The sequence below is a fragment of the Synechococcus sp. CCAP 1479/9 genome, from assembly GCF_019038535.1.
GTDB lineage: Bacteria > Cyanobacteriota > Cyanobacteriia > PCC-6307 > Cyanobiaceae > Cyanobium.
In genome coordinates this window covers 1-53349 of the sequence record NZ_JAFKRK010000041.1, presented here as the reverse complement: position 1 = coordinate 53349, position 53349 = coordinate 1, and the positions used below count along the sequence as shown (strand labels likewise).

Sequence of the window (53349 nt, the reverse complement as noted above, 5' to 3'; positions counted from 1 at the left end):
AGGTGTACCGGCGCCGGCTGTTCCACAGCCGCCTGGGCCTCACCAGCGTGGCGCTCACCGCCCTGCTGGTGCTTCCCCTGGGCAGCAGCTTCTTCCGCCTGGTGAACCAGACCCGCCAGGAGAACAAGGCCCAGCAGCTGGAGGCCGCCATCGAGCAACGGCTGCGCAGCAGCACGATCACCCTCGGCGGCGATCCCGCCATCGACATGGTGGGTCTCAGCATCGACTGGCAGCAGAACCCACCGCTGATCCGGGCCCGGGTGCGGGTGACCGATCCGGACCTGCCCACGGCCGCTCAGGTGGCCGCCGTTCAGGAGTTCATCAACAAAAGCCAGGCACCGCTGCGCTTCCGGCTGGTGATGCAACGCACGGCGGTGGATCTGATCGGCCCGGACACCCCACCCAACCCCCCCGAGCTGGAGGTGCTGCCGCCGCCGCCCGTACCGCCGCTGCCGCGCGCAGCGGAGGAGGAGGCCCCGGACGAGACACCGGAGGGGGCCGGCTCACCGTCCCAGTAAGCAGTAAATGTATGGAACACCACGTCGCCAGCCCCGTGCCCCTTCCCCACCAGCGGACCCTCGCACGCCTGCGTCGCGCCGTCCTCCCGGGGGGGCTCGGCGTCCTGGCGCTCGGCCTCAGCGCCTGCGGCTCCGGCGGCGGCGGTCTGCCCTCGCTGAACGGGGCCGGGGCCTCCTTCCCGGCGCCGGCCTACCAGCGCTGGGCCGCCGACTACAAAACCGCCAAGGGCCACCTGGTCAACTACCAGTCGGTCGGGTCCGGGCAGGGGGTGCGCTCCTTCCTGGCCGGCTCGGTGGATTTCGGCGCCACCGACGAGTCGCTCAGCGACGAGGACTTCAAGGCCGGCTCGGCCGGCAAGCGCGGCGCCGTGCAGATCCCCATGCTGGGGGGCACGATCAGCCCGGCTTACAACAATCCCGACTGCCCCGGTCTCAAGCTGACCCAGGCCCAGCTGGCTGACATCTTCCTGGGCAAGATCACCAACTGGAGCGCCCTGGGCTGTCCCGACCGGCCCCTGACGGTGGTGCACCGCTCCGATGGCTCCGGCACCACCTTCAACTTCACCAATGCGCTGGCCTGCTTCTCGGAGGAATGGAAGAAGAAGGTGGGCGTCGGCAAGGCGGTGCAGTGGCCCGTGGGTCTGGCCGGCCGGGGCAATGAGGGCGTGGCCGGCGTGATCCAGAACACCGCCGGAACGATTGGTTACGTCAACCAGGCGTACCTGCGGGGCACGGTGAAGCCGGCGGCGCTGCAGAACAAGGCCGGAAAGTTCGTTCTGCCGGATGCCAGCTCCGGAGCGGCGGCCCTCAACAACATCAAGCTCGATGAGCGCCTGGCTGGCGAGGACTGCAACCCCGAGGGGGCGGAGAGCTACCCGATCGTGGCCTTCACCTGGATCCTGGCCTACCAGAGCGGACAGGGAGAGCAGAAGGCGGAGGCCGTGCGCACCTTCCTGCTCTGGGCCCTGGAGGAGGAGCGCCAGAAGCAGGCGGCCGAACTGGGCTTCGTCCCCCTCAGCGGCGATGTGCTGAAGCGGGCCCGGGATGAGGTGGCCAAGATCAAGGACTGATCCAGGCCGGTATCGCCGCCGAGACTGGCAACGGTTCGGTTTGCCGTGATGACCGCGAGCTCCAGGGATCCGGCCACCAAGCCGGACCGCAGGCCCCTGCTGCGGCGCCTCTGGTTCTTTGGCCGGGTGGGCCTGGTGCTGCTGGCCATCGAGGCCTGCCGGGTGGTGGTGCACCAGGAGCACTGGGAGGTGCTCACCCCCAATCCGCTGTTCTCAGCCCTGGTGGCGTCGGAGGTGTTCCTGCTCGGCTTCCTGCTGAATGGGGTGCTGACGGATTACAAGGAAGGGGAGAAACTGCCCGGTGAACTGGCCGCCGCCCTGGAATGCCTCGCCCTCGAGGTGCAGGGCCTGGGGCTGCGGCAGCCGGAGGCCGAGGTGCAGGGAACCCTGGCCCTGCTGGCGGACTTCAGCGAATCGCTGCTGACCTGGATGCGGGAGGCCGGGCCGGCCCTGCTGCTGCTGGAGCGGCTGGACACGCTGCAGCTGTCGATCGAACGGCTGGGCGTCTGGAATCCAGCCCCGCTGCAGGCGCGCCTGCTGCTGGAGCTGGCCCACATCCGCCGCGGCGTGCAGCGCATCGACGTGATCCGCTCCACCACGTTCGTCCCCTCCGTCTATGGAGTCGCCTACATCGGCACCGGGGTGCTCACCGTCGGGCTGGTGCTCTCCCGGATCGAGCCCTTCGCCGAATCCCTGTTCTTCATCGGGGTGATCTCGCTGCTGTTGATCAAGCTGCTGCTGCTGATCACGGATCTGGACAACCCGTTCGGGGCCAGCCAGGCGCGATCGGTGGAGAACGTCTCGCTGCACCCCGTCGCCGATGCGGTGCTGCGGCTGAGGCGGGTGGCGGAGCCAAGCTCAACCGATTAATCAACTAGCGTTGATCCAATCAGCCGGGCCATCGCATGGACGAGGACAGGGCCGTGCTGGCCCGGTTGTCGCTGCTCGACCGCTACCTGCCCCTCTGGATCCTGCTGGCCATGGCCGGCGGCCTGCTGCTGGGCCGCTGGTTCCCGGCCATCCAGGGCTGGCTCGATGCCGTGCGCCTCGGCAACACCTCCCTGCCGATCGCCCTGGGGCTGCTGTTGATGATGTACCCGGTGCTGGCCAAGGTGCACTACGAGGACCTGGGCCAGGCGGCGCAGGATCGGCGGCTGCTGCGGCTGTCGCTGCTGCTGGTCTGGGGCCTGGGGCCGGCGCTGATGTTCGCCCTGGCCTGGCTGTTCCTGCCCGGCCAGCCGGAGTTCCGCACCGGCCTGATCCTGATCGGCCTGGCCCCCTGCATCGCCATGGTGCTGATCTGGATCGATCTGGCCCGGGGCGACCGGGAGGCGGCCGCCCTGCTGGTGGCGATCAACGCGATCATTCAGGTGCTGGCCTATGCCCTGCTGGGCGGCTTCTACCTGAAGATCCTGCCCGGCTGGCTGGGGCTGGCCACCCAGGACGTGGCCTTCTCGATGGTGGAGATCGCCGCTGCGGTGCTGGTGTTCCTGGGGCTGCCGCTGGCCGCGGGCTACCTCAGCCGCCGCATCGGCCTGCGGCTCAAGGGACCCCGCTGGTACGAGCAGCGCTTCATCCCGTTCATCAGCCCGTTCGCGCTCTACGGCCTGCTGTTCACGATCGTGGTGATGTTCGCCCTGCAGGGCCAGGCGATCACCTCCGATCCGCTCACGGTGGCCGCCGTGGCCGTGCCCCTGCTGCTCTACTTCGCGATCATGTGGAGCGTGGCATTCGCGGTGGGCCGCCGCAACGGGCTCAGCTATCCGAAGACGGCCACCCTGGCGTTCACCGCCGCCGGCAACAACTTCGAGCTGGCCATCGCCGTCAGCATCAGCGTCTGGGGGGTCAGCTCCCGCCAGGCCCTGGCGGGGGTGATCGGCCCGCTGATCGAGGTGCCGGTGCTGGTGGCGCTGGTCTACGTGTCGCTGTGGCTGCGCCGCCGCTTCCCGGCCCGGGTGATCGGCTGAACGGCCCTCTCTAGGCGCCGGCGGCCAGCAGTTTCCAGGCGGCGATCACCAGCACCACCGCCAGCAGCCGTCGGATCCAGTGGGACGGGAAGCGACGGCTGCCGCCGTAGGCCCCCAGCGTGCCGCCGACCAGCACCACCCCCGCCAGCGGCGCCAAAGCCCCAGGATCCGGCAGGGCGGCGACGCCCTGGCGCAGCACCAGGCCGGCCAGGCCGGCGATCGAGTTCACCAGGATGAAGGCCACCGACACCGCCGCCGCCTGCTTCGGCAGCAGCCAGGAGCGCAGGATCATCCAGGGCGTCAGGAAGATGCCGCCGCCGGTGCCGGTGAGGCCCGCCAGCAGCCCCAGGGTTGCGCCGGTGAGGGCCACGACCCGGCGGCGGGGCAGCCGCATCGCCCCGGGATCGGCGGGCGGCTGGCCGACCAGTCGCCAGGCGGAAAACAGCAACACTGCCCCGATCAGTTGGCGCAGCAGAACGGCCGGCAGGGTGATGGCCCCGCCGACCAGGGCCGCGGGCACCGACGCCAGGGCCAGGGGCACGAAGACATCACGGCGGAAGTGGCCGGCGGCGATGAACTGCAGCGTGCCGACGCTGGCCACGAGCACGTTCAGCACCAGGGCGATGGCGCGGATCTCGGGCGCCGGCACACCCGCCAGGGCCAGCACGGCGATGTAGCCGGAAGCCCCGGCATGGCCCACCGAGGCATAGAGAAAGGCCACCAGCGCCAGGGCGATCAGCATGGGAGCTGGAAGCGTCCCTCGCCGGCGTCGTACTCGAACAGCTCGCCGTAGCGGCCCCAGTCCACCGCCGTGGCGAGCTGGCGCTCCGCCTCCTCGATCGGAAAGTAGTCGTCCCAGATCCCCAGGAAGAAATCGGAGCGCATGGCGCCGTTGGCCTTCTCCCTGAGGGTGAGCACGATGGCGTTCAGCACCGGGATGCGGGCCATGGCCTGCTGGCGGAACAGGTCCTTGCTGCGCAGGATGGTGGTGGTGGCGAAGTCCCGCCCGACCGGGGTGAGACGGACATCGCCATTGGCCACCTGGGCGAAGCCGAGCATCACGGCCGCATCCAGCAGCGGCAGCAGATCATCCACCGCCAGCTGGAGACGCTCGGCGAGCACGGGAATGTCGTCGATCTCCTCCCCCTTCTCGACGATCAGCTCGAGCAGGCCGCTGATGCCCCCGACCCGCACATGGGGCAGGGGCCGGGCGAAGGGGGAGACGGTGGCCTGCGGCGCCGACGCGGCGCTCCGGCCGGCACCGATCTCGGCGCTGACCTCGATGTCCGGGTTGGTCATGGCCGCATAGATGTAATCCACCAGCACCTTGAAGCGGGGGTGGCTGCGGTCATGGGGGCGGGGCAGGTTGATCGGCAGTTCACCGCGGATCCGGCCCGGCTTGGAGCCGAGGATCACCACCCGATCGGCGAGGTAGACCGCCTCCTCGATGTTGTGGGTGACGATCAGGATGCTTTTGGAGGGGAAGGTGCCGGCGTTCCAGAGGTCGTCGATCTCGCCGCGCAGGTTCTCGGCGGTGAGCACATCGAGGGCGCTGAAGGGTTCGTCCATGAACAGCACTTCGGGCTCCAGCACGAAGGCGCGGGCAAATCCCACCCGCTGCTTCATGCCCCCGGAGAGCTCCTTGGGATAGGCACTCTCAAAGCCATCGAGGCCGACGATGTCGATGGCCTTGAGGGCGCGCTCGCGGCGCTCGCTGCGGGCGACATGGCGGGCGGCCAGCCCCAGTTCCACGTTGTCCTGCACGGTGAGCCAGGGCAGCAGCGCGAAGCTCTGGAACACCATCGCCAGGTTGGGGTTCGCCCCCCGCAGCGGCACACCGTTGCTGCAGACGGCACCCTGGCTGGGCCGGATCAGGCCCGACATGATCCGCAGCAGGGTGCTCTTGCCGCTGCCGCTGCGCCCCAGCAACGCCACCACCTCACCGGCGCGCACCGTGAGGCTGACCCCATCGAGCACCGTGAATTCCCCCTTGCCGTCGGGCAGGGGGAAGCGCTTCGAGACGTTGTCGACGCTGATCAGGGACATGGGGAGCTCACAGCTGGTACCTCCTCTCCGCCAGGTCGTAGAGCGGACGCCACAGCAGGCGGTTGAGGCCGACGACGAACACGCTCATCATCCCGATCCCAAGGGCGATCCGGGGCCAGTCGCCGGCGCCGGTGGCCTGGGCGATGTAGGCCCCCAGGCCGTTGGCCGTGAGGGTGGTGCCGCCCCAGCTCACCACCTCGGAAACGATGCTGGCGTTCCAGGCCCCGCCGCTGGCGGTCACCCCACCGGTGACCCAGGCCGAGAAGATGCCGGGGATGATCAGCTTCCGCCAGCGCTGCAGGCCGCGCAGGTCCACGTCGTCGGCCATTTCCCGCAGGTCGGAGGGAATGGTCTGGGCGCCGGCGATCGAGTTGAACAGGATGTACCACTGGGCCCCGAGGGCCATCAGCAGGATCGAGCCCCAGTCGATGCTCACGTGGGAGCGGATGAAGAGGACGGTGGCGAAGGGGAAGATGAAGTTGGCCGGGAACGAGGCCAGCAGCTGCACCAGCGGCTGCAGCAGGCGGGCCAGGCGCGGGTTGAAGCCGATCGCCACCCCGATCGGCGTCCAGATCAGGGTCGCCAGCAGCAGCAGCACCGTGACGCGGGCGAGGGTGTGCAGCCCCAGATGGAAGGCCGTGGCCACCTCCCTGATCCCGACGGTGACGAGCACGAAGTGCACCAGCCAGGTGAGCAGCGCGCCGATGGCCAGCAGCAGGGCCAGGTTGTAGAGCCGATCGCCCCCTGGCGTCTCCGGCTCGGCGGCGTCATCGCCCACGGTGCCCAGCAGACGGGACATCAACCGATCGAGGGCTTCGAAGGCCGGCGACAGGGCCTGGGCCAGCAGGCTGGGGATCCGGGCCGTGGTGAGCAGGTCGAACACCCACGACTGGGGGGCGTCGCCGGAGCTGCTCTGCTCCAGGCGGAACCGGTCGGACCAGGCCACCAGGGGTCGCCAGAACAGCTGGTCGACGAGCAGGATCACCACCACCATCGTGGCGATGGCCCAACCCAGGGCCGCCAGATCCTGGGCCGCCACGGCCGCCGCCACGTAGGAGCCGATGCCGGGGAGGGTGTAGTCCTGGTTGAGGACGCTGATCGCTTCGCTGGCGGCCACGAAGAACCAGCCCCCGCCAAAGCTCATCATGGCGTTCCAGAGCAGCGGAATCGCCGCCGAGGGCACCTCGAGCCGGGTGAAGCGTTGCCAGCGCGACAGCTTGTAGAGGGTGGTGGCTTCGATCAGCTCCTTCGGCACCGTCCGCAGGGATTGGTAGAAGGAGAAGGTCATGTTCCAGACCTGGCTGGTGAAGATCGCGAAGATCGACGCCGCCTCCAGACCGAGCAGGCTGCCGGGGAACAGGGCGATGAAGCCGGTCACGGTGATCGAGAGGAAGCCCAGCACCGGCACCGACTGGAGGACGTCGAGCAGGGGCACCAGCAGGCGTTCCGCACGGCGGTTGTGGGCCGCGATCGAGCCGTAGATCAGGGAAAAGACGGTGGAGCAGCCCAGGGCAATGAACATGCGCAGGGTCGAGCGGCCGGCGTACTCGGGCAGGTTGCGCGGATCGAGGGAGATGGTCGGGCTGACATCCGGTGGCTGGAAGCTGACCATGGCCCCGGCCCCCAGGTGGGCCACCAGGCCCAGCAGGGTGAACACCCCGAGCAGCACGGCCAGATCGGGCAGCCCGAACGAGGCGCGCTGCAGGGGTTCCGGTAACGGCAGCGGCTTCAAGCGGGTCGCTCCCCGGCGTGGCGAACTGTAAGGGGAGGATCCGGGCGCACCGCCTAGCGTTGCCGAGGGCCTGGCAGCGAGCCGCCGGCCCCTGCAGCGCACGTCTTTGCCAATCCAGGGGTGCCGATGAAGTTCAAGGACTACTACGCCAGCCTGGGGGTGGAGCGCGACGCCAGCGCCGAGGAGATCAAGAAGGCCTACCGGAAACTGGCGCGCCAGTACCACCCCGATGTGGCCAAGGAGGAGGGCGCCGAGGAGCGGTTCAAGGAGATCAGCGAGGCCTACCAGACCCTCTCCGATCCGGAGAAGCGCCAGGCCTACGACGACCTCGGCCGCCACCGCCCCGGCGAGGACTTCAACCCCTCACCGGAATGGGACAGCCGCTTCTCGCGCGGCGGCAGCCAGCAGGAGATGGACCTGGCCGATCTGTTCGAGCGGATGGGCTTCGGTGGTGGCGGCTTCGGTGGCTTCGCTGGCGGCACCGGCGGCACCGGCGGGCCCCGGCGTCAGGGGGCGGACTTCCCGATCCGCGGCCAGGACGTGGAGGTGGCCACCGAGCTCACCCTGGAGCAGGCCGCCCAAGGCACCGAGGTGTCGTTCTCGCTCAGCGTTCCGGTGCTGGGGGCCGATGGCCGGGTCCAGAAGCAGAGCCGCAGCGGCCGGATCCGGGTGCCCCGCGGCGTGGTGGAAGGGGAGCGGCTGCGGGTGCCGGGCAAGGGGGGCGACGGCGTCGCCGGCGGTGCCCCCGGCGATCTCTACCTGGAGGTGCGGCTGGCGCCCCATCCCCGCTTCCGGGCCGTGGGCCACGACCTCTACCTGGAGCTGCCGATCGCCCCCTGGGAGGCGGCCCTGGGGGCCGAGATCAGCGTGCCCAGCCTCGACGGCCCGGTGGCGGTGAGCCTCAAACCGGGGATGCGCAGCGGCCAGAAGCTGCGCCTGGCCGGCAAGGGCCTGCCCCACCGGCGCGATGGGGCGGGCGATCTCTACGGTGTGATCCAGATCGTGCTGCCCGAAAAGATCGGCGAACGAGAGCAGGCGCTGTACCGCGACCTCGCCGAAGCCTCCGCCTTCCACCCCCGCCACCACCTCGAAGGACCCACCGATGGCTGACGATCTGCTGATTCCCGACGACGACGAGGGGTGCACCGTGGCCCTCGAGGAGTTGCTGGCCGCCTCGGGCCTGGGCCACGAGGAGGTGATCGAACTGGTGCAGTTCGGGGTGTTCCGCTGCGCCCAGCACGCGCCGGTGTGGACCTTCCACGTCCACACGGTGCGCCTGGCCCGCCGCGCCGCCCGCCTGCGTGACGACTTCGGCCTCAACGTCTCCGGGATGGCCCTGGCGCTTACCTACCTGGAGCGGATCGAGGCCCTCGAAGGGCGGCTGCGGGAGCTGGAATCGCAGTTGCCGCGGTGAGGGACGGCCCCGACGGAGTCGTCTACAGCCCCACCTTGCGGCGCCCCCAGGCCATGCCGGCCGCATAGCCGATCGCCGGCAGCAGCAGCCCGAGGTTCAAGGGGATCTGCACCACCAGGGCGATGCCCACCAGCCAGGGGACCAGCAGCAGGCAGCCGAAGGCCAGCTGGCTGAAGCGCGAGCGGCGCGCCAGGCGGCCCGAGCCCTGCACCAGCCGGGGGACGCCCTTGCCCAGGCCGTAGCCCAGCAGCACGGTCAGAACGGTGAGCAGGATCGCGCCCATGGTTGGAAGGCAGGCCAGTGGATTCTGGTGCCTGGGAGGCTCGCGGACCCCTATTCGCAGACCGGCACGTAGGGCACCGCAAGCGTGGCGATCGCGCTCTTTTCGGCAAACGCCCCGAGCACCTGCTTGCCGCGCCGATTCACCGTGACGAACCGCCCGGCGAAGGTCTCGTCGTAGACCGAGGTGGCGGAGAGGCCGGCGGCGCGGGCGCGCTTGAGCAGATCGTTCACGGTGCCGCCGGGAATCGCGACGCCGAACGTCGTCCGCACTCCGGCTGAGAACGCGAAGACCCGCAACGTGCCCCGTTCGAACTGGGCCGTGCCGACGATGCCTGCCGGCGCCTTGGGCCCTTTGAGCCTGTAGACGACAGGCAGCGGCGGCCCGCCGAGCTCACAACCGGGGCCCGGATCAGAGAGCCAGCCGGTGGCAGCGGCTTCGGCTCGGCTCATGCCGAGACGCAACGGGCCGATCCCGTCGAGGCGGAGCACCGGGCTTGGTCCGCGCCCGTCGGCCCATGCCGATCCGGCCGCCAGCAGCAGGATGGCCCCCACGGCCCCAAGCTGTTCAGCGCGACGCAGCGAGTGGCCGATCCGGCGTGTCATGGTCTGACTGTATGGGCACCAGCTCCGACACCCGCCTGATCGACGGCCCCGACCACGCCCCGGCCACCGTGCTGCTGGCCCACGGGGCCGGGGCGCCGATGGACAGCCCGTTCATGGCGGCGATCGCCGGCGGACTGGCCGCGGCGGGCTGGCGGGTGGTGCGCTTCGAGTTCGGCTACATGGCGCGGATGCGCGAGACGGGCCGCCGCCAGGGGCCCGAGCGGATGCCGGTGCTGCAGGAAGCGTTCCGCCAGCAGGTGCGGCTGGAGACGGGCGAAAGCCCGCAGCGGCCGCTGTTCATCGGCGGCAAGTCGATGGGCGGACGGGTGGCCAGCCTGCTGGTGGATGAACTGGCCGCCAGCGATGGGGTGCGGGGCTGCCTGTGCCTGGGCTATCCCTTCCATCCGCCCGGCAAGCCGCTGCAGCTGCGCACCCAGCACCTGGCCGCCCTGCGCACGCCCACCTTGATCCTGCAGGGGGAACGGGACACGTTCGGCCGCCGCGAGGAGGTGGAGACCTACAGCCTCTCGCCGGCGGTGCAGGTGCTCTGGATCCCCAGTGGGGACCACAGCTTCAAGCCCACCCGGAGTTCGGGGCTCAGCGAGGCGGAGAACTGGGCGGCGGCGGCGGCGTGGGGTGATGGGTTTGTGCGGGGGGTGCTGGGGGGGTAATCGATCAGCCGGCCTGGTCCCTGAGCCAGCCCCGGGCGCTCACCAGCCGCAGCGCCTCCTGCACCGCCTCCACGCAGCGATGGGACCGGCGCTTCACGTCGTCCTGGCTCTGGGCACGCAGCAGGTAGGCCTGCATCGCCTCCGGCGTTTCGATCACGGCCAGCAGCCCCTTGGTGCGGCTGCCGATGGAGGGCTCAGCCAGCAGCCGGGTGATCATGTTGTGCTCCCAGAGCCGCTGGCCACCGGAACCGGGGGCGAACAGCTGCTCCTGCAGCACCCCCAGGCACCCCTGCCGGAAGGCCTCAAGCTGGCCGGGCCGGAAACGGCGGCTGTTGGGCAAACCCGCCGGCGATGCCGAGGGCGCCCCGGCGCCGTGCTCCACGCTCCAGCTCAGCCCGGTGCCCGGCAGCCCCACGGTGGTGCGGGGGCCACCGGCGCGGGCGACCGGGATGTTGAAAGACGCCCCGCGGCCCCCCAGGGAGATGGAGCTGAGGCCGCTCTTGCCGAAATTGAGCCGCAGGGGGCCGAGGCGGGCGCTGCGGCGGAAGCGGAAGGGCATGGGGGGCGGCTAGCGACAGGGTTGCCTGGCGACGTACCCCAACGGCTTGATGATGCTGAGGGATGCAAGCAGCTGTGCATGACCCTTTGGTTGATCCGCTCTGGATCCCGAGCCGAACACGAAGCGTTCGCCGCCGCGGCTTGGGCGTTGGGTACGCACAGCAAACCGAGTCTGGCTAACAAGATTGAAGCCCCTTGGTTGCCCCATGCTGGGGGCCGACTTGATGCGCTTTCTCCATGTCACGTCATCGCTACCGGCAGAACCCACTGCCACTCGGGCCTGATGCCCCGCCGGTGGAGTTGTACGGGCCGGAGCAGCCCACCCCACCCGGACTGCAGGTGGCGGAGCAGGGTCAGCTGGATGTGGTGCCGCTGGGGCCGCTGTTCGACAAGCAGATCGATTAGGGCGGATGACCCGCCGCTGTTGGTGCACCATCAGGCCAGCCTGGAGTCATCAACTTTGAGAGAGCCCGCGGGAGTGGGCTGTTGGATGACACCACCCAACGCACAGGCCGCCACCAGCAGGCCTTCAACCCCCTTGCGGCGCACGCCGGGATCTGCCTGCGCTGCCCCTACAAGGGACTGGCCCGCTACGGCTCGATCACGGCCTCGCGCTCTGGAGTCGACCGTTGAATCAGCAGGACCGTGGACTGGTGGTTGTCTGGCGATCAGATCAGGGTTTGAGGCACTGATCAATACAGAGCACGAAGGAAGCGCCGCTGGCGTGCTCCAACTTCGTGGCCACGGTGCGGCAGCGCTGGCCGGTGGCCAGGCTGATGTAGGTGTCGGTGATGTGCTCATGGAGACCCGTGTCAATCAGGCTGAAGAAATACTCCTTGTTGGCGTGGTCGGTGCCCCGCGTGGCGGGTGTGAACAGGCGGTTCCTCGACGGGGGGAGACCCTGGCCCAGGTGCGTGTTGCTGATCTGCAGTCCGTCGCCATCGAGCACGTAGGCCGCTTCGATCATGGTGTTGGTGCCTACCCAGTTGGCAAGGGCGCCGTCGAACATTTGGGCAGGGATGTGACGTAGGACTTCACACCCTGTGCGGGCCAGATTGGTCAGATCGAGGCCCTCCATCTGGCGGGCCTGGATGGCGGCCACGGCTTTGACCCGTTGCCGGCGGGCGGCTTCCATCAGCACGGGGTGCAGGGCCGCCAGGTGCAGGTTGGCCGCTGGCTTGGGGCGCGCAAAGTGATAGCCCTGGAAGAACTCTGCTCCGAGGGCGGCGCAGGTGTCCAGTTCTGCCTGGGTTTCCACCCCTTCAGCCAGCACCAGAGTGCCGATGGTTTTCCCAAGTAAGATCAGCGACTTCATCATTTCCTGCTTGAAAAAGTCGCGGTCGACTCCGGCGATGAGACTGCGGTCGAGCTTGATGATGTGGGGCCGCAATTCGGCGATGCGTGGCAGGTTGCTGTGGCCGGATCCCAAGTCGTCAATGGCGATCAGGAAACCCAATTCGCGATGGCGCTCCACGAAGCGTTTCAGGGTCATCGTGTCCTGAACCTTGGTTTCGTTGAGCTCGATCACGATGTCGCTGGGTTCCAGACCCGCGGCCTCGGTGGCCTCGAGCAAGGCTCCCGAGCCTTCCACTCCCTCGTCGATCAATGACGTTTCAAAGTTGAGAAACAGAAAGGGGCGTAGGGACCGGGGCAAGTTGAGATCCCGGTAGGCCTCCATGGCCCGGATGCGGCAGCGGCGATCCAGCTCCAGCAGCTTCCCAGCCTTGCGGGCCTTGGCGAACTTCTGTCCGACACCCATGAGCGCCGGGCGCGCGAGGGCCTCCAGGCCCACCACGGAGGTTTGCTTGAGGGAGACGATGGGTTGAAAGTGTATGGCTAGCTGATTCGATGGGAGGATCGCAGAGACCTCCATCGTTGGCTCCATAAGTTCAGCGTGAACCATTGAGCGTGAAAGACAGCGGAATACATTTGTAGCGAGCCAGCAGCATTGAACCCTAGGGAACATCTGAAAAACGTACTAAGATCAACCAAAATTCAAGACTGAGACTGGAGCGGGTGGCCGTCCCCCTCCAGCTGGGCTTTTCGGACCACGAGCACATTCACGCCAAAAGAGGACGCGTCGCCAGCGCTTCTTGGATGCGATGGAGGCCACGGTTCCCTGGGCAAGGTGTTGGGGCAACTGGAGCCCCAGCCGCTGATCGAGCTGGAGCTGGCCCTGCGGGGTTGGCTGGAACTGCCCTGAAGGCTCAGACCCAGTTCTCATACAGCAGCCCCTCCACCCGCGCAAACTCGCGCAGGTTGTTGCTCACCAGGGTGAGGCCCTCGCTGCGGGCATGGGCGGCGATGTGCAGATCATTCACACCGATGGGCGTGCCGCGAAGCTCCAGGGCAGCGCGGATCTGGCCGTAGTGCTGGGCCGCCTTGGGCCCATAAGCCAACACCTCCAGGCGACTGCAGAAGTTTTCCACCACGGCCAGAGAACGCGGCGGGTCGGAACTCTTCTCGGCGCTATGCATCAACTCGGCCAGCGTGATCGACGACATCGCCAGATGGCTGGCGTTGCGGTTGAACCGCTCCAGCAACGACTCCGGCCGCCGTTTGATCACATCGATGCAGATGTTGGTATCCAGCAGATAACGCAGCATCGGCGAATCAGAAGGGCTCGCGTTCGCCTTGCTCCTGGGAAGCCCGCTCCTCCGGGAAGTCGTCGGGCACGCTCGGGCCACCATGGAAGAAGCTGTCCCAGCTGCGGCCAAGTGGCGCGATGATCCGCTCCTGGCCGCAGGCACGGACCTCCACCTCCGTGACGGAGTCGGGAAGCCGCAGATGGGCCGGGATGCGCACCGCCTGGCTGCGGTTGCTCAGAAACAGCTTGGTGACAGCCCGCATCGACCCGCTTGGATATACAAAGAGTCTATCCCGGGTTGACGCCCGCCGCTGCCAGGATTCCCAGCAACGCCAGCACGCCCTCATGCCCCTGCCCCAGCTGATGCCGCTGTTGGCCGCGGTGGCGCTTGCCCCCTGCCCAGCTCCGGTGAAGGCCCAGCTGGATGGCCTCTACCGCTGGCAGGTGGCGCGGCAGGACCTGAGCGGACCAATCGAGCTCAAGAGCCAGAAAAGCCGCTTCACCGATGGGCTGTACCAGAAGCTGCGGCGTGCCTATGGGCTCGATCCCAACAGCGGCAGCTTTGTCGACTTCGATCTGTTCAGCGGCACCCAGGTGGGGACCTTCGGCGCCAAGGTGCTGGGCTGCACCGCCGCCCCCGGCGGAGGGCTGGAGGCCCGGGTGGCCGTGCAGGCAGGCCTGCGCAACCGCCCCGCTGAGGCGCCGCAGCTGTTGCGCTATCAGCTGGTGCGCGGCCCCGCGGGCAGCTGGAAGATCGCCGACATCGTCTATGCCCACCCGGCCGGGTTCCGCCTCTCCAGCTATCTGGCTGAGCTGCTGGGACCCAAGCCCTGATCAGCCCCTGCAGGTGCTGGGGGCAAGCGGATTCAACGGCTCTCCTGCGCTGACGATTGGCCGCTGCCGGCCGGAGACGACGCGTCAGGACGCCCTCGCTCAAGTCGCTCCGCGAGCCAGACCTTGATGATCGACTGGCGGGTCACGCCGAGGCGTGAGGCCTCACGGTCGAGTTGCTCGACCATCCAGAGGGGGAAATCCACGTTGACCCGCTTCTGTTTCACGGGGGCTCGACGGGCGCCGTTGAGATCGAGCGCCTCCAGCACGGATTGACCGGCATCGAAGCGGCGATCGAATTCAGAGCTGTTCATAGAGCTGGACCTCCTCCAGGCGGGAGCGACGGACGGAAATGAGGCGGATTGTCGAGCCGCGGTAGGTGATCACTGCCGACCAATGTTTGCGATGGATCTTGCCAATCACGAGGAAGCGCGGCTCGCCAGTTGTGCGTGCAGGGACCTCAAGCAAGGCTGGATCGCTCCAGAGGGCTTGAGCCTCGACGAAATCGATGCCGTGCTTGGCCAGATTGGCCTCGCTCTTGACCGGGTCGAACTCCACATCCATTGTGAGCTGATTTTATACCTTTTCCGCTCTCAGCGGCATCTGGATCGCCGCCTCCACCTGATGCCAGGGCCAGACTTCAGCAACCCATGCTCCGGAACGATGGCGCACCCGTCTGCCGCGCAGATCGCCCGCCTGGGGCGCCAAGGGGTGGCCCTGTTCTTCGTGTTCATGCTCAGCGCCGAGCTGCCTGGCCAGATCTTCCACCTCGTTCAGCACCTGATCGGGCCGGGGCCGAACGCCATCGGGGAAACCCTCGAACACCTCGCGGTGCTGCTGGCCTATCTGTTGGCCCTGGTCTGTGCCCTGTTCCTGGCCCAGCAGGAGCTCTGCCGCACGCGCCTGCTGGCGTCCTATCCGCCACACGAGCCCGTCCCCCTCGCCATGCATGTGCTCGGCCTGGTCTGGGGGCTGGTGGCGGTGTTCCTGCTGCGCTGAACGGGGCGCGTTCAAGTTGTGCCTGGACCCAGCGCTCGAACCTGACCGCCAGAGCTAGCGTTGCAAGCACTGACAGCATGGCCTGCACGGACCTCGTGATGGCCAGCCTCACGATCCGCAACCTCGACGACGCCACCAAGGCCCAGCTGCGACTGCAGGCCGCCCGCCACGGTCACTCGATGGAGGAGGAGGCCCGCAGGATCCTGCGCGAAGCCGTGATGCCGCAACCCGCTGGCTCTGACAGCCCAGGTCTGGGAAGTCGCATCCACGCCCACGTCGCCGACCTCGGTGGCGTGGAACTGGATCTGCCCGCGCGGGTTTCCATGGCAGGGGCCGCCGTGTTCACCGAGGAGCCAACGTGATCGTTCTCGACACCCATGTGATCGCCGAGCTGATGCGGCCCCAGCCGGAGCCGGCGGTGCTGGCCTGGGCGGATGGTCTCGTTCCCGCGGAGGTGGGCATCACGGCGATGAACGAAGCGGAGATCCTGCACGGTCTCATCCGGCTGCCGGAGGGTCGTCGCAAACAGGCCCTGCTGGATAGCTGGCAAGCGTTGGTGGCGGCCCTGCTTGGCGATCGCGTGCTGGCCTTTCACCGGGAGGCCGCCCACTGGTATGGCGAGCCGATGCGGTGATCGCCGCCACCGCCCTGGCCCAGGGCGCCCAATTGGCCACCCGCAACGTGAGTGACTTCACCCGCCTGGGCCTTGATCTGATCAACCCCTGGGACCAGCCCGAACCCCTCCAGCCAAAGTAGCAACAGTGCCACTGCAACTGTAAAAGCAGGCTAGAATCCACGGCCCCTCGCCCCAGGCCGCGCCATGACCGATCTCCCTCCAGTGGCCCAGCGGTGGCTCGACCAGCTCACCACCAGCACCCGCAACATCGACAGCCTCGTGGCGGAGGGATTCCAGGGTTGTTCCCTGCTGGATCTCCTGCCTTGGCTGGACGGGGGCCAGGGCCTGGCCGCCATTGAAGCGATCGACTGGGTGAAGAGCCAGCCGGACGAGGACGATGACGTGGCGCTGATGACCGCTGATGTGGAGGGCCTGGACAGGCTTCTGGAGTGGATGCTCGAAACCCGCGGCAGCTGCCCGATGGTCTACGCACCGGAGGAGGACGTCGTGGTGCCGGACGGGATTCCCCTGCTGCGCCCCACGGCCTACAACCTGCCGGAGGGTGTGACCTCCGATGAGGTGTTGGATGAGGAATTCAGCGAGAACCTTTCAGAGTTGTTCGCGGCCATCAAGGACTCCTATGGGAATCACGCCCACCTCTACAGAATCGACTATGGCCAGCTGGTGGAGACGATCGAACAGGGCATCCTCCTTGTCGGTCAGTTCATCGATCTCAACGACGGTGAACTGTTTGACTTCAGCATGGACTCCATGAATCAGCGGATTCGCTACCAATCCACTGGCCGCTACCACGAAGGCTTTTCTGCCTGATCCGGCACAACTGATTGATCTGCTCCGATTCCGCCACTGTGTTCGAGAGGCATTGGGGACGGCTGTAGGGGTGGGCTTCAAGATCCCTGACCGTCCTCATACCAGACGGAATTGCGCCCGTTGCTCCTGAAGTCTTCAGTGAATGCACGAGCATTCCGGAAGGCCACGACGATGCGCCCTTTCTCGACGCATTCCTGTACGTGGGCGCGAGCAGCTTGTATGGGATAGGAGACCTTGTCTTTCGAGTGTTTGAGGATCTCGTGCTCGACGTACTCATCAAGACGCTTTGGGTCCATCACGTGCGTCGCATCCGGGTCAATCTCAGCGGTAAGCAAGAAGTGAAGCCCATGGAGCGTGCCAATCCTCAAGATGCGCTCACTGCGTACGCGGTCCAGCGATGCGCGCCAGAATCCAGTGATTCCGTGGCGTGAGCCGGATGGCTTGGCCAGTACAGAATCGACCACCGCATCGATCAACCAAGACTTGACGTTGAACGACATAGGTCCCTCCGAGGGCTCAACTCAGAAACACAATGGATCAGGATGGGCTGTTCCTCAATGGATGGAGAAGGGCATTCCCTTCAGTTCGGCTGAAATCTCAGCGACCCTCTTCCATCGAGACTTGGATCAAGCGGCACAACCGATTGATCTGCTCCGCCTCCTCCACCGTATTGGCAATCCCGCTCACCAGGCCGGGCGAGCCCACCACGATCGAGAGGCAACGGGCACGGCTGATCGCCACATTCAGGCGGTTGGGTTCCAGCAGAAAACCCAGCCCGCGGGGGGCGGCGTCGCCGTCGCTGGCGGTGAGGGAGTGGATGGCCACCGGTGCCTCCTGGCCCTGGAACTTATCCACCGTTCCAACCCGCGCACGATGACCCAGCCGGTGCTGCAGATGGTTCACCTGCACGTTGTAGGGAGCGGTCACCAGGATGTCGTCAGGGGTCAACACCCCGCTGCGTTCGCCGCTGCCGGAGGCATGGCGGTAGCTGGAGCCCAGCAGCGCCTCCACCAGCTGGGCGATGCGCTCGATCTCCTCCTCTGAGCTGACACTGCGGCCGGAGTGCTCCACCGCCTCGAACACCAACCCCTGGCCGGGCAGGATTACACCGTGGCTGCCGGTGCAGGGCTCCCGCCAGTCGATCCGGTTGATGGCGTTGGCGGGGCTGGCCTGGAGGCGGCCGTCATAGAACAGCTCCGAGACCATGGCGGTGAGTGAGGGCTCCATACGCCAGCTGGTGGCCAGGAACACGCCCCGATCGGCAGGAACGACATGGGCGTCCTGCATCAGGTACTCCAGGCAGGAATCTCCACTGTCCCCAGGGTGATCGGCCTGGGAGGGCTGGGACAGCTGCTGCTGGTCCCCCACCAGCAGGATCGAACGGGCGCAGCGGGCCATCACCAGCAGGTTGGCCAGGGAGACCTGGCCCGCCTCATCCACCACCAGCAGATCAAAGGCGCCTGCCACCCCTGGTCGGCAGAAGGTGAAGGTCGTGCCGCCCACCACGGCCATGGCTTCTGTGAGCTGGTCGGGCTTCACCAGAGCAATCGGGGTGCCCGCCAGGGCTGGGTCGTCGTTGTCACTCCTGCACTTGACCACCGCCTGCGCCAGGCCTTGCTCGCTGATGACGGCCTGGGTCTTGAGCAGCAGGTTGTTGATGGCCGCATGGCTGTTGGAACTGATCGCGACGCGCTGACCCCGGCGCACCAGTTCGGCGATCACCTGGGCCGTGACCATGGTCTTGCCGGTGCCGGGCGGGCCCTGCAAGGCAAGGGTTTTGCCGCTGCTGGCTTCCAGGAAGGAGGCCAGTTGCTCCACCACCGCTGAGGGCTCGGCGCGGACGAGCGCGTTGAGCGCCACCAACTCCGCCACAGGTTCACGCTCGAGCAGGTGACGGATGGGCTCGGGCAGGGGCTGTTGATCGTGGACCCAGCCCTGGGCTTGTTCATCGAGACGCTCACGCAGGCTTTCACTGATGTCGGCGGGCACCTTGATCAGAGCCACCGGCGTGCGGGGGAGGTCCACACGTAGCCCCTCGGCGACAAGTCGGTCCCGCTTGCGCCAGGGAAACTTGAGCGTCACCAGACCCTGCTCCGCGTCCAGGTCGTCCACCCCCAGTTGCAGCCCTGCTTCCGGGATCTCGAGATTGAGTCCGCTTTGCCCCGCTTGGGCCCGCAACTTGAGCGGTTGGCTGGGATCAAAGCGGAAGCTGTGGTAATCAGCGCCGGTGCGGGCGCTGGTGCGGCTCTGCATCGATTCCCACACGGCCCCTTCGATGGCCTCGCCGTCGCTCTCCAGATCCCCTGGGGACTCCAGCGCTTTCTGCTTGCGATCGAAGTACGCCCACCAGGCCACCTTGGCTTCCCGGTGGTGAAAGGGGAGCAACTGGGCCAACAGCCGTTGCACCCGCCAGCTCAGTCCCCGGGGGCCTAGTTGCTCTTGCTCCTGAAGTACTGCTTCTGGTGCATCGACGGCGGGATCGCTCTGGAGCGTTTCCGGCAGCTCGGCGATCAGCCCTGCGGCAAGGGCCTCCAGGGGCCAGGGTTCTTTCTCGGGCCTTTCTGCCTCTTCCAGTTGGAGGGGTTGCTCGGGCAGGCCCTGCTCGAAGCGCAGCTGGAGCAGCCAGTCATGGAGGTAGACGGTGGATTCGCAGTCCTCCCGGTTGTAGTCCTCGATCGCCTGCAGCTGGGGGCTGGCCTCAGGGGCTGGACCCGGCAGGGGAGGTTCACCCGATGCCTGCCAGTTGGTGTAAGCCACCACCGAATCCCCGGCATTGGTGACGTCGGCCGAGCGGGCCCCCATGTAGAGGTGCTCCACCTTCTTGATCGAGTAGCTCTCCTCGCCCAGCACGATCGCGTTGGTGACCACCGGCAGCAGATCCACCAGCAGCCCTGAGCGCAGCCATTCATCGATCACGGCCTCCCGGGTGGAGTGCTGCTGGGCCAGCCGGCGCATGGCCGTCTTCTCGTAGCTGGCGTAGTGGTAGATCCGCAGCCCAGGAAACTGACGACGGCGGTCCTCCACCCAATCAACCCATCCCTCGAAGGCCTTCTTTTCCTGCAGTGGAGAGTGGGCCCACCAGGCCTTGAACTGGGGCGAGCCGCCGGGCTCATCGCGATAGCAGGCGCCAAAGAGGTACTCAAGCTTCCTGGCGGCGACGGCATCGTGTACCCCCTCCATGTCAAACCAGATGTCGCCCGGGTCGGCAGCGGGCAGGGCTGACAGACCCTTGCCCGGCCTCAGGGGCCGTACCCGATAGGCCGGTCTGCCGGCGGCATCGGCGGGGGTGAGCTGGAGTTCGGCCTGCTGCTGAAGTTCATGGAGCGCCTCGCGGGCCAGGCCAGGAATGGTGGTGCCTGGAGCCAGCGCACTCAGTTGCTCGATCGTGTGGATGCCGGCGGCCTTGAGCTTGAGGCGCTGGCTCTGGCGCAGGTTGGCCACCAGCACCAGATCCCGCTGGGCGATCAGGCGCTCCTCGATGAAGGCGCCCCAGCTGCCGTGATCACCGGGTTCATCCTCCGGTGGTGCGGCGGGATCGAAGGCGGCGCGAAAATCGCGGTAGCGGGCCCTGAGCTGTTGGTACCAGGCCCAGAAACGATCGGTGTCGAAAGACTGGAAGCGACCACCACCGAGAAACAACTCGAAGCGATCGGGACGGTGCCCCAGCAGAGGGGTCATCAGTTCGGCGTAGGCGCAGGCCTGGACCACAAAGGTGGTACGGGGCTTGCTGGCCAACTTGCATTCGATCGGGATGTAGCTCCAGTCGCCCAGATCGGAGGGCCGGGGAATCCTGCGCAGCACGTCTGCCGAGCCGCGGATCTCGCCGTTGTTCAGCGAGGCCTGATGGATGAAGTCAAACCCTGCTTCCATCGCCTCGCGGGTGGCGACGTAATCCGCCTCGTTCTGCTTGCCGGCCAGGCGGGCGATACGATGGCCCTCGGCTTCCAGTTGGTCGAGCAACACCTGCTCGAGGCGCAGGCCATCGGCGAACAGTTGCTCATCAAGGCTGGAGGGAGGCGGTTGCTCGCCCATGAACAGACCCCTGGCCTTGAGTTCTTCCCACCATGCACCGATCCGTGGACTGCGGCTGAAGAGGGCGAGTTGGCTGGGGGTTGAAATCCGTCCTCTACTCGACATGCTGAAGCTGCCATACTTCCGATAGCTTTTGGCAATACTCTGATTGCCTTAGCTCAACTACGCTCGGAGTCCAGCGACCATTGACACTAAGCACATTCGTTGCGGTTGGAAATGTAGTGACACTTCCGACACCCTCCGACCTGCCACCGAAGTAAGTGGCTTTCTTAGTGGTAAAATCATAGTTTTGAGCCTGAGAGTTTTTTCTTTTGGAAAGCAGGATTAGATTTCCAATCCTGTTGATCCAAGAACCATGCTGATCTACTGACCAGTCCTCGCCCCAGTAGTCTGTAAGTGTCTGGGGCAATACGTGCTCAATTGTTATGATCCTAGATTTTAGACATGGACTTAGCCCACCTTCTGCCAATGCGCAGTCCAGTCTGATCATCACGTATTGAGCGTAAGCTTCACCATACAAGTCGCGATTGATTGCAGCCAATACGGATTCAGCATCCTGTGGAGTTATTGAATTGGAGGCGACGGTTAGCGCTTCGTCATGGCTTTCTTCAAGTGCTTCTAGTATGGGCTTGTAGCGACGAGCTCGAGCATTTACATTCTCGCGCAAAAGCAGGGAGCATGCCGCAACGCGCTCAAGTCTAACTATAAACTCCTTCGCTTTGATCTCATTATCACGGTAGCGACTCAAGAACATAATAGCCGGCGGCTGCCAATCTGAATTTGGAATTCGCTTGAGCAGGGGGAGCATTACATCGTTTATAGCTTCAGATATCGAGTGACTTCGAGCGTTGAATGAGTTATCAAGGATGGTCGCATAGGCTTTAGAGCAGGGAACCAGCTGTTGATTTATAAACGCCTTTGCTCCAGTCTCGTTCAACGGATTATGACTGTTCTTCAGCACGTCCTTTTGAAAATCTGTGAACAAGTTGCTACTGGAGCGTTGCTTCGCATTTATTCGATGGATATGGGTAAAGAGTAATTCGAAAAACTTGCGGTTCGAGTCGTATTCCTCACTCCTTTCAGGGCTTAGCTCCGTCAAGCTTCCTTCCTCTCGCTCCCATATCTCTGTATAGTGTTGGATTTCGGAATCCGATATCTGCTCTAAGAGTATGGCTTTTAACAGGTCAGATACGCCTAATGGCAAGCCTCGATTATTCATTGTGGAAAATATTCTATATGCACTTCTGAAGTCGTCATCAGAAATTAGAACTAGGCGAACTTGATGCAAGATGTATTTCAGAAACTCTTGTGGAAATCTGGCTTTGTCGGCCGTCGCCTTGATCATGCTCTCAAGCCTATTTGCAAATACTTCAGCATTATTTTTAATGCACTGTTGACTACTGGAAAGTGATGTTCGCAGCTCACGAAGGCGTCGGATGCCGCCATCTACCACTATCATCTCATGGAAGAAGACTTGATCAGATTTTCTTATTACTAAGCCTTTGCTTTGAACACCCATAAAGTCACGCAGAAGGATCTGTCCAATATCTGAGCGAACTTGATTCAGGTGTTCTGGAACTAAATGGCGAATGACTGAGATTAGAATTGAAAGAGATGTCAATCTTTGCTGGCCATCTACGATCTCAGACTTAGGTGAGCCCTCTTGTTTTACGATGACTACGCTTCCCAAGAAGTAATCACTATCCGGATTGTCGCCATATGCATCCAAGAGATCATCAACTAGCTGCTGAGCCTGGTTCTTTTCCCAAGCGTATGGCCTCTGATAAGCAGGTACTACAAACTGATAGTCTTCAGGCCTTAGGATCTCTCGTATTGACTTTTGGGAGGCTGCGATAGACATGCTTCGGTTGTTATTGAATAGGCCGGCCACACCAATGGCAGAAACCCTGAAGATACTAGCAGAGATTCATCGCGATGAGATCTTCCCTTGCCACCACTAGAAATGACTGGCACCAGTTAATCAATCAGCCGAAAGTCGAATTAGACTCAAATCAAGCATATTGATAAAATTTGTCCGCATCACGTCGGGCCCAAAAAGTCTCATCAATTTTCCAGCTGTCATTGACCCTCCCTCATCTAACCGTGGCACGAAAAGCATGGCGGCCATCGGCTTGATCCTCCGGGCGCTCTCGCTTTATGCGCGCTGTTACATAGCCGTGAAATCAGCCACATCCCCGCAACACCACGCCTGAATCCGACTCAGGCATCGGTTGGTGCCAGGTCAGTGTGTCCTTCAAGGTCAGTGCCTACGAAAGAGGTGAGAGCGCCTCGTCGAAAATCAGGTAGTGATGTGGGCTGCAGATTGACGCAGCCACAGTCTTGGAGAAACAGTCCGCGTAGCTGAGCCGTGCCTCACGGCAGATCTTCTGTTGCCTGATACGTCCGCCTCCTCAGGTGGGTCAGATGGAAGTTCAAGCCGCATCGTCGTCAGCGTCCCACTCAAATAAGCCCCCGTATCAATCCCAATCCGGTGCGGCAGGCGCGTCACCTTGAAGTCATGCCGAAACGTATGCCCATGCACCACGGTGTACGGCAACCCATGGGGCCGGCTCAGAAACGGCCGCCGGATCCAGATCAGATCGTCTGTGGCCTGGTGCTCCAGACGGATGTCGGGGCGCACGCCCGCATGGACGAACAGATAGCGGCCGCGGATTGCCGTGTACGGCAGCTGCTCAAACCAGGCCTGGCGCTCGCGGGCCAGGGGCAGGAGGTCGGGGTTGGCGCCGTTGCACAGCCACAGCTCCACGTCCTCATCCGGCGCTCTTCGCGCCATCGCCTTCAGCAGCATCTGCTCGTGGTTGCCCCGTAGCACCGTCACCGCCGCCAGCCCGTAAGCGCCGGGGTTCTCCTGCAGCTGCCACACCCGCTCCAGCACCTTTCGATCGCCATCGGGCTCAGGGGACCTGTCAATCAGGTCCCCCAGGAAGATCAGCTCGGCGCCTGAATCAAAGTGCGGGGTGAGTTCCTGCTCCAGCAGGGAGGCGCAGCCGTGCACATCCCCGATCGCCACCACCTCAGGTCTGCTCATCGTCGCTCTCCCACACGTTGAGGCTGGATCGCTGCGACTCGTTGCGCAGGCGCTTGCGGCCCCGCTTCGGGTCGCTCTTGAGCAAGGCGAGCTTTTCGCTGAGCAGGTCGAGCTCCCGAGTGAGCCTCGGGGTGGCAGGCATCGCCGACAGGTCGCCGAACAGCTTGCCCAGGCTGGCGCTGGCGCTGATGACATCCCCTCGATCCAGATCCGCGATCACTTGCCGGCGTTCCCGGTTGGCCCGCAGCAGCGCCAGCTGTTCGGCCACCGCGTCATCGGGCTCCAGCTGCTGGATCTCCTCGCTTTCCATCACCGGCAACTGCAGGTGCTCGATCAGGCTCTGGCGGTCGCCGCTGCCGGGGGCCTCCCAGGCCAACCTCACACTGAGGATCTCCTGGTTGGGGACCCAGGCGGGCAGCTCCAGCCGCAGGCCCACGTTGAGCTCCTGGCCGGCGCGCAGGTTGGGCAGCTGGTGGTTGCCGGCTCCAGTGGGCTTGAGGTCGTTGAGCAGGTCGACCACCTCCGCACCGTGCTTGCCCCGCAGGCCAATGCTCACCCGCCGCCCGAAGGTGCTGGTCAGCCCCTGGAGCTCGGAGGCGTAGAGATCGGCCAGCTGGCTGGGGGTTTCGATGTGGGCCAGGGTGCCGTCCCCCGCCGCGGCCATCGCCCCCATCAGGTCTTCGTCGAAGTCATCCCCCAGGCCGAAGGCGCTGGTGCTGATGCCCCGCTGGGTGAGGCCCGCCACCTTGGCGGCGATCTGGTCCTGGTTGGTGAGGCCCTCATTGGCCTGGCCGTCGGAGAGCAGCAGCACCCGGTTCATCGCACCGGGATCGAGGTGCTCGGCCACCTGGGTGGCCCCGGCACGCCAGCCATCGAACAGGGCCGTGCAGCCGCCGCTGTGGATCGTGTTGATCGCGGCGATGAAGGGCTGGGGATCGGCCACGGGACGCGAGGGCACGACCACGTTCACCTCATCGTCGAAGCTGACGATGGCGAGCCGATCGCGGCCGGTGAGCTCACCGGCCAGGAAGCGTGCCGCCTTGCGGGCGTAGCTGAGCTTGGTGCCGGCCATCGAGCCGGAGCGATCGATCACCAGGGCCAGGTTGAGCGGCGGTCGCTCGCGAAGGCTGGCTGCGGCGGCCACCGGCGGCGGGGTGATCGTGAACAGCAGATCGAGGATCGAGGGGCGATCGGAAGCCACCGCCGGCCGCAGGGGCCGGAAGCGCAGGGTGGGACGGGTCATGGTTGGGGAAAGCGGTGGGACGGGGGAAATGGTTCAGCGGGAGGCGTCGTCGAGCAGGGCGTTGAGGCGATCAAGAAGGTGCTGGAGCCATTGCTGGCGCCGGGGGCCGGCAGGAGGAGGCAGAACGGAGTCGCGGACGTGGACTTCGATGCCGGGGGCAAGGGTGAATCGCAGCCAGCGGCTGCCGTTGTCGCTGGAGCGGGATCCGGTGGGGGTGCGGTCGGAACGGGGGCGGGAGGACAGGGGTTTGTTGAGCATCCCAAGGACGGAGCCCATGGGCGTGGCTTTTCGTGCGAAGGACGGAGAAGCGTCGGCCGGAGCATCGGTGTCGTCGGCCGGCTCCGAAAGATCCCGCAGGTACCGCAGGGCCTCGTTGCCGGTGGCGACGGAGGGAGCGGCGGCCGCCGCCCCCTCGCCATCGAGCTGCTCCAGTTGCTGCTCCAGATCAGCGTCGGCCAGAACGCAGAAGGGAGCAATGGCGGAGAGGCTGAGGCCGCGCCGGGCCAGGGCGCGCACCAGCACCAGTTGCAACAGGTGCCGGTGGCCATACACCGCGCTGCGTCCCTCCTTGCCGGGGCGATCGATCAGCCCCTGGGTGGCATAAAGGCGCACGGTGCGCGGCGAGATCTCCTCATCCAGCAGTTTGCCGGCGACGAGGAGGAGTTCCTCGAGGCCGTAGAGGGCGTCAGCTGGAGCGAAGACCTTGACCATCCCCTAATTATCCACACTTGCAGTGCAGGTGTCAAGCGAGTAGGCTTCGTGCCCCATCGGCCGCCCCGCCATCGACCACCCCACCCCCGACCCCGCGCCCCTGCTGGAGCACCTGCAGCACCTGGCCCGACCTCGCCACGCCCGCTGGGATCCCATCGGTCTGATGGCGGTGCGCGCCTATCTCACCGAGCAGCTCGGCGCCCTGGGGCCGGTGCAGGAGCACCACTTCCGTGAGGGAATCGATGCGGGCACCAACCTGATCCTCAAGCTCCCCGGCCAGCGCCCGGAGCTCGACCCTCTGCTGGTGGCGGCCCACTACGACGGCCCCCTGCACTCCATCGGCGCCGACGACAACGCTTCGGGCCTCGCAGCCCTGATCGAGCTGGCCCGGCATTGGAAGGCCCACCCACCCCGGCGGCCGGTGTGGATCGTGGCTTTCGACCAGGAGGAATGGGGCATGCTCGGCAGCACGGCCCTGGCCGGCGAGCTCAAGGCCTGTGGCCAGAAGCTCGAGCTGATGGTGAGCCTGGAGATGCTTGCCTACACCGCCGCCACCCAGAGCTATCCCCATCCCGCGATGCGGGCGATCTATGGCGATCGGGGCGACTTCATCGCCGTGGTGGGCAACCTGGGCGCCGCGACAATGTTGCCCGGCCTGGCCAGCCGCATGGGGAAGCACGTGATCACCAAGGTGCTGCCGGTGCCCGATGCCGGCCGGGCGATTCCCGATGTGCGCCTCAGCGACCACAGCCCCTTCTGGGATGCGGGCTACGACGCCGTGATGGTCACCGACACCTCCTTCATGCGCAACCCGCATTACCACCAGATGAGTGACACGATCGACACGCTGGATCTGCCGTTCCTGGCGGCCGTCACCGAGGGGTTGAAGGCGGGGCTGGGGGTGTTGTGAGCCAGAGGGTTTCAACCGCGCCGAGACTGGCTACGAGCGCAAGCCTTCAAGCCCCTGGCCAATGAGCAGGCGCTCAGCAGTTAGCAGATCCTAAAACGATCCCGTGCACACCGCTTCTTCCTGGGCGGAGACTGGGACGTGGCGAGTTGCGAGTGACTGCAGTCTAGGTCGCCTCCATGCTCATTGCCCTGGTTCAATCAGTGCATTGATGGAGACCCAGCGATGGCCGCGACTCGGGTCATCGCTCACGATCAGCACCACGGTTCCGCAAGCTGGCGTGAACAAAGGATCATCATCAGATATATCATGGGAAGCGATGCTCTTGCGGTACTGGTTGCGCTTGTCGATCAGGATCTCCAGCAGATCTGAAGCGCCCCATTGGGATCCGGGACCACCGCAGGGATACCGGCCAAGCAGATCAAGGATGTCCACGGATTGAATCACGGGGATTCGGCTTGGGTCCCAGACAAGAATGGCGTGGGGGTCCACGTGATTCTCATCCCGGGCCCGCTTGAACGGCCCGTCCAGGAGGGCAAGGAGCAGCTCGTCGCTGCGGTTGAGATTCTCAGATGGCAATGTGGTGCTCCAGGTGGTGTTTGTGCTCCAGTCCTATCAACCGGAGGCACCAAGTGACCGTTGGCTGGTCATCAGGAAGGCGACCCATCACAGGGCCGTCCTCAAACTGATGGGCTCACAGCTGCACCCCTCGTGGCCGTGGAAAGCATCAGCTGGGACGAAGAACTTCTCACGGACCTATTGACGCACACTTGCACTGCAGGTGTCAAGCCTTGGCTGGCGACTCGGCAGCCTCTGGCTTTGTTGCTGACAGTCGTCTCTGGTCCTTCGCAGGGAGAATCACCTAGGTCCAGCCGTGCTGGGGAGGATGGATCCCGCCGCAGACCCGTCGATGGAGCCCACACGCGACAGCCTTCTGTCCTTCTACGCCGAGCGGATCGGTGGCCCCTTCCCCCTGAGCCTGTTGCCTCCCGATCAGCCGCTGCACTGGCAGGGGCAGACCCTGTTCGGCACGGCCCGGGGCACGGAGCCGCTCTACCTGCTGCAGGGCACGATCGATGCCTTCCTGAGCGCCGCTCCCCTCGGCACCTTCTGCGTGGGCTTCTGGGGCCATGGCCTCAACAGCCACGCCTTCTACTACCAGCGCCGCGAGCCCTGGGGCAGCCTGTTCCTGCGGCTGGCCTACGGCGGCTTCGACGACGACAAGGAACGGGACGCCCGCCGGATCAGGGGCACCATGGAGTGGTTCGCCGGCTTCCTGCCGATCGTCAGCGAGCGGGCCCGCCACTGCATCGTGGTGGATTCCATGGGCGACGCCCTGTTCCGGATCTGCCTGCACAACGGCCAGGTCATCGAGGGCGACGGCCCCCTGTTTGAGCCCGGACGGGGACCGGCCGAGGCGCTGCGTCCACTGCTGGAGGAGCCTTAGCGCCGGCTGGCCTGGGAACGCAGCAGACGGTCCGGCGCCTCCAGAGGCACCACCCGGACCCGGGGGTTCCCGCCAGCCACCTCAGCCCAGATAGGGATCCAGGAAACTCAGCGGCCGGGCCATGGTGGCCGAGAAGCCGAGGATGCCCCGGTCGCGGTAGCTGTAGAGGAGGGTGTCATCGGCCTCCAGCAGATAGGTGCCGCCGCGCTGGGTGAGGAAGTCGTCGCGGGGGACGTAGGTGCGCCAGTGGCCCAGCACTTCGGCCATGTTGCGCAGCCGCACGGTGGCCAGCTCGAAGGGGCGCTGGAAGCCACGGCCGCCGGCCCGGGCGAAGAACGAGCCTTTGATCGGCGGCAGGGGACCCGCCTGGATCGTCTCGTCGTCGGCGATGCGCTGGGGGGCGCTGCGATCGCCGGTGTAGCCGCGCAGCACCTCGGCCAGGGTGCCGGGGGAGCCGAGGCCGGCGCACATCAGCAGCAGGTTGGGCCAGGGCCCGCCGGCCTGCTTCAGCCCCTCGTAGAGCCCCAGGTCGCGGTGCAGATGGGGTTCGGCGTCCACCTGCAGCCGCCCAATCGGGAAGCCGGTGAAGGCGCAGAAGCGCTCGCGGCCCGCCGCGTCGCCGATGCCGATCGCCAGCACGGTGATGCCGGCGACCTCCAGCTGCGGCAGTACCGGCACCAGGGCCTGGGCGTACTCGAGGCTGTCGAAGTCGCCCAGCTGGCTGAGCAGCAGCACCAGCCGGCGGCGGCCGGGCCCCATGCCCTCCGCCGCCGCCAGCCGCTCCAGCAGCAGGGCGGGGGCGGGCGGCCGGGCGGCAGCAGCGGGGGCGGCGGTCACGGGCAAGGGGTGGCTCAGGGTCCGACCATGGTGGCCCGCGCCAGGAACGACTCGGCGGCCAACTCCAGCGCCTCGCGCCGCTTGGGGTCCATCTTCTCCAGCATCCGCACCATCATCGAGAGACGGGGATTGGCCTGGAAGAAGCCCTGGTGGCGATCGATGAAGCGCCAGTAGAGGCCGTCCCAGATCTCGCACCAGGGGCCCTTTTTGTAGTCGCCCATCTTGAGGATGTAGTTGGAGCCGCCGATGTAGGGCTTGGTGGCGAACAGGCCACCGTCGCTCATCTGGCCCATGCCGTAGACGTTCGGGCCCATCACCCACTCGTAGGAATCCAGGTAGCGCTCCATGAACCAGCGGTGCACCTCGCCGGGGTGGATCTCGCAGAGCAGCATCAGGTTGCTGATCACCATCAGCCGCTCGATGTGGTGGTTGTAGCCCAGGCGGTTCACCCGCTCGATCGCCGCATCCAGGGGCGGCAGGCCGCTACTGCCGTCGTCCCAGCAGGGGGCCAGGCGGCGCTGGTGGTTCCAGAAGTTGGCGGTCGCCTGCCGCTCGCCGTGCACCCGGTCGATGCCGCGCACGAACTCGCGCCAGCCGATCACCTGGCGCAGGAAGCCCTCCAGCGAGGCGATCGGCACCGGCTGGCCGCTCTCCTGGCGGCGCCGGGCGTGGTCCAGGGTGGCGGCGATCACCGCTGCGGGGGTGAGCAGGCCGATGTTGAGCAGGGGCGAGAGCAGGGAGTGGTGCAGGGTGGCGTGCTCCTGGCTCAGGGCGTCTTCGAACGGCCCGAAGCCATCGAGGCGCTCCGCCAGGAAGCGCTGCAGCCAGGCTTCGGCGCCGGCCTGATCGAAGGGGATCCACAGGGGACCGAGCTCGCCGGGGTGGTCGGGGAAATGGCGGCTGATCAGGGCCCGCACCACCGGCTCATGGGGGCTGGCCGGCACCCCCGGCAGAGACGGCTCCACGTAGCCCTTGGGCAGCTTGCGGCGGTTCTCCACATCGAAACTCCAGCGGCCACCGGTGGGGGAGCCATCGGGCTCGAGCAGCAGTCCGAGGCGACGCCGCTGGCGCTCGTAGAAGGTCTTCATGAACGGCCGGCGGCGGCTCTCGAACCAGCTCCGGCTCTCGGCCACCGATTCCAGGAACGCCGGTGAGGGCAGCACGCTGAGCCGCACGCCCTGCTCAGCGCAGAAGTGCTGCAGCCGCAACGCGAAGCTGCGGTCGGCCACCTCGGCCACCCGGAGCTCGCGGCCCTCCAGTTCGCCGTCCTGCGGCTCGCGGCCGCCGCTCAACTCAGCCGCCAGCCGCTGCCAGAACGGCATCTCCTGGGAGGCAGGCAACTCGAAATAGCCCACCTCCACCCCGCGGGCGACCAGCGCATCGCGGAAGCTGCGCATCGCCACGAAGGTGTGCAGCAGCCGCAGGCGGTGGTACCGCCAGGTGGAGGCCACGGCCAGGTCCTCGACCATCAGCACCCGCTGGCCGGGGGCGAGCTGCAGGGGGGAGGGGCTGAGCCAGTCGGGGTGGAGCTGGTCGCCGAGGATCAGGGTGAGGGTCATGGCAACGCTGGTGCGGCCGGCGCCTTGGCCGATCGGCCCCAGAGCCGAAGGTGCTGCCCCTCGGGGTCATAGAGGCCCACCTGGCGCTCCAGGTCGAAGCGACGAGGGCTGCCGCCGAAGCTGCGCGGGTCGGAGCCGACGCCCGCCAGGTAGGCCCAGTTGCCCGTGTTCAGGGCGGGATGGGCATCGATCAGGGCCCACTCGAAGAAGCGGGCGCCCCAGATCCAGGGCAGCCGCAGCTCGTTGACGAAGTGGGAGGCCACCCACTGGCGGCCCCGGTTGGAGAGGTAGCCGGTGGTGAGCAACTCGTTGAGCTGGGCATCGATCAGGGGATGGCCGGCGTCGCCGCGGGTCCAGCGGGCGAAGCGCTCCCGGTCTTCCACCCAGTCGGGCGGGCGCTGCTGAAGGCCGCCGGGGGCATGGAAGGCGTCGCCGTGCTTCTGCTCCGACCAGAGGAAGAACTCACGCCAGAGCAGCTCCTGCTGCATCCATTCCGAGCCTTCATCGGCGCCGTGGAGCTCCCGGTAGCGGAGAACCTCCTGCCAGATCCGCCGCACCGACAGGGAGCCCACCCCCAGAAAAGGGGAGAACTTGGCGGAGAACTCCGTGCCCACCAGCCCGTTGCGGGTGGCCTTGTAATCGCGCAAGCCGCCGGAGCCGAACAGGTAGTGCTGCAGCCGGGCCAGGGCCGTGGGTTCATCACCGGGAAAGGGGAAGGCGCTGCGGGGATCGACCGCAGCGGTTACGAGGGCAGGGGCTCCAGCGGACCCCGCCGAGACCGCTGCTAGCTCCAGCCAGGACCGGGGGAGCTCGTCCCAGGCGTCCCCCAGGCCGGCCAGATCCGGTGGGGGCAGGGGCGGTTCCGGGTCGCGCTCCAGGCCGCGGCGGAACGGGCTGAACACCCTGGGGAAACGCTCGGCCGCCACGGGCCAGGTGTCGAACAGACGGCTCTCCTGGGCGTGCAGCACGGCCTCGGGCTGCACCAGGGGGCGCAGCTTGGCGAGGGCGGCGGCGGTGGTGTGCTGCGGAAAGGCCAGCAGGCGAATCCCCGCCGCCGCCAGACGGGAGTGGAGTGAGGCGAGGGCCTGGGCCTCCAGGCGCCGCTGGTGGGGGCCCCGCAGCCGCTGGCCCTCCGGCCGGCAGGCCAGCACCAGCAGGCGGGCGCCGCGCTGGCGCGCCAGTGCCACGGCCCGGTGCAGGGCGGGCTGGTCATCGAGGCGCAGCTGGCCCTCCAGGGCCAGGGCGATGGTGACGGCAGCCGCCATCGGTGATGCAAGGGGTTGGTCCAGGGTGGCAAAGGCAGACCCACCGCCGCGAGGCCCGTCCCCGTGATCCAGGCCCCCACCCCCGCCCTGTTCATCGGCCATGGCAGCCCGATGAACGCGATCGAAGCCAACCGCTTCACCCGCGCCTGGGCCGAGCGCTTCGCCGCCCTGCCGCGCCCCCAGGCGATCCTCTGCGTCTCGGCCCACTGGGAAACCGACGGCCCCAAGGTCACGGCCATGGAGCGGCCACGCACGATCCACGACTTCGGCGGCTTCCCTGCCGAGCTCTTCGCCGTCGACTACCCCGCGCCCGGATCCCCGGCGCTGGCGGAACACCTGCAGCAGCTGGTCCCGGAGATCAACCTTGACCACACCTGGGGCCTCGACCACGGCGCCTGGTCGGTGCTGCGGCCCATGCTCCCGGCGGCCGATCTGCCCGTGGTGCAGCTCAGCCTCGACCGGCGCCGCAGCCCCCGCGAGCACCCCCTCCTGGCCCAGCGGCTGCGGCCCCTGCGCCAGGAGGGGGTGCTGGTGCTCGGCAGCGGCAACCTCGTCCACAACCTGGGGCGGATCCTCTGGGAGGACAGGGCCCACGGCTGGGCCGAGGCCTTCGATCAGCTGCTGGCCGAGCGGATCAGCTCCGGCTCCCTGGAGGACCTGCTCGATCCCCTTGCCCTCAGCCCCGATGCCGGCCTCAGCCTGCCGTCGCTGGAGCACTACCTGCCGCTGCTGTACGTGCTGGGGGTGAGGGATCCCGGCGAGCCCATCGGCTTCTTCAACACCGAGGTGACCCTGGGCGCCATCGCGATGCGCTCACTGCAGGTCGGCGCCGGCGCGGGGTAGGCCCGTTCCATGACGGATTGCTGCGGGCCAGGCCGGAGCGATTGCGCGTCTTAAGGATTGCTCTAGATTTCTGCCCATGAGGGAGACGCCCGTGCACCGATCCATCGGACTGCTGACCGCCACCGGCCTCACCGGCCTGGCCCTGGTGAGCCTGACCATGACCTTCCTGGGCTGAGTCAGGGCGCCGCCGGCAGGTAACCGGTGCGGCGCAGGAAGGCCCGCAGCGCCTCGGGATAACTGGCATAGCGCTTCTCAGGCCGCCGGCACTCCCCCTTGGCGTTGTAGCCGGCCTCGCAGGAGGTCAGCCCCCAGTCGGAGCGGCGGTCGTAAACGCCCAGCATCCGTTTCCAGCCGCTGTCGAATTCCCCCACCAGCGCCTTGGTGGCCACCCAGGCGGCCAGAAAGCCATTGGCTTCGTTGCGTTGATCGGCGGGCTGCTTGAACCAGCCCTCCATTTCCTGCAGCCGGCGACGGTGCAACGGCAGCACCTCGGGGCGATGGCTGATGTCGACGAAGCGGGGGCCATTCAACTGCCAGATCTGGCTGGGGGCGCTGCTGCCGGCGTAACTGGCGAACTGGTAGAGGAAGCGGTTGTCCACATCGACCAGCAGGAAGCGGCCGTTGCCGAGCGGGTCGCTGGCGCCGTTGGGTCCACCGTTGACCTGGTCGCGGCGCACCTCGAACCAGCGGCGGCCATCGGGGCTGCTGGTGAGCACGCGGGTGTCGTTGCAGCAGTGGGCACCGCCGGTGAACGAGGAGAGCAGCACCTCCGGGTAGGGATTGGCCGGATCCATCTCCACCACCTGCAGCACCGAATCGATGCTGCCGGGGCCGATCCGCAGCGCCCCCATCAGCTGACCGACCACCTTCCCCTCCACCCGGACGGTGGCCACGGGCTGGACCTCATCCATGCCATCGGGTTTGGGCTGGCGGCGGTTCTCCAGCACCGCCACCACGGGTCCGTTGGTGATCACCGGACCGGGCGCCGGGGAGAGGGCCAGCAGCAGGGGCAGCAGCATCGGAGTGGGGCCTACTGGCAGCCCTGGACCGAGATCCGGTAGCTGAAGCCCAGGGCGCCGGGGTCGCTGCTGGCGCCCACCTTGAAGTTCATCTGGCTGGCCTGCTTGCCCGGAATGGCGGGGAAGGGGCCGAACATCCGCCCGGTGCCGATCGGCGGATTCATGACTTCGTTGATCACCTGCAGATTGCTGCCATCGCTGAACTTCATGAAGCCACTCACCGGGTACTTGGCGTTGGCGTCAGAGGAGTTGGCCGTGAAGAAGAACTTGAAGCTGCTGTAGGGCTGGTTGACGATGAAATCGGTGTTCCAGTTCTCCTTGCCGATCAGCTTGGCGGCCCCCACCCGCTTGGAGACGATCGGGGTGGTGCCATCGCCACCGACCGGTTGCAGGAAGGTGCAGCGCTGCTGGGCCTGGGCGGCGGAGCCGGCACCGAGGACGAGCGAGGCGCTGAGCAGGGAAACGGCCAGGGCTTTCATGGCGGCGGATCGACTGGTTTCGACCCTAGACCGCAGTGGGGATCTGGGCCGTCCACGTTCGGCCGTCAACGCTCGAACGCAAAGATCCGCTTCCAGTCGTTCTTCATGCTGATCACGATCCACCCCTGCCGTCCCGCCTCGTCATCGAGGCCCTGGGTGAACGGCCCCACCTTGGTGTCCGGCAGCCCCAGGGCCGGACCGTAGGCATACTCGCGGCGCGCGTCATCGTGCAGCACCAGCATCGCCAGGCGCGCGCCGTCGCCGGCCTTGGTGTACTCCAGCATCTGCCGGTCGCCAGTGGAGTTGCCGAAGGCGGCGATGGGCCGCCGGCCGATCATCAGCTGGATGCCCTCCGGCTTGCCGGGGCCGTCGTCGTTGAGCAGCAGCCGGGGCTCCTTGGTCAGGAAAGGCCGGCCGGAGCTGTCGTAGCCGTAGCGGGTGGCGCCGGCGCTGCCGATCACCTGCTCCGGCGGGATGCCATACACCTCCTCGGCGTAGACACGCACGAAGTCCTGGCCGCCGCCGGTGACGATGTAGGTCTTGTAGGCGTTGGCGCGCAGGTAGCGGAGCAGCTCCTGCATCGGCTCATAGGTGAGCGCGGTGTAGGGGCGCTGCCAGCGGGGATGGCGGGCCGTGGCCAGCCACTGGCGCACATCGGCCCGGAAGGTGTCCAGGGGCATGCCGCTGAGGGCGGTGGCGGCGAGCCGCTCCAGTTCGGCCCTGGTGGTCACCGCCCCGGGCACCTTCTCCAGGATGAAGCGCACCTGGGGGTAGACCGGCTGCTCCACCCAGAGCGTGCCGTCCTGGTCGAAGGTGGCGATGCGCTCGGCGGGCGGCACGAAGCGGGGGCTGGCGGGGTCCGTGGTCTGGCGGACGAAGCTGAGGATGCCGTCCCGGGCCGCCCCCGGATTCCAGGAGGGCAGCGGATCGGCCGGGCGGGCGGTGGCACCGGCCCAGCCCGCCATGGCGGCCAGCACTGTGGCGGCGAGCAGCCCCCCCAGCAGGAGCAGGAACCAGCGGCGGCGGCGGGAAAGGATCACGGGGCGGCGGGCTCAGAACTTGCGCAGTTCGCGGCGGATCTTGAGCGGATCACCCGAATGCTGCTGGTTGAACAGCAGCATCGGCACACCAGCCAGCAGCAGGCCGATCGCGGCCACCGCCCACCAGGACACCGGCGGACCGCCCTGGGGGGGGAGTGGACCAGGCTGCCGCCGTACCCGGCGGCGGCGGCGCGGCGGCCCGGGGAACCTTGCCATCGGTGGATGCTCCTGGCCAGGCGGGGTCTTCAGTCTGCAGGGGCCGGCCACCACCGCCCGCGGCGGCCCCCATCGGGGCCCCCGTTCCGCTCCCGTGATCCCGGTCCGCTGATCCCGTGCCCACTCCCGGCGAGGGGGTGAAAGGATTTGAGCCATCGCCCCAGCCGGCCCGCCATGGACGTTCCCACCCTGCTGCTCGCGACCGGAGGCCACCAGATCGAGGCGGCCGAGACCCTGATCGAGGTGGGTCGCTTCATCGTGATCCTGTTCGCCGCCAGGGCCCTGGCGGAGCTGATGGTGCGCTTCCGCCTGCCGGCCATCCTCGGGGAGCTGGTGGCCGGGGTGCTGATCGGCGTGTCGGGGCTGCACCTGATCCTGGCGCCGGAGCTGGGCGGCCAGCTCAACGCCTTCGCCGAGCACACGATCGCCGCCCTGGCCCACGTGGGCCCCGACCAGGTGCAGGCGATCTATGACCACGGCTTCACCAACCTGCAGGCGGTGGCGAAGATCGGCCTGCTGGCCCTGCTGTTCCTCACCGGCCTGGAGAGCGAACTCGACGAGCTGATGGCGGTGGGGGGCCAGGCGATCACGGTGGCGCTCACCGGCGTGGTGCTGCCCTTCGCCCTGGGCACCTTCGGCCTGCAGTTCCTCTTCGGCGTGCCGCTGCTGCCGGCGATCTTCGCCGGTGCCGCCATGACCGCCACCAGCATCGGCATCACCGCCAGCGTGCTGGGGGAGCTGAAGTTCCTGCGAACCCGGGAGGGGCAGACGGTGATCGGCGCCGCCGTGCTCGACGACATCCTCGGCATCGTGATCCTGGCCGTGGTGGTGGCCCTGGCCGGCGGCGAAGGCTTCAGCCTCGGCCCGATCCTGAAGCTGATCGCCGCGGCCGCGGTGTTCGTGGTGGTGGCCCTGTTCCTCAGCCGCACCGCCGCCCCCCCCTTCGACTGGCTGCTTGATCGCCTCAAGGCCCCGGGCGAGGTGGTGGTGGCGGCGTTCCTGGTGATGTCGCTGGCCTGCTTCGCGGCCCAGGCCTTCGGGCTGGAGGCGGCCCTGGGGGCCTTCGCCGGCGGCCTGATCCTCAGCGGCTCGCGGCACCGGCATGCGATCGAAGAAGCGGTGAAGCCGCTGGTGGCCCTGTTCGCCACGGTGTTCTTCGTGCTGATCGGCAGCGGCATGGACCTGTCGGTGCTCAACCCCTTCGATGCGGCCAACCACGAGGGCCTGGTGATGGCGGGCTTCCTGTTGGCGGCCGCCGTGGTCAGCAAGGTGGCGGCCGGCTGGAGCTACCTCAGCAGCGGACCCACCAACCGGCTGGCGGTGGGGCTGGGAATGATGCCCCGGGGCGAGGTGGGCCTGATCTTTCTGGGGCTGGGCACCCAGACCGGGGTGCTGGGGCCGTCGCTGGAGGCGGCGATCCTGCTGATGGTGATGGGCACCACCTTCCTGGCGCCGGTGCTGCTGCGGCTGGTGCTGGCCGACGCCGGCGAGGGGGCGGAGGCGACCGTCTGAGGCGGCCGGGCCGTGGGACAGTGGCGTCAGCTCGCCCCCTGCCCGTGCCGAACGCCAGCGATACCCCCAAGTCGGTGATCATCGGCCTGCTGATGGTGATCGGCTCGCTCGCCGGCCTGGCCCTGCTGGTCTGGGTCACGGTGGTGATGCTCGACCTCAAGCACCTCAACACCTCCGGCTTCACCCTGCCCTGACGCCGCTGGCGTGGGCGCGCCGGAGGCAGGCGATCAGTTCCTCGGTCTTCAGTGGCTTGGCGAGCACATCGTTCATGCCCGCCTCCAGGGCGGCGGCCCTGTCCTCGGCGGAGCTGAAGGCGGTGGTCGCCACGATCCAGGGCCGCTGGCTGCGGCCGGTGGCGGAGCGGATGCGGCGGGTGGCGCCCAGACCGTCGAGCCGGGGCATCTGCACATCCATCAGGATCAGGTCCGGGTCGAGGCTGCGCTGGCGGTCCAGGGCCTCCAGCCCATCGGCGGCGGCTTCCGGCTCGTACCCCAGACGCCGCAGCAGCAGCTCGCAGAGCCGCCGGTTCACGGGACTGTCGTCCACCACCAGGATGCGCAGGGGATGGCCGGCCGCGAAGTCCTCAGCCTGCGTCAGGTCCGGTGCCGGGCTGGGCGTGACCGGGGAAGGGGTCGCAGGGGACGGGGGAACGGGAGGGGTGACCACCACCTCCACCGGCAGCGTGACGTTGACGACGCTGCCCCGCCCGGGGGTGCTGTCCATCGCGATCGTGCCGCCGAGGGCCTCAACCAGCTGCCGGCTGATGGCCAGGCCGAGGCCGGTGCCGGCATGGGGGGCGTTGCCGGAATCGACCAGCTGGGAAAAGGGCTGGAACAGCCGCTCCATCTGGTCGGCGGCAATGCCGACCCCGGTGTCCGTGACGGCGAAGCGGAGCAGCACCGGTCCGGCCGAGGGCAGGGCGCTGGCCCGGACGGAGACGATGACGCTGCCGGCCTCGGTGAATTTGATCCCGTTGCCGATCAGGTTGAGCAGGATCTGGCGCAGGCGGTTGGCATCGGTGAGCACGGCCGTCGGAACCTCCGGGCCCACCTCCAGGGACAGGGCGATCGCCTTGGCCTGGGCCAGGCTCGAGCAGGTGGCGAGCGCGGCTTCCAGCAGGGGTTTCAGCTGGCAGGGTGCCCGTTCGATCGCCAGCTGGCCCGCTTCGATCCTGGCGAAGTCGAGCACTTCATTGAGCAGGGTGAGCAGCGATTCCCCTGAATCACGCACGATGGCGAGGCACTCCCGTTGCTGCGGGGAGAGATCCGTGTCGAGCACCAGGCCCGTCATGCCGATGACGCCGTTGAGGGGGGTGCGGATCTCATGGCTGAGGGTGGCCAGGAACGTGCTCTTGGCCCGGTCGGCGGAAGCGATGGCCTCGAAGGCACGGGCGCGGGCCTTGAGGGAACGGCGATAGAAACTGGCCGCCAGCACGGCGAACCCGGCACTGCCCAACAGGCCCAGCAGGTAGGAGGCCTCGAGCGGAAACTCCTTGCGGCGCAGCTGGGCGAGGGAGAAATCGATCCCGACAAAGCCCACCACCTCCCCCCGCCGGTCCCGGATCGGGGCGTAGCCGCTCATGAAGGTGCCGAAGTGATCGGTGTAGGGCCGGGGGCTGGTGGTGGACTCGCCGGTTCGGGCGGCCTGGAGCGCGGATTCCGACGGCTTGACGTAGATGTCGCCGACCGTGACGGCGCTGACGGTGTCGCCCTTGTTGATGATGTAGTAGGTGCTGTCGAGCGTGAAGCGAAGCCCATCCGGCGTCTTGATGAAGACATAGGCGTAGAAGATCTCCGGCACCAGCCTGCGCAGCTTCAGCAGCGGTTCACTGGCGCGGCGATACTCCGGCGTTCCCGTCTGCTCGGGCCTGGTGATCGCGGCCACGAGGGCGGGATCCATCTGGCTGGCGGCGATGCTCACCAGATCGTGCAGGTTCTCGCGGACCTCGTTGCGCAGCAGCCGGATAGCGCTCAAGTAGTTGATGCTGAGCGCCACCGCCGCCACGCTGAAGATCGTGGCGGCCAGCACAACGCTCTCGCGGCGAATGCGCTGGCGGCTCAGTTCGGGGGTGGCACCGGGGGGACGGCGAGCGGACAACCTGACCACGCTGCACCTCTCCTGTCTAACCGGCAGGGCGCTGCGGCCGCGCCGTGAGTGGATGGGCTCAGGCGGTCGGCCGGGGCCCACCGGCCAGGTCGTCGATGGACTGCTCCAGCAGATCGCGGCCGCTGTCGTACACGACGCGCGGCGCCGGCCGGCCGGCCTCCGTAGCGCCCAGACGGCGGGCGGCGGCACGGCGCCGCTTCAGCTCAGGATCGGCGTGGCGGGCCGCCTGGGCCCAGGCCTGGCGGCGCCGATTGCGGGCGGCGATGGCACGGTTGCGCCAGTGCTGCAGCGGCAGGCGGGCCAGGGGCAGGAGCAGCAGCAACAGGGCGTAGCCGATGGCGAACCGCGCCAGCCAGGCCACCGGGGGCAGCCAGGCGGGCGTGATCGCCAGCAGCCACGGCGAGAGCACCAGCAGGGCCCCGACGGCGGCGCCATAGGCGACCCGTTGCCCGACACCGGCCCGGCTGAAGCGAAAGGCCCGTTCGCGCAGGGGCGGCACCGGCCCATCCACGCGGGCCGCTCTGGCGGGAAGGGAGGGGAAGCCGTAGATCAGGTCCCCGTCCTCACTCACCTCGGGGCGGCCGTCGAAGCGCAGCAGCACCGGCAGCATGGCGGCATCGGCGAGGTCACGGCGGCGGTCGGGATCGGAGGGGCAGTCGGGCAGATCGAGCAGCGGGGCGAGGTCCTCGGCGATCACCACGCCACCGCGCTTGCGCAGGAAGGCGCCGATGCGGCGCCAGCGCTGCGGCTCGAGGCGGGCATTGGGATCGCCATCGCCGAACAGGATCGAGAACACGGCGCTGAGGAAGCCCAGGGAGGCCGGAGCGGCGCCCTCGCCGGGCAGGTCCCAGAGCAGGCTCCACAGCTGCTGGGGCGTGACGGAGGGGGAGCCCCCGCGCTCCGGGGCCCGGAGGCCGGAGGCGAGCAGATCCAGGAGGGAGAGGGGCACCTGGGCGAGCCCCTGCAGCAACGCCAGGCCGGCATCGTCGCCGTCGTCGCTGCTGAACAGCCGCACGATCAGCAGCACCGACAGAATCAGCACCACCAGGGTGGTGACCAGCAGCAGCACCAGCCCGAAGCTGAGCCGGATCAGGCGGGCGGCCAGGCGCAGGGCCGCCTGCAGCCGGGCCTGCAACCGCCGGCGGCCGCTGCGGGCCAGCAGCCGCATGCGCAGCGCGGGGGGGAAGACGAACAGCAGGGTGCCGTCCTCGGCCACCTGCAGGCGACCGGACACTTCGGCCACCAGGGCCAGCAGCCCCGGCTCGACCTCCTGCAGGGACAGGCCGGTGCCCGCGGCCGCCTCGCCGACGCTGCAGCGGCGCCCGCGGTTGCCGATCCAGTCGAGCAGGGAGGCCTCAACCGGCATGCAGCCCCTCCGCCGCCAGCTGCCGCAGGGCCAGCCGGTCGGTCTTGCCCACGGGGGTGAGGGGCAGCTCGGGCAGCACGCGGATCTCCTCCGGCGCCTTGTACCCCACCCGGGCCCGGGCGAAGGCGATCAGTTCGGCTTCGCTGGGGGCGGGCTGGTCCGGGCGCAGGGTCAGGTAGGCCCGCACGTTCTCGCCGTGCACCGGGTCCTGGATGCCGATCACCCCCACCAGCTCCACGGCGGGGTGCTCCGAGAGCGCCTCCTCCACCTCCTGGGGGCAGATGTTGGAGCTGTCGTGGACGATGATCTGCTTGCGGCGGCCGCAGAACCAGAAGAAGCCGTCGGCATCGACCCGCATCTCATCGCCGCTGTCCAGCCAGCCCTGCCGGATGGTGTCGGTGGTGGCCTGGGGGTTGTCCCAGTAGCCCACCATGCAGGAGGGGGCCTGGATCCAGAGGCGTCCCTGCGCGCCCGGGGCCACCTCGGTGCCGTCCTCATGGCGGAGGCTGGCGCTGAAGCCCGGGCAGAGCCGGCCGACGGAACCGATCCGGTTCGGGCCCGAGGGGGGCGACAGGGTGGTGTAGCCGATCTCGCTCATGCCGAAGCATTCGTCGATCCCGAAGCCGGCGGCCCGGCGGAACTCCTCCTGCAGCTGGTGGGGCACCTTGTCGCCGCCGCTGATGCAGAGGCGCACCGAGCCCAGATCCGTCGGCTGGAGCCGCTCATCCCGCAGCAGCTCGAACAGGGCGGCGGGCAGCATCAGCAGCACCGACGGCCGATGGCGCCGCAGCAGGGTTTCCACGGTGGTCGCATCGATGCGGCTGGCGATCGCGGCGGAGGCACCGGCGGCCAGGGCCGCCAATACGAGGGCAGAAGAGGCGATGTGGGCAAGGGAACTGCCGGCCAGCACCGCCTCGCCGGCCCGCAGTTCGGTGGCCTGGATCAGGGAGGTGAGCACGGCGGCGAAGCTGGCCCGGCTGTGGGTCACACCCTTGGGCCGGCCGGTGCTGCCGGAGGTGAAGTAGAGGAAGGACGGCGCGTCGTCGGCCAGCTCGGGCCAGGGCGGATCGTCGCCGGCGGCGGGGGCCGTGGCCAGCAGGTCGTCGAACCCGTCGGGATCGTCGATGCGGTGGCAGCCCAGGGGCAGCCGGCCCGCCACGGCGCTGGCCTGCACATCGGCCAGCCGTTCGCCGTGGAACACCAGGGCTGCGGCGCCGCTGACCGTCAGCGCATGGTCGATCTCCGGGGGCACGTAGCGGTAGTTGAGCGGGGTGAGCACCAGGCCGCTGCGCAGCCCCGCCAGGTAGTGGACGACCAGCTCCACCCGGTTGGGGATCAGGGAGGCGAGCCGGTCACCCCGCTGCAGCCCCAGCCGCCGGTAGGCCCGGGCCAGCTGCTCGGCGCGGCGATCGAGGTCGGCCCAGCTGATGCGGTGGGTGAGATCCTGCAGCGCCGCTGCCGCCGGGTCGCGCCCCAGGCCGGTCTCCAGGAGGCGGTTCAGGTCGATGGGTGGGGCCAGGGCCGGGCCGTGGTACGCCATGGGACGCCGCAAGCCGGCCCACTCTGGCAGCCGCGACCGGTGGGCTCAATCCTGATGGGGAGCTGGCGTGGCTGGCGTCGGCCCGGTCGCATGGGTGGGTGGATGGATCACCCGCTGGGGGAAGGGCATCTCGATCCCGTTGGCGGCGAAGGCGTGCCAGATCGCCTGACTGACGGCGCTCTGAATGGAGAGGTTTCCGAGCGGGTCATCAATCCAGTAGCGGAGGGAATAGTCGATCGAGGACTCGCCGTACTTCACCAGAAACGCCCGCGGGGCAGGATCGACCCGCACCCCATCCGTGGCGCGGGCCACCGCCTCCAGAAGCGCGATCACGGCCACCGGGTCGTGGCGGTAGGCCGCGCCGATCTCCACCGCGCTGCGCCGCAGGCTGTCGCTGCCGGTGTAGGTGGTGGTGGTGGCCGTGAAGAAGGTCTGGTTGGGGATCACCAGTTCGGCGTTGTCGCGGTTGCGCCACAGCACCGCCGCCCGCAGGCCCAGGCTGCGCACCTCGCAGGGATCGCCATCGATGAACAGCACCGATCCCGGCCGCACCGACCCCTCGAACAACAGCCACAGGCCGCTGATGAAGTTCGAGAACACCTCCTTGATGCCGAAGCCGATGCCCACGGACAGCCCCCCTGCGATCGCCGCGATGGCACTGGTGTTGAGGCCCACCCGGTGCATCAGCCACAGCACCCCGACGGCGACCAGCAGGTAGCGCAGCACCAGGGTGCCGGCGGCACGGGTGCCATGGGAGAAGTGAAACAACCGCTGCAGGAGGTGCCCCAGCCACACCAGGGGAATGGCGGAAAACGCCACCAGGAAGTAGGGAATGGTGACCAGCAGGAACAGGTTGCTGGTGGTGAGCGGCGAACCGAAGAGGGGGAACAGGGGAATCTCGGCCACATCACGCAGGGAGGCCAGCTGGTTCACCAGCGAGCCCGCCACGAACAGCACGAACAGGGGCTGGACGATCCGGCCATAGAGCAGCTGGATCTGCTTGGGGGGACAGCGCGTCAGCAGCAGCAGCCGGATCACGGCCAGCAGCACCCAGGCTCCCCACACCTGGGCGAAATAGGTCGCCAGGTCGCCCGGATAGCCCAGCCGCTCGATCACCAGCCCGTTGAGGCGCAGCACGCACCACAGACCCAGCGCACCGAGCACCGACACGCGATAGCGACGGGCCTTCAGCCGGGGCCGCACCCACAGGGCATAGGCCAGGGCAAAGCCGGCGGTGGTGAGGCACTGCAGCAACACCACCGGGCGGCTGAGGAACCCCAGCCAGCCGACGATCTCGTAGAGCAGTTGGTTCATGGGGTCGGGGCCAGCAGCTGGGTGATGGCCGGCTCAGGCGGCAGCTCCCCCTGCACCACCTTCTTGAGCATCGATTCGAGCCGCTCGCCCCGGGCGATGGACGCGTCGGGATCGCGAAACTCAAACATGCGGGAACGGTCGAGGCTGAAGGCGAGCGCGGCCATCAGGGCCGAGCTGCGGGTGGGGATCATCACATTGGGGTTCACCGGCAGGTTGCCCGGCACCGCCACCATCAGCTGCTTCTGCGTCACCTCGTTGAGCGAGAAGGCCACGAACCGCTCGGCGAGCAGCCTCTGCCGCGCACTCGAATGGCGCCCGAAGCTCCAGACCAGCAGCCGGGTGACCGGCATGGCCGGGGTGTCGGCCCGGCCCGGCAGCACCGACACCCCCAGGTTCGGACCCATCCGTTGCCGCAGGCTGTCGATCCAGAGGCTGCTGCAGCTGATCCAGTCGCGCTCGCCCCGCTCCAGTTGCTGCACCAGTTCAAACGGGTCCTCGGAGAAGGACACGTTCTGCTGCAGGCTGGCGTCGTAGATCCAGCCGATCCAGCGCTCCAGCGCCCGCTGGTCGGCGGCCGAGAGGGTGGCGGCCCCCCCCGCCGGTGGTCCATCGAGCAGCTGGGCCACGGCAGGGCCGGCCCCCTGGGCCGTGGTGGTCCAGAACAGTTCGCCCACGGTGATGGGCAGGCCCACCCGCAGACCCTTGGCACTCAGGGCCAGCAGCGCGTCAACGCTGCCGGGCGGTTGCGTCAGGCGGCGGCGGTCGAAACAGGCCACCTGCGGTTGGGCCAGGAACGGCACCGCGAACGCCTTGGAGCCCTTGCGAAAACTGTTCTGGAAGCGGGGTTCGAGCCGGTTGCGGGCGTCTGGATCCAGGCTCACGTCGCTGCTCAGCCCCTGCTGATGCAGCTGCAGGGCGGTGATCACGCGACTCACGATCAGGTCCGGCCCCAGGCCACGGCCGTCACGAAAACGGGTGGCCGCGACAAGCTCCCCCGCTGGGAAGTGCCTGATGTGCACCGCCACGCCGGGATTGAGGGAGCGGAACCTCTCGATCAGGGTGCTGCTGATGTTGCGGTTGTCCCCCAGTTCGGAGGTGCTGCCGGATTTGGTGCTGGTTTCGACGGAGATGTAGAGGTTGTCGGGGCCGACAGCGATACCGCCACAGCCGCCGCACGTGAGCAGCAGCGCCAGGGCAGCCAGCACCCTCAGGCCCTTGACCGGGGCCAGCGGTAAAGGAGCAAGGCCGAAGCCCATGGATCTCGTTGGCGTGGTCCTGTCCTGGGCCAAGGCTCGCACGCGCAGTGCTGGCCTGGGGGGCGGCCCCTCAGTCGAGCACCCGCCACTGCCCGTCCGGCCCCTTCACCAGCAGCAGCTGCGGGGGGGACAGCACGCCCGTGACCACGGCGACACAGAGGCCCACCTCATCGGGCAGGGCGGCCAGGCGGGCCTCGCTGCCGGGCAGGTTGGCCAAGGGGAACAGGCTGGGGCCGGCGCCGCGGGCCACCACCACGGGGCTGCCGGTGGTGATCAGGCGGACCTGGTCGGGCGCCGGAGCCAGCAGGCGCACCCCGGCGGCATGGCCCCGCTCCAGGCAGCGCTCGCGGCGCATCGCCGGGACATCCAAGCGCAGGCCCCGATCGGTCGGCAGGGCGGCCAGGTAGGCATAGGCGGCGCTGAAATCCGGGGCGAGCAGGGCGGCGCGCCGGGCCAGCAGCACCTGGATCGCGGAGCGATCGGCCGACTCCAGGGTGACGACCGGGGGATCGCCATGCCAGGGCTCCACACGCGCGAAGGGGGCCTCGAAGCGGTGCTCAAAGCTCACCGGCCCCACACCCTCCCGCCGTTCCCCTCCCTCGGCGGCCTGGTTGGTGCTCACCGTGGCCCCCTCGGCCGTGGTGGTGGTGATGATGCGGTCAGTCACCACCACCCAGCGGAACTGGCTCTCGTAATGGATACGGCCGTCCTGCGGCGTGAAGCGCAGCTGCAGGAGGTTGGGGCCCCGCCGCAGCACCGGCTGCAGCCCCCGCACCGGCAGCCAGAAGGCTGGCGACAGCTCCGGGCCGTCGGGGCCGGTGCCCATCACCAGGGCCTTTCCGGCCTCCAGGGGGTTGTCGAGCATCGGCACGCCGTTGAGCACCACCTCCACTCGGCCGGCCACGGTGCGGACCTCCGTGGCCTGGCCCGGCGCCCCCGGGTAGGGCGTGAAGCTGACCTCCACGTTCACCGTTTCAGCCCGGGCCGCCGCCGGCCCCACGGCCGGGGCCAGGACGGTGACCAGGGCCGCGGCCAGGGACGCCCGAAGCCTGGGGCGCCGTAGCCTGGAATCGGTGGAGAAGAGCGTAGGGATCGCGCTGAGTCGCGGTGACGGCAGGATCCTGCTCCAGCAGGCGGCGACGCGCTGCTCAACGCGGGCATCCCCGCACGGCATGAGGAGATATGAACCGCCGTAGGGGCCCCACAGGGCCTTCCCTACGTTTGTGGGGCCCGGTGATCAGGCCCCTGGGGCCACGTAAACCCATGGCTGTGAACGTGGCACCCCGCGAAGCGGCCCGGCTTGAGGCCCTGAACGATTACCGCATCCTCGATACGGAGAGCGAGCAGTCCTACGACGACATCACCTTCCTGGCCGCCCAGCTGTGTGATGCACCGATCGCCCTGATCAGCCTGGTGGATGCCGATCGTCAGTGGTTCAAATCCAAGGTGGGCCTGGCGGTGAACGAAACCAGCCGGGATGTGTCCTTCTGCGCCCACGCCATCCTGGGAGAGGAGACCCTGGTGGTGAAGGATGCCCGCCAGGACGAGCGCTTCCGGAACAACCCGCTGGTCTGCAGCGAACCCAACATCGTCTTCTACCTGGGGGTGCCCCTGTGCACACCCTCGGGGGCCAAGATCGGCACGCTCTGCGTCATCGATCAACAGCCCCGCGAGCTCAGCAAGCTGCAGATCCGCTCCCTTGAGGCTCTGGCCCACCAGGTGGTGCTGCAGCTGGAACTCAAGCGCATCTCCGACCAGCTGGCCGGCGCCCTCCAGCGCATCAATGTGATGGAGACCCTGATTCCGATCTGCTCCTACTGCAAGGGCATCCGCAATGATCAGGGCTACTGGCAGAGCGTCGAGGCCTTCATCAAGAGACACGACAACGTTGAGTTCTCCCACGGCGTCTGCAATGCCTGCATGGCCAAGTACTTCCCCGAAGTGGCTCCACTCCCGGAAGGGGCCTCAGCCGACGGAGACCAGGGCTGAGGCGCCCCTGGCGATCGCCGCGTCCCCGCGCCGGTGGATCTCCCGGGCGTAGTCGGTCCAGGTGCCCTGGCCCCAGTAGCGGAAGCAGCTGGTTTCCAGCAGCAGCAGGTGGAGCAGGGCCTCCTGGTAGGGCTCACTCCGGGTGACGGCGGGATCGGAGGCCACCAGGGGATCGAACACCTGGTGGAAGCGGGCGCTGAGCTGGTTCATGGGCTCCAGCACGTTGGCGTAGCCCTCCACCCAGCTGAGGTCGTTGGTCCAGGAGGCGCCGGCCATCGAAAAGGAGGGGTCGCTCGCCTGGAGCTCGGCGATGGCCGTCTCCACGGCCGGCGGGGTGGGGGTGTCGCCGACGCGCTGCCAGAGCCGGTGCTGCCCCACCGCCTGGATCACCGGGAAGGCCGCGTCGCCCACCCCGGCGGCCTCCAGCAGTTCGAGGTACTCGCTGCCGTTGATCGCCACCGTGCCGGCATCGCCGCCGTTCTGGCCCGCGAGGCGCCGGTGGGCCTGGAGGAAGGCCGGCGGGAACTCGTTCATCATCACGCCGCCGTTCTCGCCATCGGCGATCTGGGCCACCAAAGCCGGCACCGACGTGGCGCCCAGGGGGAGTGGGCCCAGCCCCAGGGCCTCGTAGCAGGGCTGCATCTGACCCACCAGCTTGGTGTCGGAGCCCTGGGTCTTGATCAGCGCCGTGATCGACACCTCCTCGCCGCTGGAGCTGCGGGCCACCAGCCGGTTGGGGAGCAGCGTCTGCTCCCGGCTGAGGCTGGATCCATCGGGATTCTCGACGCTGTGCTCCTGCACCAGCAGCCAGCGGTAGCCGCAGTCTTTCAGGGCCTTCACGAAGGCGTAGAGGGTGTCGGGGTGGTTGGGCAGGTGCATCTCCGGGGGCGAGAAGCCCTTCACCCGCTGCAGGGCCTCACTGCCGAAGAGGGCCGCGAAGTGGTGCTGCCAGGCCAGGATCTGCAGCTTCAGATCGGGGATCGGCGTGGAGGGGGCGACGGCATGGCTCCAGAAGGTGCCGAGCCACTCCACATGGGGCACCACGGCGGGATCACAGGCCAGGAACCGGAGCGCTTCGAGAATGTCGTCGCGGCCCATTTGCTGGAAACCCCAGAGCAGATTGCCGGAGTAATCGAGCATGATCCGCGGGTTGGCGCCCTCGGCGATCAGCTGGGGGATCAGCTCGGCCAGGCGCCGGTAGCAGTGGGCGAAGGGTTCAGCGTTGTGGTTGTCGCCCTCGCCCGGGTGCTCGAGCATGTACTGCAGGTGCGAGATCAGCGCCCCGTCTGAGCCGGCGGGAATCGTGGGCTGGTGCATGTGCAGCGCACAGGCGAAGGCCGAGGTGATCGCCGCGAGCTGGAGGTTGGTGCGGGGCAGCGCCACCGGGCCGCTCTGCTGCACCAGGGCCAGGATCTCGGCTTCGCGGCCGGCGATCGGCGGCAGGGAGGGGTGGGTCATCGGCGGCGGCGCGGGAGGGGTGCGATGCGCGGGCCATCGACGTTCCCGCCGATCCTGGCCAGGCGGAGCGAATGGCGCCAGCCACAGCGGCCCAGCCGGCCCAAGCTCCCTAGGGTTGATCAACCGCGAGTCCGCCCCGTGCCGAAGCCATCCCTCGCCCTGGCCGCCGGTCTGCTGGCCCTGCCGCTGCTGAGCGTTCCTCTGCTCACGCCGGAGCCGGCGCTGGCCCAGAAGCGGATTCCCAAGCTGCCGGGCCAGAACGAATGTCCGCTGGGGTATGTGAACGACCTCAAGCAGCACTGCAACTCGCCGATCTACTACGAGGTGCGGCCCACCTACGGCAAGCCCTGTCTGTCGGGCTGGATGAACATCGGGGCGGGCTACTGCAAGAAGAAGACGCTGGGGATTTTCTGAGGGGCCCCAGGGGGGTCTCAGAAGGAGTCCTCCGTCTGGCCGGCGAAGCGGCCGGCGTAGCTCTCGATGCCCTGCAGCTTCTGGAACACGAACTGGCAGATCGCGGTGCCGGGATGCACGGCCAGGGGAGCGGGGCCGAAGTTGCTCATCTCCAGCACCTGCTGGCTGTCGATCCCCGGGCCCATGAAGGGGGCGCTGATGTGCACCATCAGGCCCAGCCGCGCAAAACGGCTGCGCCCCTCCAGCCAGCCGCACAGGCCGGGGCCCAGGCGCAGCCGCTCCTGGGTGATGCCGAGCACCGTCTCGCCCGGCATGATCAGGATGTGCTCGCCCTCGGGCACCACGATCTTCTCGGTGAGCGTCCGGTAGTCGGTGTGCTCGCGCACCTCGATCACCTCGTGCACCTTGCGGAACACGCGAAAGGTGGGGGCCAGGGTGAGGTCGAGCGAGGCCGGACCCAGCCGCTCGGGAACGAAGGGCGTGACCCCGATCGCGCCCGCTTCGATCGCCTGCAGGATCGCCTCTCTGCCGAGAACGGACATGGCTTTCCCTGGGGGTAGGCGATGGAGGATTGTCTCAGGCGGCAGGCCTGCGGGGGGAGGGTGGTTCGGACATTGGCCGGGCAAGGCTTCCTAGGCTCGGCGCGGCCGCCCGGCAGATTCCATGTCCGCACCGATCCAGGCCCTCGCCGCCCACGGCGCCGGGCAACCGCTCCAACCGTTCAGCTACACCCCCGGCCCGCTGGGCAGCGAGGAGGTGGAGATCGCCGTCGAGAGCTGCGGCATCTGCCATAGCGATCTCTCCATGCTCGACAACGAATGGGGCATGACCGCCTATCCGTTTGTTCCCGGCCACGAAGTGATCGGGCGGGTGGTGGGCCTCGGGGAGCACACCAAGCGCCTGAGCATCGGCGATCGGGTGGGGCTGGGCTGGTTTTCCGGCAGTTGCGGTGCCTGCGATCAATGCCTCTCCGGCAACCAGAACCTCTGCCTCAAAGCTGAAGCCACCATCGTCGGGCGGCACGGTGGCTTCGCCACCCGGGTGCGGGCCGCATGGACCTGGGTGGCGCCCTTGCCGGAAGGCCTGGAGTCCGAGAAGGCCGGCCCCCTGCTCTGTGGTGGGATCACCGTCTTCAACCCGATCGTGGAGCTAGGCATCCAACCCACCGACAGCGTGGCGGTGATCGGGATCGGCGGTCTGGGTCACATGGCCCTGAAGTTCCTGCGGGCCTGGGGCTGCGACGTCACCGCCTTCACCACCAGCGATTCGAAACGGGAGGAAGCGCTCCAGCTGGGCGCCCATCGCACCCTGAACTCCCGCAACGCCGAAGAACTGGCAGCGGCGGCGAGCAGCTTCGACTTCATCCTCAACACCACCAACGCCAACCTCGACTGGAACACCTACATCGCCGCCCTCAAACCCAAGGGCCGGCTGCACACCGTGGGGGCCGTCCCTGACCCGATCGCCCTGGCCGCCTTCCCGCTGATTCTCGGGCAGAAAAGCCTCTCCGGCTCACCCCTGGGGAGCCCATCCACCACCGACAAGATGCTGCATTTCAGCTGCCGGCATGGGATCGCTCCCACCACGGAGTTCTTCCCCCTGTCGAAGGCGAATGAAGCCCTCGATCACCTCCGCGCCGGCAAGGCCCGCTACCGCATCGTGCTGATCAACGACCTGGGGTGAGGCGCGCCTGCTCAGGAGGCCTTACGCATCGAAATGATCTGACGGGAAAAGAGGGGCGGGTGTCGATGATCACGACCATGCGACCTTCAAGCCGACCCAGGCAGACACTCCGACCCTCACCATCGTCGGGCCTGCGGTCATCAAACTCCAGCGTCGGCCCTGCATGGCTGGGGTGGAGCCGCTGATTGAAACCGCGAGCAGGGTGGGCCTGGTGAAAGAGAGGAGGGAACCTCGAAAGGCAAGTGCCACCCCCCGTCTCACCCCAGCCAGGATGCCCCCATGCTCACAGGAGGATCTTCCGCGCGTCCTTGAGCAGCAGGAGCAGCTGCTGCTGGCGCAGAGGTGATGCGGTGAATCCGAACCGGGTGTAGAAGCGTGCCGCGTCTTCGTCAATGGGATGGGTCAGGATCGCCCGGATTCCGGCCTGCTCAGCGATCACCAGCGTCCGACGGATCGCGTCCTGAAGCATCCCTACACCGAGGCCATGTCCCTGGTTCTCCCGTGACACGGCGAGCCTGGCCAGGATGACTACGGGCAGGGGGAATCGCCCCATGCCCTCACGGATGCGCTCTGGCGCCTCCACCGTGTCGACCTGGCCCACGGTGAGGCTGAAATAGGCGGCGACACAGTTCTCCTCGTCGGCGACGACGAACGTTCGGGCCGAGCCACTGGTCTGCGCCTGGCGAGCGTGGTGCTGCAGCCAGTGATTCAGTGTGGGCTTACTGCAGTCAAAGCCTTCCAGCCGGTGATGGACGGCCAGCGGCTCCGGCGGCCGCCAGGTCACTGGGCGTCCCAGGGTGCCTGCCTGGCGAACAGGTCACGCAAACCCTCGTTGGTCTGTTCGGGGCGGTCCAGCAGATCCATCAGGGCCTGGGCCTGGGAGCCCGAGACCATGAACAGGCGCTGATCAAGGAGCGTCTGCTCGGCAGCGAGACAGGCACTGTCGAGGATGAAGTCGGTGAGCGACTTGTGGGTCACCTCGGCGGCACGGCGCAGCACGGCTTCCTGTTCCGGCGTGGCGCGCAGGCCGAGCCGGGCTGAGCGCGCAGGAGGCGAAGATCCGATGGCAGCCATGGCGAACCTCTCCCACTTGAACAGCAGGACAACGTTAGTACAAACGACGCACGCAAGGGCGTCCCGCAACGCTTCGCTGAGGGCATGACGGAGGGCATGGCATCGCCGCAGGGCTTCTACCCCCACAAGTGCCACCCCCGCCTCAACCAGCCAGGATCGGCCCACCGACACAGCTGATCAAGGCGGTGAAGCGGGCCCAGGGGATCGAGGCACGAGGCTGATCTCCACATCGCAACCGAGCACATCGGCATAGCGGCGGAGGGTTGTCAGTGCGGGCAGGTGCTTGCGGGATCCCTCGAGCCGACTGATGGCGCTGCGCGTTGTGCCCATCCGCAGGGCCACATCCTCCTGCGTGAGACCGGCCCGCCTGCGGGCCTCGAGAAGCTGCCTGAGCAGACGGAATTCCACGGCAGCTTCCTGCCGCGCTTCGCTGTAGCCCGGCACCTGATCGAGCCGGGCGCGTTCGGCGCCGCGATTGCGGTTGACCGGTTGATAGGGGATGTCAGCCATGGCGTTTGACGTTCCTGAGGCGTTCGCGAGCGATGAGGAGCTCACGCCTGGGTGTTTTCTGGGTCTTCTTCACGAAGGCATGGAGCACGGTGATCACCCGCCCACTGCAGAAGCAATAGAGAGCCCGCCCGGTGCCGGAGCGGCCCATCGGCCTGAGTTCGAACAGGCCGCCGCCCATGGCCTTGGAGTGAGGAGGCCCGAGCTGGGGACCGTGATCTTCGAGGAGGTCGAGCAGCTCGTCGCAACGCGCCAGCAGATCCACGGGCCAGCCCTCGATGTCCTCGCGAACACGAGCGTTGTAGTACTCAACCCGAAACGACCCTTCCATGTTAGCGCGCGTGCTACGTGCCCACGGGGCGGACCCGCTGATGGGCTCTGGGCGCCAGGTCGTTGTGGGGTGAAGGAGAGCGCGTCAGCGCCACGGCAGCAAGGCTTCTCCTTTGCCAGTGCCACCCCCCGTCTCACCCCAGCCAGGAAGCCCCCATACCCCCGCCCCCCTCCGCCACCTACGGGCGCCTGCGGCACTCCATCGCCAAACGCATGCGCATGAGCCCCATCGACCAACCGCTGATGCCCATGGAACTGCTGGGCCGCCGCAGCCCCGCCCCCGCGCACAACGTGGCCCACCGAATCCTGGAAAGCGCAAGGTGCGCCGGGTTCACCTTCAACGGCATCACCGCCTATGGCGATGGCCACGACAGCCTGATCGGCGGCGACGCGTTGAGCGATGGCGAGCGCGGCGCACCGCTGGAGCTCTGCCGTCAGCGCCTCGATGCCTTCCGCGAGCAGCGCGGCGAAGAGGTGTTTGCCCACCGCAGCCGCCACCGCAGCCCGGGGCCGCTGCGAGTGCTGCTGCGCGCACGAGCACCAGCGAGCCCTGGAGGTGGCACCCAACATCCCCAGGAACCAGGACGGCTCCGGCGCCATCACCAACCTGCAGGCCCGCTGCTTCCGCTGCAACGCCGGCAAGCGCGACGGCTGTTTGCCTACGCAAGAGGGCGCACCGACTTCCGCGGGGTGCAGGCCAGCTACGGCCACCGCGAAGCGGGCTGTGTGTTCTGCGCGCTGGAGGGCAGCGGCCGGGTGCTGCTGGAGAACGAGGGGCACAGCCTGGTGATCCCGCGTCGTCATGGGGCCGACGGGCTGGAGCTGCACCAGCCGTAGTGGTACGCCGTGGTGGAGCTGCTGAAGCTGCGCCGAGAGCAGCTCAGCGCCCAGGACGCCACGATCAGCGGCTGGGCTGGTTTGCTCAACGCCAGAGGGGGGGCTAACTCAAGCGAGGCGGCGGGACAGACGGTGTTTCATGCCCATTGGCATCTGATCTCCCGGCGAACAGGTGATGACGATTCCCCCCGCGGAGGCGTTCGGGGGATTATCAAGGGCAAACAGCAGTACTGAGCTGTGGCCTGCCCGTGGGTCGTGCGGATGAAGGGGACTGGGGCGGCACAGCCACACCCTGAGCCGAGTTGACTGCAGCCGGAGCACCCCACGCCAGAAGGGATCCCAGCAGGGGCGATGGCCTGAGGGGCCGCCCAAACCCAATCCTGGCCCTGGATCCAGGCAGCAGCCAGATTCTCAGCTTGGCATCCAGCCGCTCTGCTGCCTTCCTTCACCTGCACGGGTTCATCGCCGTTCGCATGCGCATGAGCCACATCTCCCAACTGTTGATACATAGGGAGCTGCCGGGGAGGAGCAGCACGAACCCGGCGCGGAATGTGGCACGTCGGATCCTGGGGGGGGGGGGGGGGGGGTGCC

General features: G+C 67.6%; 60 protein-coding genes (1 of these 60 only partly in view). 24 read left to right on the top strand and 36 right to left on the bottom strand.

Annotated elements, in window-relative coordinates; all coding sequences use genetic code 11:
• The 4 genes in view from KUG38_RS15000 to arsB are tightly spaced (at most 48 nt apart) and all read left to right on the top strand, a layout consistent with a single transcriptional unit that may run on beyond the window.
• Positions 1–518, top strand: the end of a protein-coding gene (locus KUG38_RS15000; protein ID WP_216923029.1) for a DUF389 domain-containing protein. Its footprint begins 610 nt before the window's first position; only the last 518 of its 1128 coding nucleotides appear in the window; its start codon lies off the left edge, out of view; its stop codon occupies positions 516–518.
• Between the two features lie 11 nt (positions 519–529).
• On the top strand, positions 530–1588 hold the full coding sequence (pstS, locus tag KUG38_RS14995) for a phosphate ABC transporter substrate-binding protein PstS (protein ID WP_286196094.1): 1059 nt from the start codon (positions 530–532) through the stop codon (positions 1586–1588).
• 48 nt (positions 1589–1636) lie between these two features.
• Positions 1637–2458 carry a hypothetical protein gene (locus KUG38_RS14990; RefSeq protein WP_216923027.1) on the top strand — a complete coding sequence of 274 codons (822 nt, stop codon included), beginning with the start codon at positions 1637–1639 and terminating at the stop codon, positions 2456–2458.
• Positions 2459–2493: 35 nt separating this feature from the next.
• A complete protein-coding gene (arsB, locus tag KUG38_RS14985) occupies positions 2494–3555 on the top strand; it encodes an ACR3 family arsenite efflux transporter (protein WP_286196093.1) in 1062 nt (353 codons plus the stop codon).
• Positions 3556–3565: 10 nt separating this feature from the next.
• On the opposite strand, the gene KUG38_RS14980 is transcribed toward arsB, so the two are convergent.
• Genes KUG38_RS14980 through KUG38_RS14970 form a run of 3 tightly spaced genes read right to left on the bottom strand, consistent with a single transcriptional unit; the run spans position 3566 to position 7333 of the window.
• Entirely contained in the window at positions 3566–4297 is a 732-nt protein-coding gene (locus tag KUG38_RS14980) for a sulfite exporter TauE/SafE family protein (protein WP_216923025.1), read from the bottom strand.
• On the bottom strand, positions 4291–5601 hold the full coding sequence (locus tag KUG38_RS14975) for an ABC transporter ATP-binding protein (protein WP_216923023.1): 1311 nt from the start codon (positions 5599–5601) through the stop codon (positions 4291–4293). Before KUG38_RS14975 ends, KUG38_RS14980 begins: the two co-directional genes overlap by 7 nt.
• Positions 5602–5608: 7 nt before the next feature.
• Positions 5609–7333, bottom strand: coding sequence for an ABC transporter permease (locus KUG38_RS14970; RefSeq protein WP_216923021.1), 1725 nt, complete (start codon positions 7331–7333; stop codon positions 5609–5611).
• Between the two features lie 126 nt (positions 7334–7459).
• On the opposite strand from KUG38_RS14970, the gene KUG38_RS14965 reads away from it, so the two are divergent.
• Both KUG38_RS14965 and KUG38_RS14960 read left to right on the top strand, forming a co-directional pair.
• Entirely contained in the window at positions 7460–8443 is a 984-nt protein-coding gene (locus tag KUG38_RS14965; RefSeq protein WP_216923019.1) for a DnaJ C-terminal domain-containing protein, read from the top strand.
• Complete coding sequence (locus KUG38_RS14960) at positions 8436–8747, top strand: chaperone modulator CbpM (protein ID WP_190611575.1); 312 nt, start codon at positions 8436–8438, stop codon at positions 8745–8747. Before KUG38_RS14965 ends, KUG38_RS14960 begins: the two co-directional genes overlap by 8 nt.
• Before the next feature lie 22 nt (positions 8748–8769).
• On the opposite strand, the gene KUG38_RS14955 is transcribed toward KUG38_RS14960, so the two are convergent.
• Both KUG38_RS14955 and KUG38_RS14950 read right to left on the bottom strand, forming a co-directional pair.
• Positions 8770–9030 (bottom strand): hypothetical protein, encoded by a 261-nt coding sequence (locus KUG38_RS14955; RefSeq protein WP_216923017.1) that lies wholly within the window; start codon positions 9028–9030, stop codon positions 8770–8772.
• 50 nt (positions 9031–9080) lie between these two features.
• The gene (locus KUG38_RS14950; RefSeq protein ID WP_216923015.1) at positions 9081–9632 is read right to left on the bottom strand and encodes a hypothetical protein; all 552 of its coding nucleotides are present in this window, start codon (positions 9630–9632) and stop codon (positions 9081–9083) included.
• A gap of 11 nt (positions 9633–9643) precedes the next feature.
• Here KUG38_RS14950 and KUG38_RS14945 point away from each other — a divergent pair, with 11 nt between their 5' ends.
• A complete protein-coding gene (locus KUG38_RS14945) occupies positions 9644–10303 on the top strand; it encodes an alpha/beta family hydrolase (RefSeq protein WP_216923013.1) in 660 nt (219 codons plus the stop codon).
• A 4-nt stretch (positions 10304–10307) separates the two neighbouring features.
• Here KUG38_RS14945 and KUG38_RS14940 read toward each other — a convergent pair whose 3' ends face one another.
• Positions 10308–10862 (bottom strand): DUF4236 domain-containing protein, encoded by a 555-nt coding sequence (locus tag KUG38_RS14940; protein ID WP_216923011.1) that lies wholly within the window; start codon positions 10860–10862, stop codon positions 10308–10310.
• Positions 10863–11347: 485 nt separating this feature from the next.
• Here KUG38_RS14940 and KUG38_RS14935 point away from each other — a divergent pair, with 485 nt between their 5' ends.
• Positions 11348–11494: a hypothetical protein gene (locus tag KUG38_RS14935; RefSeq protein WP_216923009.1), complete on the top strand. Its 147-nt coding sequence runs from the start codon at positions 11348–11350 to the stop codon at positions 11492–11494.
• Positions 11495–11534: 40 nt separating this feature from the next.
• On the opposite strand, the gene KUG38_RS14930 is transcribed toward KUG38_RS14935, so the two are convergent.
• From KUG38_RS14930 to vapB, 3 genes are all read right to left on the bottom strand, one after another.
• Positions 11535–12734, bottom strand: a complete 1200-nt coding sequence (locus KUG38_RS14930; protein ID WP_216923007.1) for an EAL domain-containing protein — start codon at positions 12732–12734, stop codon at positions 11535–11537.
• A 334-nt stretch (positions 12735–13068) separates the two neighbouring features.
• Positions 13069–13467 (bottom strand): type II toxin-antitoxin system tRNA(fMet)-specific endonuclease VapC, encoded by a 399-nt coding sequence (gene vapC, locus KUG38_RS14925; RefSeq protein ID WP_216923005.1) that lies wholly within the window; start codon positions 13465–13467, stop codon positions 13069–13071.
• 7 nt (positions 13468–13474) lie between these two features.
• Positions 13475–13711, bottom strand: coding sequence for a type II toxin-antitoxin system VapB family antitoxin (vapB, locus tag KUG38_RS14920; protein ID WP_216923003.1), 237 nt, complete (start codon positions 13709–13711; stop codon positions 13475–13477).
• A gap of 82 nt (positions 13712–13793) precedes the next feature.
• Between vapB and KUG38_RS14915 the strand changes: the two genes are divergently transcribed.
• A complete protein-coding gene (locus KUG38_RS14915; protein ID WP_216923001.1) occupies positions 13794–14282 on the top strand; it encodes an ABC transporter substrate-binding protein in 489 nt (162 codons plus the stop codon).
• 32 nt (positions 14283–14314) lie between these two features.
• Here the strand turns inward: KUG38_RS14915 and brnA are convergent, their stop codons facing one another.
• On the bottom strand, positions 14315–14593 hold the full coding sequence (gene brnA / locus KUG38_RS14910) for a type II toxin-antitoxin system BrnA family antitoxin (protein WP_286196092.1): 279 nt from the start codon (positions 14591–14593) through the stop codon (positions 14315–14317).
• Complete coding sequence (locus tag KUG38_RS14905) at positions 14580–14843, bottom strand: BrnT family toxin (RefSeq protein ID WP_094584973.1); 264 nt, start codon at positions 14841–14843, stop codon at positions 14580–14582. Before KUG38_RS14905 ends, brnA begins: the two co-directional genes overlap by 14 nt.
• Before the next feature lie 99 nt (positions 14844–14942).
• Here KUG38_RS14905 and KUG38_RS14900 point away from each other — a divergent pair, with 99 nt between their 5' ends.
• The 5 genes from KUG38_RS14900 (at position 14943) to KUG38_RS14885 (ending at position 16725) form a co-directional block, all read left to right on the top strand.
• The gene (locus tag KUG38_RS14900; RefSeq protein WP_216922999.1) at positions 14943–15278 is read left to right on the top strand and encodes a hypothetical protein; all 336 of its coding nucleotides are present in this window, start codon (positions 14943–14945) and stop codon (positions 15276–15278) included.
• Between the two features lie 77 nt (positions 15279–15355).
• Positions 15356–15640, top strand: coding sequence for a FitA-like ribbon-helix-helix domain-containing protein (locus KUG38_RS14895; RefSeq protein ID WP_286196091.1), 285 nt, complete (start codon positions 15356–15358; stop codon positions 15638–15640).
• Positions 15637–15912: a PIN domain-containing protein gene (locus tag KUG38_RS14890; protein ID WP_286196090.1), complete on the top strand. Its 276-nt coding sequence runs from the start codon at positions 15637–15639 to the stop codon at positions 15910–15912. Before KUG38_RS14895 ends, KUG38_RS14890 begins: the two co-directional genes overlap by 4 nt.
• Positions 15909–16034, top strand: coding sequence for a PIN domain-containing protein (locus KUG38_RS17005; protein WP_286196089.1), 126 nt, complete (start codon positions 15909–15911; stop codon positions 16032–16034). Before KUG38_RS14890 ends, KUG38_RS17005 begins: the two co-directional genes overlap by 4 nt.
• 64 nt (positions 16035–16098) lie before the next feature.
• The gene (locus tag KUG38_RS14885; protein ID WP_216922997.1) at positions 16099–16725 is read left to right on the top strand and encodes a hypothetical protein; all 627 of its coding nucleotides are present in this window, start codon (positions 16099–16101) and stop codon (positions 16723–16725) included.
• A 77-nt stretch (positions 16726–16802) separates the two neighbouring features.
• On the opposite strand, the gene KUG38_RS14880 is transcribed toward KUG38_RS14885, so the two are convergent.
• The 6 genes from KUG38_RS14880 to KUG38_RS14855 form a co-directional block, all read right to left on the bottom strand.
• Positions 16803–17225, bottom strand: a complete 423-nt coding sequence (locus KUG38_RS14880; protein WP_216922996.1) for a hypothetical protein — start codon at positions 17223–17225, stop codon at positions 16803–16805.
• Positions 17226–17322: 97 nt separating this feature from the next.
• Positions 17323–20757, bottom strand: a complete 3435-nt coding sequence (locus tag KUG38_RS14875; RefSeq protein WP_286196088.1) for a TM0106 family RecB-like putative nuclease — start codon at positions 20755–20757, stop codon at positions 17323–17325.
• Between the two features lie 94 nt (positions 20758–20851).
• Positions 20852–22648, bottom strand: coding sequence for a DUF262 domain-containing protein (locus KUG38_RS14870; protein ID WP_216922992.1), 1797 nt, complete (start codon positions 22646–22648; stop codon positions 20852–20854).
• Between the two features lie 408 nt (positions 22649–23056).
• Positions 23057–23806, bottom strand: coding sequence for a metallophosphoesterase family protein (locus tag KUG38_RS14865; protein ID WP_216922990.1), 750 nt, complete (start codon positions 23804–23806; stop codon positions 23057–23059).
• Entirely contained in the window at positions 23793–25049 is a 1257-nt protein-coding gene (locus KUG38_RS14860) for a vWA domain-containing protein (RefSeq protein WP_216922988.1), read from the bottom strand. Before KUG38_RS14860 ends, KUG38_RS14865 begins: the two co-directional genes overlap by 14 nt.
• 33 nt (positions 25050–25082) lie before the next feature.
• On the bottom strand, positions 25083–25760 hold the full coding sequence (locus tag KUG38_RS14855; protein ID WP_216922986.1) for a MerR family transcriptional regulator: 678 nt from the start codon (positions 25758–25760) through the stop codon (positions 25083–25085).
• A 163-nt stretch (positions 25761–25923) separates the two neighbouring features.
• On the opposite strand from KUG38_RS14855, the gene KUG38_RS14850 reads away from it, so the two are divergent.
• A complete protein-coding gene (locus tag KUG38_RS14850) occupies positions 25924–26670 on the top strand; it encodes a M20/M25/M40 family metallo-hydrolase (RefSeq protein WP_216922984.1) in 747 nt (248 codons plus the stop codon).
• 180 nt (positions 26671–26850) lie between these two features.
• Here KUG38_RS14850 and KUG38_RS14845 read toward each other — a convergent pair whose 3' ends face one another.
• Entirely contained in the window at positions 26851–27102 is a 252-nt protein-coding gene (locus KUG38_RS14845) for a hypothetical protein (RefSeq protein ID WP_216922982.1), read from the bottom strand.
• A 451-nt stretch (positions 27103–27553) separates the two neighbouring features.
• Here KUG38_RS14845 and KUG38_RS14840 point away from each other — a divergent pair, with 451 nt between their 5' ends.
• A complete protein-coding gene (locus tag KUG38_RS14840; protein ID WP_216922980.1) occupies positions 27554–28114 on the top strand; it encodes a hypothetical protein in 561 nt (186 codons plus the stop codon).
• Between the two features lie 81 nt (positions 28115–28195).
• Here KUG38_RS14840 and KUG38_RS14835 read toward each other — a convergent pair whose 3' ends face one another.
• The 3 genes from KUG38_RS14835 to KUG38_RS14825 form a co-directional block, all read right to left on the bottom strand.
• Positions 28196–28873, bottom strand: coding sequence for an AhpC/TSA family protein (locus tag KUG38_RS14835; protein WP_216923109.1), 678 nt, complete (start codon positions 28871–28873; stop codon positions 28196–28198).
• Between the two features lie 92 nt (positions 28874–28965).
• Positions 28966–30510: a cryptochrome/photolyase family protein gene (locus KUG38_RS14830; protein WP_216922978.1), complete on the bottom strand. Its 1545-nt coding sequence runs from the start codon at positions 30508–30510 to the stop codon at positions 28966–28968.
• Positions 30507–31775 carry an FAD-binding domain-containing protein gene (locus KUG38_RS14825; protein ID WP_216922976.1) on the bottom strand — a complete coding sequence of 423 codons (1269 nt, stop codon included), beginning with the start codon at positions 31773–31775 and terminating at the stop codon, positions 30507–30509. The genes KUG38_RS14830 and KUG38_RS14825 overlap by 4 nt, the downstream gene beginning before the upstream one ends.
• Before the next feature lie 63 nt (positions 31776–31838).
• Here KUG38_RS14825 and ygiD point away from each other — a divergent pair, with 63 nt between their 5' ends.
• The gene (ygiD, locus tag KUG38_RS14820; RefSeq protein WP_216922974.1) at positions 31839–32618 is read left to right on the top strand and encodes a 4,5-DOPA-extradiol-dioxygenase; all 780 of its coding nucleotides are present in this window, start codon (positions 31839–31841) and stop codon (positions 32616–32618) included.
• A gap of 176 nt (positions 32619–32794) precedes the next feature.
• On the opposite strand, the gene KUG38_RS14815 is transcribed toward ygiD, so the two are convergent.
• From KUG38_RS14815 to KUG38_RS14805, 3 genes are all read right to left on the bottom strand, one after another.
• On the bottom strand, positions 32795–33637 hold the full coding sequence (locus KUG38_RS14815; protein ID WP_216922972.1) for a hypothetical protein: 843 nt from the start codon (positions 33635–33637) through the stop codon (positions 32795–32797).
• Positions 33638–33648: 11 nt separating this feature from the next.
• Positions 33649–34116 carry a hypothetical protein gene (locus KUG38_RS14810; protein ID WP_216922970.1) on the bottom strand — a complete coding sequence of 156 codons (468 nt, stop codon included), beginning with the start codon at positions 34114–34116 and terminating at the stop codon, positions 33649–33651.
• 65 nt (positions 34117–34181) lie between these two features.
• Positions 34182–35156, bottom strand: a complete 975-nt coding sequence (locus KUG38_RS14805; protein ID WP_216922968.1) for an HAD family hydrolase — start codon at positions 35154–35156, stop codon at positions 34182–34184.
• Positions 35157–35546: 390 nt separating this feature from the next.
• Here KUG38_RS14805 and KUG38_RS14800 point away from each other — a divergent pair, with 390 nt between their 5' ends.
• Together KUG38_RS14800 and KUG38_RS14795 are read left to right on the top strand one after the other, a co-directional pair.
• The gene (locus tag KUG38_RS14800) at positions 35547–36884 is read left to right on the top strand and encodes a cation:proton antiporter (RefSeq protein WP_216922966.1); all 1338 of its coding nucleotides are present in this window, start codon (positions 35547–35549) and stop codon (positions 36882–36884) included.
• Positions 36885–36928: 44 nt separating this feature from the next.
• On the top strand, positions 36929–37078 hold the full coding sequence (locus KUG38_RS14795; protein ID WP_216922964.1) for a hypothetical protein: 150 nt from the start codon (positions 36929–36931) through the stop codon (positions 37076–37078).
• On the opposite strand, the gene KUG38_RS14790 is transcribed toward KUG38_RS14795, so the two are convergent.
• The 6 genes from KUG38_RS14790 to KUG38_RS14765 form a co-directional block, all read right to left on the bottom strand.
• Positions 37065–38981 carry an ATP-binding protein gene (locus KUG38_RS14790; protein ID WP_216922962.1) on the bottom strand — a complete coding sequence of 639 codons (1917 nt, stop codon included), beginning with the start codon at positions 38979–38981 and terminating at the stop codon, positions 37065–37067. The genes KUG38_RS14795 and KUG38_RS14790 overlap by 14 nt on opposite strands.
• 67 nt (positions 38982–39048) lie before the next feature.
• On the bottom strand, positions 39049–40356 hold the full coding sequence (locus KUG38_RS14785; RefSeq protein ID WP_216922960.1) for a hypothetical protein: 1308 nt from the start codon (positions 40354–40356) through the stop codon (positions 39049–39051).
• Positions 40346–41896, bottom strand: a complete 1551-nt coding sequence (locus KUG38_RS14780) for a class I adenylate-forming enzyme family protein (protein ID WP_216922958.1) — start codon at positions 41894–41896, stop codon at positions 40346–40348. Before KUG38_RS14780 ends, KUG38_RS14785 begins: the two co-directional genes overlap by 11 nt.
• Positions 41897–41941: 45 nt before the next feature.
• A complete protein-coding gene (locus KUG38_RS14775; protein WP_216922956.1) occupies positions 41942–43210 on the bottom strand; it encodes a mechanosensitive ion channel family protein in 1269 nt (422 codons plus the stop codon).
• Positions 43207–44466: a type 2 periplasmic-binding domain-containing protein gene (locus KUG38_RS14770; protein WP_216922954.1), complete on the bottom strand. Its 1260-nt coding sequence runs from the start codon at positions 44464–44466 to the stop codon at positions 43207–43209. The genes KUG38_RS14775 and KUG38_RS14770 overlap by 4 nt, the downstream gene beginning before the upstream one ends.
• Positions 44467–44536: 70 nt before the next feature.
• Positions 44537–45640, bottom strand: a complete 1104-nt coding sequence (locus tag KUG38_RS14765) for a hypothetical protein (protein WP_216922952.1) — start codon at positions 45638–45640, stop codon at positions 44537–44539.
• Between the two features lie 89 nt (positions 45641–45729).
• Between KUG38_RS14765 and KUG38_RS14760 the strand changes: the two genes are divergently transcribed.
• Positions 45730–46455 carry a GAF domain-containing protein gene (locus KUG38_RS14760; protein ID WP_216922950.1) on the top strand — a complete coding sequence of 242 codons (726 nt, stop codon included), beginning with the start codon at positions 45730–45732 and terminating at the stop codon, positions 46453–46455.
• Here the strand turns inward: KUG38_RS14760 and KUG38_RS14755 are convergent.
• Positions 46432–47913, bottom strand: coding sequence for a polysaccharide deacetylase family protein (locus KUG38_RS14755; RefSeq protein WP_216922948.1), 1482 nt, complete (start codon positions 47911–47913; stop codon positions 46432–46434). The genes KUG38_RS14760 and KUG38_RS14755 overlap by 24 nt on opposite strands.
• A gap of 138 nt (positions 47914–48051) precedes the next feature.
• Between KUG38_RS14755 and KUG38_RS14750 the strand changes: the two genes are divergently transcribed.
• The gene (locus KUG38_RS14750; RefSeq protein ID WP_502988706.1) at positions 48052–48327 is read left to right on the top strand and encodes a hypothetical protein; all 276 of its coding nucleotides are present in this window, start codon (positions 48052–48054) and stop codon (positions 48325–48327) included.
• Positions 48328–48344: 17 nt separating this feature from the next.
• Here the strand turns inward: KUG38_RS14750 and dcd are convergent, their stop codons facing one another.
• The gene (gene dcd / locus KUG38_RS14745) at positions 48345–48869 is read right to left on the bottom strand and encodes a dCTP deaminase (RefSeq protein ID WP_190611545.1); all 525 of its coding nucleotides are present in this window, start codon (positions 48867–48869) and stop codon (positions 48345–48347) included.
• Between the two features lie 121 nt (positions 48870–48990).
• On the opposite strand from dcd, the gene ahr reads away from it, so the two are divergent.
• Entirely contained in the window at positions 48991–50010 is a 1020-nt protein-coding gene (gene ahr / locus KUG38_RS14740; RefSeq protein WP_216922946.1) for an NADPH-dependent aldehyde reductase Ahr, read from the top strand.
• 283 nt (positions 50011–50293) lie between these two features.
• Here ahr and KUG38_RS14735 read toward each other — a convergent pair whose 3' ends face one another.
• From KUG38_RS14735 to KUG38_RS14720, 4 genes are all read right to left on the bottom strand, one after another.
• Positions 50294–50794 carry a GNAT family N-acetyltransferase gene (locus KUG38_RS14735; RefSeq protein WP_216922944.1) on the bottom strand — a complete coding sequence of 167 codons (501 nt, stop codon included), beginning with the start codon at positions 50792–50794 and terminating at the stop codon, positions 50294–50296.
• The gene (locus KUG38_RS14730) at positions 50791–51084 is read right to left on the bottom strand and encodes a type II toxin-antitoxin system TacA family antitoxin (protein WP_216922942.1); all 294 of its coding nucleotides are present in this window, start codon (positions 51082–51084) and stop codon (positions 50791–50793) included. The genes KUG38_RS14735 and KUG38_RS14730 overlap by 4 nt, the downstream gene beginning before the upstream one ends.
• A 177-nt stretch (positions 51085–51261) precedes the next feature.
• On the bottom strand, positions 51262–51594 hold the full coding sequence (locus KUG38_RS14725; protein WP_216922941.1) for a helix-turn-helix transcriptional regulator: 333 nt from the start codon (positions 51592–51594) through the stop codon (positions 51262–51264).
• Positions 51587–51922 carry a type II toxin-antitoxin system RelE/ParE family toxin gene (locus KUG38_RS14720; RefSeq protein WP_216922940.1) on the bottom strand — a complete coding sequence of 112 codons (336 nt, stop codon included), beginning with the start codon at positions 51920–51922 and terminating at the stop codon, positions 51587–51589. The genes KUG38_RS14725 and KUG38_RS14720 overlap by 8 nt, the downstream gene beginning before the upstream one ends.
• Before the next feature lie 218 nt (positions 51923–52140).
• On the opposite strand from KUG38_RS14720, the gene KUG38_RS14715 reads away from it, so the two are divergent.
• Both KUG38_RS14715 and KUG38_RS14710 read left to right on the top strand, forming a co-directional pair.
• Complete coding sequence (locus KUG38_RS14715) at positions 52141–52758, top strand: hypothetical protein (protein WP_216922928.1); 618 nt, start codon at positions 52141–52143, stop codon at positions 52756–52758.
• Positions 52759–52767: 9 nt separating this feature from the next.
• Entirely contained in the window at positions 52768–52992 is a 225-nt protein-coding gene (locus KUG38_RS14710; RefSeq protein WP_216922926.1) for an HIT family protein, read from the top strand.
• Positions 52993–53349 lie beyond the last annotated feature (357 nt).

Excerpts from the sequence above, each read along its gene's own strand:
- KUG38_RS14865 (WP_216922990.1), bottom strand. The coding sequence starts at position 23,806 with ATGAGCAGACCTGAGGTGGTGGCGATCGGGGATGTGCACGGCTGCGCC.
- KUG38_RS14945 (WP_216923013.1), top strand. The coding sequence starts at position 9,644 with ATGGGCACCAGCTCCGACACCCGCCTGATCGACGGCCCCGACCACGCC.
- KUG38_RS14775 (WP_216922956.1), bottom strand. The coding sequence starts at position 43,210 with ATGAACCAACTGCTCTACGAGATCGTCGGCTGGCTGGGGTTCCTCAGC.
- dcd (WP_190611545.1), bottom strand. The coding sequence starts at position 48,869 with ATGTCCGTTCTCGGCAGAGAGGCGATCCTGCAGGCGATCGAAGCGGGC.
- KUG38_RS14720 (WP_216922940.1), bottom strand. The coding sequence starts at position 51,922 with ATGGAAGGGTCGTTTCGGGTTGAGTACTACAACGCTCGTGTTCGCGAG.
- KUG38_RS14980 (WP_216923025.1), bottom strand. The coding sequence starts at position 4,297 with ATGCTGATCGCCCTGGCGCTGGTGGCCTTTCTCTATGCCTCGGTGGGC.
- KUG38_RS14955 (WP_216923017.1), bottom strand. The coding sequence starts at position 9,030 with ATGGGCGCGATCCTGCTCACCGTTCTGACCGTGCTGCTGGGCTACGGC.
- KUG38_RS14760 (WP_216922950.1), top strand. The coding sequence starts at position 45,730 with ATGGCTGTGAACGTGGCACCCCGCGAAGCGGCCCGGCTTGAGGCCCTG.
- KUG38_RS14930 (WP_216923007.1), bottom strand. The coding sequence starts at position 12,734 with ATGGAGGTCTCTGCGATCCTCCCATCGAATCAGCTAGCCATACACTTT.
- KUG38_RS14755 (WP_216922948.1), bottom strand. The coding sequence starts at position 47,913 with ATGACCCACCCCTCCCTGCCGCCGATCGCCGGCCGCGAAGCCGAGATC.
- KUG38_RS14730 (WP_216922942.1), bottom strand. The coding sequence starts at position 51,084 with ATGGCTGCCATCGGATCTTCGCCTCCTGCGCGCTCAGCCCGGCTCGGC.
- KUG38_RS14715 (WP_216922928.1), top strand. The coding sequence starts at position 52,141 with ATGAGCCCCATCGACCAACCGCTGATGCCCATGGAACTGCTGGGCCGC.
- KUG38_RS14950 (WP_216923015.1), bottom strand. The coding sequence starts at position 9,632 with ATGACACGCCGGATCGGCCACTCGCTGCGTCGCGCTGAACAGCTTGGG.
- KUG38_RS14880 (WP_216922996.1), bottom strand. The coding sequence starts at position 17,225 with ATGTCGTTCAACGTCAAGTCTTGGTTGATCGATGCGGTGGTCGATTCT.
- KUG38_RS14915 (WP_216923001.1), top strand. The coding sequence starts at position 13,794 with ATGCCCCTGCCCCAGCTGATGCCGCTGTTGGCCGCGGTGGCGCTTGCC.
- ahr (WP_216922946.1), top strand. The coding sequence starts at position 48,991 with ATGTCCGCACCGATCCAGGCCCTCGCCGCCCACGGCGCCGGGCAACCG.
- KUG38_RS14800 (WP_216922966.1), top strand. The coding sequence starts at position 35,547 with ATGGACGTTCCCACCCTGCTGCTCGCGACCGGAGGCCACCAGATCGAG.
- KUG38_RS14815 (WP_216922972.1), bottom strand. The coding sequence starts at position 33,637 with ATGCTGCTGCCCCTGCTGCTGGCCCTCTCCCCGGCGCCCGGTCCGGTG.
- vapB (WP_216923003.1), bottom strand. The coding sequence starts at position 13,711 with ATGCGGGCTGTCACCAAGCTGTTTCTGAGCAACCGCAGCCAGGCGGTG.
- KUG38_RS14830 (WP_216922978.1), bottom strand. The coding sequence starts at position 30,510 with ATGACCCTCACCCTGATCCTCGGCGACCAGCTCCACCCCGACTGGCTC.
- KUG38_RS14780 (WP_216922958.1), bottom strand. The coding sequence starts at position 41,896 with ATGGCGTACCACGGCCCGGCCCTGGCCCCACCCATCGACCTGAACCGC.
- KUG38_RS14855 (WP_216922986.1), bottom strand. The coding sequence starts at position 25,760 with ATGGTCAAGGTCTTCGCTCCAGCTGACGCCCTCTACGGCCTCGAGGAA.
- KUG38_RS14905 (WP_094584973.1), bottom strand. The coding sequence starts at position 14,843 with ATGGATGTGGAGTTCGACCCGGTCAAGAGCGAGGCCAATCTGGCCAAG.
- KUG38_RS14895 (WP_286196091.1), top strand. The coding sequence starts at position 15,356 with ATGGCCTGCACGGACCTCGTGATGGCCAGCCTCACGATCCGCAACCTC.
- KUG38_RS14885 (WP_216922997.1), top strand. The coding sequence starts at position 16,099 with ATGACCGATCTCCCTCCAGTGGCCCAGCGGTGGCTCGACCAGCTCACC.
- KUG38_RS14965 (WP_216923019.1), top strand. The coding sequence starts at position 7,460 with ATGAAGTTCAAGGACTACTACGCCAGCCTGGGGGTGGAGCGCGACGCC.
- KUG38_RS14810 (WP_216922970.1), bottom strand. The coding sequence starts at position 34,116 with ATGAAAGCCCTGGCCGTTTCCCTGCTCAGCGCCTCGCTCGTCCTCGGT.
- KUG38_RS14875 (WP_286196088.1), bottom strand. The coding sequence starts at position 20,757 with ATGGGCGAGCAACCGCCTCCCTCCAGCCTTGATGAGCAACTGTTCGCC.
- KUG38_RS14850 (WP_216922984.1), top strand. The coding sequence starts at position 25,924 with ATGGCGGTGCGCGCCTATCTCACCGAGCAGCTCGGCGCCCTGGGGCCG.
- KUG38_RS14975 (WP_216923023.1), bottom strand. The coding sequence starts at position 5,601 with ATGTCCCTGATCAGCGTCGACAACGTCTCGAAGCGCTTCCCCCTGCCC.
- KUG38_RS14765 (WP_216922952.1), bottom strand. The coding sequence starts at position 45,640 with ATGCCGTGCGGGGATGCCCGCGTTGAGCAGCGCGTCGCCGCCTGCTGG.
- KUG38_RS14990 (WP_216923027.1), top strand. The coding sequence starts at position 1,637 with ATGACCGCGAGCTCCAGGGATCCGGCCACCAAGCCGGACCGCAGGCCC.
- arsB (WP_286196093.1), top strand. The coding sequence starts at position 2,494 with ATGGACGAGGACAGGGCCGTGCTGGCCCGGTTGTCGCTGCTCGACCGC.
- KUG38_RS14770 (WP_216922954.1), bottom strand. The coding sequence starts at position 44,466 with ATGGGCTTCGGCCTTGCTCCTTTACCGCTGGCCCCGGTCAAGGGCCTG.
- KUG38_RS14940 (WP_216923011.1), bottom strand. The coding sequence starts at position 10,862 with ATGCCCTTCCGCTTCCGCCGCAGCGCCCGCCTCGGCCCCCTGCGGCTC.
- KUG38_RS14725 (WP_216922941.1), bottom strand. The coding sequence starts at position 51,594 with ATGGCTGACATCCCCTATCAACCGGTCAACCGCAATCGCGGCGCCGAA.
- KUG38_RS14900 (WP_216922999.1), top strand. The coding sequence starts at position 14,943 with ATGGCGCACCCGTCTGCCGCGCAGATCGCCCGCCTGGGGCGCCAAGGG.
- vapC (WP_216923005.1), bottom strand. The coding sequence starts at position 13,467 with ATGCTGCGTTATCTGCTGGATACCAACATCTGCATCGATGTGATCAAA.
- brnA (WP_286196092.1), bottom strand. The coding sequence starts at position 14,593 with ATGAACAGCTCTGAATTCGATCGCCGCTTCGATGCCGGTCAATCCGTG.
- KUG38_RS14785 (WP_216922960.1), bottom strand. The coding sequence starts at position 40,356 with ATGCCGGTTGAGGCCTCCCTGCTCGACTGGATCGGCAACCGCGGGCGC.
- KUG38_RS14960 (WP_190611575.1), top strand. The coding sequence starts at position 8,436 with ATGGCTGACGATCTGCTGATTCCCGACGACGACGAGGGGTGCACCGTG.
- KUG38_RS14860 (WP_216922988.1), bottom strand. The coding sequence starts at position 25,049 with ATGACCCGTCCCACCCTGCGCTTCCGGCCCCTGCGGCCGGCGGTGGCT.
- KUG38_RS14840 (WP_216922980.1), top strand. The coding sequence starts at position 27,554 with ATGGATCCCGCCGCAGACCCGTCGATGGAGCCCACACGCGACAGCCTT.
- KUG38_RS14825 (WP_216922976.1), bottom strand. The coding sequence starts at position 31,775 with ATGGCGGCTGCCGTCACCATCGCCCTGGCCCTGGAGGGCCAGCTGCGC.
- KUG38_RS14835 (WP_216923109.1), bottom strand. The coding sequence starts at position 28,873 with ATGGGGCCCGGCCGCCGCCGGCTGGTGCTGCTGCTCAGCCAGCTGGGC.
- pstS (WP_286196094.1), top strand. The coding sequence starts at position 530 with ATGGAACACCACGTCGCCAGCCCCGTGCCCCTTCCCCACCAGCGGACC.